General features: G+C 70.5%; 49 protein-coding genes, 1 tRNA gene and 1 pseudogene (1 of these 51 cut by a window edge). 23 read left to right on the forward strand and 28 right to left on the reverse strand.

The window, feature by feature from the left end; all coding sequences use genetic code 11:
• A partial coding sequence (gene fxsT, locus MXD59_RS14510) for an FxSxx-COOH system tetratricopeptide repeat protein (RefSeq protein WP_248825275.1) occupies positions 1-1,712 on the reverse strand: 1,712 nt, incomplete at its 3' end.
• 654 nt (positions 1,713-2,366) lie between these two features.
• Between fxsT and MXD59_RS14515 the strand changes: the two genes are divergently transcribed.
• From MXD59_RS14515 to MXD59_RS14525, 3 genes are all read left to right on the forward strand, one after another.
• Positions 2,367-4,934 carry a DEAD/DEAH box helicase family protein gene (locus MXD59_RS14515; RefSeq protein ID WP_248825276.1) on the forward strand — a complete coding sequence of 856 codons (2,568 nt, stop codon included), beginning with the start codon at positions 2,367-2,369 and terminating at the stop codon, positions 4,932-4,934.
• A gap of 647 nt (positions 4,935-5,581) precedes the next feature.
• On the forward strand, positions 5,582-7,468 hold the full coding sequence (locus tag MXD59_RS14520) for an ATP-dependent nuclease (protein WP_248825277.1): 1,887 nt from the start codon (positions 5,582-5,584) through the stop codon (positions 7,466-7,468).
• On the forward strand, positions 7,465-9,369 hold the full coding sequence (locus tag MXD59_RS14525; protein ID WP_248825278.1) for a UvrD-helicase domain-containing protein: 1,905 nt from the start codon (positions 7,465-7,467) through the stop codon (positions 9,367-9,369). The genes MXD59_RS14520 and MXD59_RS14525 overlap by 4 nt, the downstream gene beginning before the upstream one ends.
• A gap of 39 nt (positions 9,370-9,408) precedes the next feature.
• Here MXD59_RS14525 and MXD59_RS14530 read toward each other — a convergent pair whose 3' ends face one another.
• Entirely contained in the window at positions 9,409-11,073 is a 1,665-nt protein-coding gene (locus MXD59_RS14530) for an ISAzo13 family transposase (protein ID WP_372512080.1), read from the reverse strand.
• 299 nt (positions 11,074-11,372) lie between these two features.
• Between MXD59_RS14530 and MXD59_RS27355 the strand changes: the two are divergent.
• Positions 11,373-12,134: pseudogene (locus tag MXD59_RS27355) on the forward strand (ISAs1 family transposase); the annotation flags it as partial.
• 21 nt (positions 12,135-12,155) lie between these two features.
• Here MXD59_RS27355 and MXD59_RS14535 read toward each other — a convergent pair.
• Both MXD59_RS14535 and MXD59_RS14540 read right to left on the reverse strand, forming a co-directional pair.
• On the reverse strand, positions 12,156-12,872 hold the full coding sequence (locus MXD59_RS14535; RefSeq protein WP_248825279.1) for a pilin: 717 nt from the start codon (positions 12,870-12,872) through the stop codon (positions 12,156-12,158).
• Positions 12,869-13,615: a hypothetical protein gene (locus MXD59_RS14540; protein ID WP_248825280.1), complete on the reverse strand. Its 747-nt coding sequence runs from the start codon at positions 13,613-13,615 to the stop codon at positions 12,869-12,871. Before MXD59_RS14540 ends, MXD59_RS14535 begins: the two co-directional genes overlap by 4 nt.
• A 418-nt stretch (positions 13,616-14,033) precedes the next feature.
• On the opposite strand from MXD59_RS14540, the gene MXD59_RS14545 reads away from it, so the two are divergent.
• The 4 genes from MXD59_RS14545 to MXD59_RS14560 all read left to right on the forward strand — a co-directional run bounded on the left by MXD59_RS14545 (position 14,034) and on the right by MXD59_RS14560 (position 17,813).
• Positions 14,034-14,657, forward strand: a complete 624-nt coding sequence (locus MXD59_RS14545) for a hypothetical protein (protein ID WP_248812285.1) — start codon at positions 14,034-14,036, stop codon at positions 14,655-14,657.
• Entirely contained in the window at positions 14,654-15,550 is an 897-nt protein-coding gene (locus tag MXD59_RS14550) for a TRM11 family SAM-dependent methyltransferase (protein WP_248825281.1), read from the forward strand. The genes MXD59_RS14545 and MXD59_RS14550 overlap by 4 nt, the downstream gene beginning before the upstream one ends.
• 254 nt (positions 15,551-15,804) lie before the next feature.
• On the forward strand, positions 15,805-16,026 hold the full coding sequence (locus MXD59_RS14555) for a MerR family transcriptional regulator (RefSeq protein WP_248825282.1): 222 nt from the start codon (positions 15,805-15,807) through the stop codon (positions 16,024-16,026).
• A gap of 227 nt (positions 16,027-16,253) precedes the next feature.
• Complete coding sequence (locus tag MXD59_RS14560) at positions 16,254-17,813, forward strand: tyrosine-type recombinase/integrase (protein WP_248825283.1); 1,560 nt, start codon at positions 16,254-16,256, stop codon at positions 17,811-17,813.
• Between the two features lie 38 nt (positions 17,814-17,851).
• On the opposite strand, the gene MXD59_RS14565 is transcribed toward MXD59_RS14560, so the two are convergent.
• Positions 17,852-17,924, reverse strand: a tRNA-Lys gene (locus tag MXD59_RS14565).
• A gap of 263 nt (positions 17,925-18,187) precedes the next feature.
• Here MXD59_RS14565 and MXD59_RS14570 point away from each other — a divergent pair.
• Positions 18,188-19,111 carry a DUF4394 domain-containing protein gene (locus tag MXD59_RS14570; RefSeq protein WP_248825284.1) on the forward strand — a complete coding sequence of 308 codons (924 nt, stop codon included), beginning with the start codon at positions 18,188-18,190 and terminating at the stop codon, positions 19,109-19,111.
• 133 nt (positions 19,112-19,244) lie between these two features.
• On the opposite strand, the gene MXD59_RS14575 is transcribed toward MXD59_RS14570, so the two are convergent.
• Positions 19,245-21,986: a Tex family protein gene (locus MXD59_RS14575; protein WP_248825285.1), complete on the reverse strand. Its 2,742-nt coding sequence runs from the start codon at positions 21,984-21,986 to the stop codon at positions 19,245-19,247.
• Between the two features lie 399 nt (positions 21,987-22,385).
• Between MXD59_RS14575 and MXD59_RS14580 the strand changes: the two genes are divergently transcribed.
• Together MXD59_RS14580 and MXD59_RS26985 are read left to right on the forward strand one after the other, a co-directional pair.
• Positions 22,386-23,423 carry an anti-sigma factor RsbA family regulatory protein gene (locus tag MXD59_RS14580; protein ID WP_248825286.1) on the forward strand — a complete coding sequence of 346 codons (1,038 nt, stop codon included), beginning with the start codon at positions 22,386-22,388 and terminating at the stop codon, positions 23,421-23,423.
• Between the two features lie 13 nt (positions 23,424-23,436).
• Positions 23,437-24,228: a transglycosylase SLT domain-containing protein gene (locus MXD59_RS26985; RefSeq protein ID WP_248825287.1), complete on the forward strand. Its 792-nt coding sequence runs from the start codon at positions 23,437-23,439 to the stop codon at positions 24,226-24,228.
• A 67-nt stretch (positions 24,229-24,295) separates the two neighbouring features.
• Here MXD59_RS26985 and MXD59_RS14590 read toward each other — a convergent pair whose 3' ends face one another.
• The gene (locus MXD59_RS14590; RefSeq protein ID WP_248825288.1) at positions 24,296-24,748 is read right to left on the reverse strand and encodes an SRPBCC family protein; all 453 of its coding nucleotides are present in this window, start codon (positions 24,746-24,748) and stop codon (positions 24,296-24,298) included.
• 282 nt (positions 24,749-25,030) lie between these two features.
• Here MXD59_RS14590 and MXD59_RS14595 point away from each other — a divergent pair, with 282 nt between their 5' ends.
• The gene (locus tag MXD59_RS14595; RefSeq protein WP_248825289.1) at positions 25,031-26,275 is read left to right on the forward strand and encodes a DUF4407 domain-containing protein; all 1,245 of its coding nucleotides are present in this window, start codon (positions 25,031-25,033) and stop codon (positions 26,273-26,275) included.
• A gap of 83 nt (positions 26,276-26,358) precedes the next feature.
• Here MXD59_RS14595 and MXD59_RS14600 read toward each other — a convergent pair whose 3' ends face one another.
• The 5 genes from MXD59_RS14600 to MXD59_RS14620 all read right to left on the reverse strand — a co-directional run bounded on the left by MXD59_RS14600 (position 26,359) and on the right by MXD59_RS14620 (position 30,886).
• Entirely contained in the window at positions 26,359-26,943 is a 585-nt protein-coding gene (locus MXD59_RS14600) for a DUF3618 domain-containing protein (protein WP_248812295.1), read from the reverse strand.
• Positions 26,944-27,055: 112 nt separating this feature from the next.
• Positions 27,056-27,640 (reverse strand): phage holin family protein, encoded by a 585-nt coding sequence (locus tag MXD59_RS14605; RefSeq protein ID WP_248825290.1) that lies wholly within the window; start codon positions 27,638-27,640, stop codon positions 27,056-27,058.
• Between the two features lie 128 nt (positions 27,641-27,768).
• On the reverse strand, positions 27,769-28,959 hold the full coding sequence (locus tag MXD59_RS14610) for a YihY/virulence factor BrkB family protein (RefSeq protein ID WP_248825291.1): 1,191 nt from the start codon (positions 28,957-28,959) through the stop codon (positions 27,769-27,771).
• Between the two features lie 115 nt (positions 28,960-29,074).
• Entirely contained in the window at positions 29,075-29,959 is an 885-nt protein-coding gene (locus tag MXD59_RS14615) for an alpha/beta fold hydrolase (RefSeq protein ID WP_163549736.1), read from the reverse strand.
• Between the two features lie 285 nt (positions 29,960-30,244).
• The gene (locus MXD59_RS14620) at positions 30,245-30,886 is read right to left on the reverse strand and encodes an MSMEG_0572/Sll0783 family nitrogen starvation response protein (protein WP_248825292.1); all 642 of its coding nucleotides are present in this window, start codon (positions 30,884-30,886) and stop codon (positions 30,245-30,247) included.
• A gap of 303 nt (positions 30,887-31,189) precedes the next feature.
• Here MXD59_RS14620 and MXD59_RS14625 point away from each other — a divergent pair, with 303 nt between their 5' ends.
• The 5 genes from MXD59_RS14625 (at position 31,190) to MXD59_RS14645 (ending at position 37,533) form a co-directional block, all read left to right on the forward strand.
• Positions 31,190-32,065: a metallophosphoesterase gene (locus MXD59_RS14625; RefSeq protein WP_248825293.1), complete on the forward strand. Its 876-nt coding sequence runs from the start codon at positions 31,190-31,192 to the stop codon at positions 32,063-32,065.
• Between the two features lie 906 nt (positions 32,066-32,971).
• The gene (locus tag MXD59_RS14630) at positions 32,972-34,126 is read left to right on the forward strand and encodes a DegT/DnrJ/EryC1/StrS family aminotransferase (RefSeq protein ID WP_248812301.1); all 1,155 of its coding nucleotides are present in this window, start codon (positions 32,972-32,974) and stop codon (positions 34,124-34,126) included.
• A complete protein-coding gene (locus MXD59_RS14635) occupies positions 34,123-35,100 on the forward strand; it encodes an NAD-dependent epimerase/dehydratase family protein (protein ID WP_248825294.1) in 978 nt (325 codons plus the stop codon). Before MXD59_RS14630 ends, MXD59_RS14635 begins: the two co-directional genes overlap by 4 nt.
• A 33-nt stretch (positions 35,101-35,133) precedes the next feature.
• On the forward strand, positions 35,134-36,306 hold the full coding sequence (locus tag MXD59_RS14640; protein WP_248825295.1) for an MGDG synthase family glycosyltransferase: 1,173 nt from the start codon (positions 35,134-35,136) through the stop codon (positions 36,304-36,306).
• Positions 36,307-36,468: 162 nt separating this feature from the next.
• Positions 36,469-37,533 carry a DMT family transporter gene (locus MXD59_RS14645; RefSeq protein ID WP_248825296.1) on the forward strand — a complete coding sequence of 355 codons (1,065 nt, stop codon included), beginning with the start codon at positions 36,469-36,471 and terminating at the stop codon, positions 37,531-37,533.
• A gap of 276 nt (positions 37,534-37,809) precedes the next feature.
• Here MXD59_RS14645 and MXD59_RS14650 read toward each other — a convergent pair whose 3' ends face one another.
• Positions 37,810-38,556, reverse strand: a complete 747-nt coding sequence (locus MXD59_RS14650; protein WP_283096903.1) for an NUDIX hydrolase — start codon at positions 38,554-38,556, stop codon at positions 37,810-37,812.
• A 109-nt stretch (positions 38,557-38,665) separates the two neighbouring features.
• Between MXD59_RS14650 and MXD59_RS14655 the strand changes: the two genes are divergently transcribed.
• Both MXD59_RS14655 and MXD59_RS14660 read left to right on the forward strand, forming a co-directional pair.
• The gene (locus MXD59_RS14655; protein WP_248825297.1) at positions 38,666-39,709 is read left to right on the forward strand and encodes an SPFH domain-containing protein; all 1,044 of its coding nucleotides are present in this window, start codon (positions 38,666-38,668) and stop codon (positions 39,707-39,709) included.
• Positions 39,706-40,668, forward strand: coding sequence for an NAD(+)/NADH kinase (locus MXD59_RS14660; RefSeq protein WP_248825298.1), 963 nt, complete (start codon positions 39,706-39,708; stop codon positions 40,666-40,668). Before MXD59_RS14655 ends, MXD59_RS14660 begins: the two co-directional genes overlap by 4 nt.
• A 130-nt stretch (positions 40,669-40,798) precedes the next feature.
• Here MXD59_RS14660 and MXD59_RS14665 read toward each other — a convergent pair whose 3' ends face one another.
• The 3 genes from MXD59_RS14665 to MXD59_RS14675 form a co-directional block, all read right to left on the reverse strand.
• Complete coding sequence (locus tag MXD59_RS14665; protein WP_175084866.1) at positions 40,799-40,957, reverse strand: hypothetical protein; 159 nt, start codon at positions 40,955-40,957, stop codon at positions 40,799-40,801.
• Between the two features lie 906 nt (positions 40,958-41,863).
• Complete coding sequence (locus MXD59_RS14670; RefSeq protein ID WP_248825299.1) at positions 41,864-42,106, reverse strand: DUF397 domain-containing protein; 243 nt, start codon at positions 42,104-42,106, stop codon at positions 41,864-41,866.
• Positions 42,103-42,963 (reverse strand): helix-turn-helix domain-containing protein, encoded by an 861-nt coding sequence (locus MXD59_RS14675; protein WP_248825300.1) that lies wholly within the window; start codon positions 42,961-42,963, stop codon positions 42,103-42,105. Before MXD59_RS14675 ends, MXD59_RS14670 begins: the two co-directional genes overlap by 4 nt.
• Positions 42,964-43,869: 906 nt before the next feature.
• Between MXD59_RS14675 and MXD59_RS14685 the strand changes: the two genes are divergently transcribed.
• Complete coding sequence (locus MXD59_RS14685; RefSeq protein ID WP_248825301.1) at positions 43,870-44,706, forward strand: putative protein N(5)-glutamine methyltransferase; 837 nt, start codon at positions 43,870-43,872, stop codon at positions 44,704-44,706.
• Positions 44,707-44,834: 128 nt separating this feature from the next.
• Here MXD59_RS14685 and MXD59_RS14690 read toward each other — a convergent pair whose 3' ends face one another.
• From MXD59_RS14690 to MXD59_RS14705, 4 genes are all read right to left on the reverse strand, one after another.
• Positions 44,835-46,058, reverse strand: a complete 1,224-nt coding sequence (locus tag MXD59_RS14690; protein WP_248825302.1) for an FAD-dependent monooxygenase — start codon at positions 46,056-46,058, stop codon at positions 44,835-44,837.
• Positions 46,059-46,491: 433 nt separating this feature from the next.
• Positions 46,492-47,529 carry a prolyl aminopeptidase gene (gene pip / locus MXD59_RS14695; RefSeq protein WP_248825303.1) on the reverse strand — a complete coding sequence of 346 codons (1,038 nt, stop codon included), beginning with the start codon at positions 47,527-47,529 and terminating at the stop codon, positions 46,492-46,494.
• A gap of 39 nt (positions 47,530-47,568) precedes the next feature.
• Positions 47,569-48,375, reverse strand: coding sequence for an SDR family NAD(P)-dependent oxidoreductase (locus MXD59_RS14700; protein WP_248825304.1), 807 nt, complete (start codon positions 48,373-48,375; stop codon positions 47,569-47,571).
• A gap of 65 nt (positions 48,376-48,440) precedes the next feature.
• The gene (locus tag MXD59_RS14705) at positions 48,441-49,082 is read right to left on the reverse strand and encodes a TetR/AcrR family transcriptional regulator (protein WP_248825305.1); all 642 of its coding nucleotides are present in this window, start codon (positions 49,080-49,082) and stop codon (positions 48,441-48,443) included.
• A 233-nt stretch (positions 49,083-49,315) separates the two neighbouring features.
• Here MXD59_RS14705 and MXD59_RS14710 point away from each other — a divergent pair, with 233 nt between their 5' ends.
• Complete coding sequence (locus tag MXD59_RS14710) at positions 49,316-50,278, forward strand: NADP-dependent oxidoreductase (RefSeq protein WP_248825306.1); 963 nt, start codon at positions 49,316-49,318, stop codon at positions 50,276-50,278.
• A gap of 14 nt (positions 50,279-50,292) precedes the next feature.
• On the opposite strand, the gene MXD59_RS14715 is transcribed toward MXD59_RS14710, so the two are convergent.
• The 3 genes from MXD59_RS14715 to MXD59_RS14725 form a co-directional block, all read right to left on the reverse strand.
• The gene (locus MXD59_RS14715; protein ID WP_248825307.1) at positions 50,293-50,796 is read right to left on the reverse strand and encodes a nuclear transport factor 2 family protein; all 504 of its coding nucleotides are present in this window, start codon (positions 50,794-50,796) and stop codon (positions 50,293-50,295) included.
• Between the two features lie 125 nt (positions 50,797-50,921).
• A complete protein-coding gene (locus tag MXD59_RS14720; RefSeq protein ID WP_248812318.1) occupies positions 50,922-51,566 on the reverse strand; it encodes a dihydrofolate reductase family protein in 645 nt (214 codons plus the stop codon).
• Between the two features lie 179 nt (positions 51,567-51,745).
• Entirely contained in the window at positions 51,746-52,252 is a 507-nt protein-coding gene (locus MXD59_RS14725; protein ID WP_248825308.1) for a hypothetical protein, read from the reverse strand.
• A 246-nt stretch (positions 52,253-52,498) separates the two neighbouring features.
• Between MXD59_RS14725 and MXD59_RS14730 the strand changes: the two genes are divergently transcribed.
• Together MXD59_RS14730 and cynS are read left to right on the forward strand one after the other, a co-directional pair.
• A complete protein-coding gene (locus MXD59_RS14730) occupies positions 52,499-53,293 on the forward strand; it encodes a S1 family peptidase (RefSeq protein WP_248825309.1) in 795 nt (264 codons plus the stop codon).
• A gap of 142 nt (positions 53,294-53,435) precedes the next feature.
• Positions 53,436-53,879, forward strand: a complete 444-nt coding sequence (gene cynS, locus MXD59_RS14735; protein WP_248825310.1) for a cyanase — start codon at positions 53,436-53,438, stop codon at positions 53,877-53,879.
• A gap of 16 nt (positions 53,880-53,895) precedes the next feature.
• Here the strand turns inward: cynS and MXD59_RS14740 are convergent, their stop codons facing one another.
• From MXD59_RS14740 to MXD59_RS14760, 5 genes are all read right to left on the reverse strand, one after another.
• Positions 53,896-54,543, reverse strand: coding sequence for a response regulator (locus tag MXD59_RS14740; RefSeq protein ID WP_248812322.1), 648 nt, complete (start codon positions 54,541-54,543; stop codon positions 53,896-53,898).
• 9 nt (positions 54,544-54,552) lie between these two features.
• Positions 54,553-55,647: a sensor histidine kinase gene (locus MXD59_RS14745; protein WP_248825311.1), complete on the reverse strand. Its 1,095-nt coding sequence runs from the start codon at positions 55,645-55,647 to the stop codon at positions 54,553-54,555.
• Positions 55,644-57,017 carry a DUF418 domain-containing protein gene (locus MXD59_RS14750; RefSeq protein ID WP_248825312.1) on the reverse strand — a complete coding sequence of 458 codons (1,374 nt, stop codon included), beginning with the start codon at positions 57,015-57,017 and terminating at the stop codon, positions 55,644-55,646. Before MXD59_RS14750 ends, MXD59_RS14745 begins: the two co-directional genes overlap by 4 nt.
• Positions 57,018-57,089: 72 nt before the next feature.
• Entirely contained in the window at positions 57,090-57,470 is a 381-nt protein-coding gene (locus MXD59_RS14755) for a hypothetical protein (protein WP_248825313.1), read from the reverse strand.
• A 118-nt stretch (positions 57,471-57,588) separates the two neighbouring features.
• On the reverse strand, positions 57,589-57,671 hold the 3' portion of the coding sequence (locus tag MXD59_RS14760) for a MarR family winged helix-turn-helix transcriptional regulator (protein ID WP_248812326.1). 394 nt of this gene lie beyond the right edge of the window; the window shows 83 of its 477 coding nt (coding positions 395-477); its start codon lies beyond the right edge, outside the window — the gene reads right to left on this strand; the stop codon is at positions 57,589-57,591.

The raw sequence follows: 57,671 nt of genomic DNA on the forward strand, positions 1-57,671 counted from the left end.
CCCATCGACCGCAGTGTGGAGGCGAGGTTCCCGGCGGTGCGTAGCGTGTCGGGATGGTCCTCCCCGAGGATCTCCCTGCGGCGGGCCAGCACCCCCTCCACTAGGCCCCGGGCCGCCGGATAGTCACCCATCGACCACATTGCGCCGGCGAGGCTTTCGGCGGCAGTCAGCGTGTCGGGATGGTCCTCCCCGAGGCGGTGATGCCAGCGAGAGTGGATCTCCTGGGTGAGGGCGAGGCCGGTCGGATAATCGCCGGAGTCGTTCAAGTAGTTGATCAGCCGGATTACAGTCGCCCGGCAGTCTTCGCGGTCGCTGTCCATCATTTCGGACGCCACGATGTGGGGGCGGAGCGCCGCGTACCGCTGCCAGGATTCTGGCAGCTCGGATGTTTCCGGGGCCGCCGCAGCGAGCAGCCGGTGCACCGTGTCGCGGGCGGTGTCCCGGTCTGGTGGCGGTGTGTGGTCGCGCAAGATGGTCTGTACCAGGCGGTGCATCACTATGCCGTCGGCAGTGATCCGTACCAGGCCCAGCGATACCACCGAGGACACCAGCTGGCCCGTCCGCAGCGGATCGCCGGCTGCCGCGTCCAGCGGCGCGGGAAGCAGCTCCACGGACGGTGCGCTGATCAGGTCGGCGGGGATCGGCTCCGGGCCGCAGCATGCCCACAGCCACAGCAGCCACCGTGCCGCCGGGTCGTCGAGCCGGTCGACCGCGGCCGTCCAGGTCGCCGCGACCGGCACCGGATACGCCGCGGGTGTTCCCTGCGCGAGGATCTCCCGTGCCCGCTTGGCAACCAGCGTGCAGTAGTCCTGCGCGGTCATGGGCGTGGAGGCCAGCCATGTCCCGGCCTGTTCCACCGCCAGCGGGAGATCCCCCAGCAGGTCCGCGACACGGTCCGCTTCCGCGCCGGTCAGCCGCAGCGCGCGGCTCTGCAACAACCGCACCGCGTCGGCGCGGGAGAGCACATCCACCGCGACCGTCTGCGCCCGGCCCGCCCATCCCGGATCACGGGAGGTCACCAGCACATGCCCGTCCACCCCGGCCGCCGCGAGAAGCCCCTGCAGATCCGACGGCACGCCGGCGTTATCGACCAGCAGCAGCCAGCGCCGCACCACCCGACCCGCCGCCAGCACCGAAACCACCCGCTCCACCGACTCGGCCGCCGCGCCGGCCACCGCCACACCCAGCCGCCCCGCGAGATCCGCAAGGCCTGCCACCAGGTCAGCGGGCTGTTCGGCGTTGAGCCACCACACCAGGTCGTAGTCGCCACGAGACCGGTGGGCGTACTCCACCGCCAGCTGCGTCTTCCCGACCCCACCCAGACCCTGCAACGCCTGCGGCAACACCGACACCGCACCCGCCGCCAGACGGCCCTGCAGCCCCGCCAGTTCCTCCCCCCGGCCGACGAAGTTCGGGTTGCGCGGCCACGGCACCCGCCACACCGGCAGCACCACACCCGGCCCCGCGCCTGGACGGGCTGGCGCGGCGGCGGTGAACACCGGGTTGGCCGGGAACAACGCGCCCGCCGCCGCGAACAGCGCCGCCCGCCCGTCTGTCAGTGCCCCGGCCTTCAGCAAGTGCGACACTTCCGACCAGAACAGCCGTGCCGTCTCCCACGCCGGATGGTCCGCCCGGGACAGGCCCGCCGCTTCCAGAACGGTCCGCGCCGCGGCCGGACTCGCAAACACCTCGGCGAAGACACCGATCTCCACCGGCGACAAATCCTGGCCCACCCGGCACCCCCGACGCCCGAGCCACCCGAACCGGCCCAACTGCCACGCTCGTGAACATCCTCCCACCACCCGGCGTATCCGGATCATCGCCCGTCCGATCCAGGACAGGCGGACCGGACGCCCACACCCGCACGTCGATCACCGAGGTTCTCGACCGAGACACGCCGACCGTTCCCCGGTCTCGGAGATCCGCTGACCTGCCCCGCCCCGGGCACCGCACGCCCGTGGCACTGCGGGCCCTCGGCGAGAGCGGTTGCCAGCGGAACCGCATGATCAGAACCTTCCGCGGGGCGTCAACCTCGGCGTCCGCGCGTGTCCGGCCGTGAGAGCGGGCACCCAGGACGTCACCGTCTCAAACCCAGTGCAGACCGCTGGTTCCGCAGGAGTGGGTGACCGCATGCGGACCAGCTCACCGTCGCTGGTTCGAGTCCTCGCCCGGTCCGGGCTGCTGATTTCCCGTCGCGACGGGCGAGCGCTGGATGCACGAGAGGATCGGCTGGCAGGGCTTCTCGGCGGGCACGGGCGGCGTCCGTCCGCGTTCGCGTTGTTCAGGAAGGTGCATAGAACCCAGGTCGGTAGAGTCACCGCATAGTCTCGTAGAGTCCGCATTCGCGGTCGGGGTGGGGAAGGGTGATGCGGGTGGACGCGCCGGATTTCGCTCAGCGACTCGCTGCGTTTGGGTCCGCCAGGTTCACGGCTCTTAGGCCTGGTCAGCGGCAGGTTCTCGCCGCCTACGCCGAGCACCACCTGGACGCCTCGGATGTGGCTATCGAGATGCCCACCGGGGAAGGGAAGACCCTTCTCGCACTCCTGATCGCCGATCTTGCCCTTGAGCGTGGCTGGTCGGTGGCGTATCTGACCGGTACCCGCCAGCTGGCAGAACGGGTCGAGGAGGAAGCGGCAGCCCTGGGCCTGGACCTGGTGCGTTTCGCCGGGGGGCGCTACAACGCCGCGGACCTCGACGACTACCACCAGGCGCAGGCCGCGGCGGTGATGAACTACTGGGTCTACTTCAACGCCAAGCCCGTCCCGCAGCCAGCGGACCTTCTGCTGTTCGACGACGCCCATCTTGCCGAGCAGCCGCTGAGCGGTCTACGGACGGTGCGCATCCCGAACCGACCCGGCGCGGCGCGGAAGCTCTACCGCGCCATCTGCGAGCTGGTGCTCGCGCAGTCGGACGCCTACAGCGGCCTGCGGGGCATGCTTGACGGCATCGCCCGATTCGACGTCCCTCCCGAGCTGCTGTCCTTCACCGACTGGGCCGCAATTGTGCACCCGGTCCGCGACGCGGTCGAAAAGTCGCCGTTCGCCAGCGACGACGAGATCAAATATGTGTGGCCCGAGGTACGGGATCAGCTGGGACGGTGCGGCGTCCTGATCGGCCCGTCCGGTATCGAGATCCGCCCCTACCATCCGCCCACCACACTGAACGCCGGGTACCGCCATGCCAAGCAGCGGATCTATCTGTCCGCGACGCTCGGTTCGATGGACGATCTGCAGCGCCGTATCGGCAGCGGCCCGGTCACCCGGCTGACCACCGCCGACCCGCTGCCATCCGGAACGACCGGGGATCGCATGCTTCTCCTCAACCCCGGTGACGACCAGCCCCTGGAACCGGCTGTGCTCGGCTGGGCGCTGGACCAGGTCGATGCTGCGGGTGGGCGGGCGGCCTGGCTGTGTGCCAGTCACAGCGAGGCCGACCTTCTGCAGACCGCCCTCACCGACGAGGGACACACGGTATACCGGCTGCGACCCGGCGACGACGCGATGGTGGACAACTGGAGCCAGGCGCCCGCAGGGCACCTGGTCACCGCGGGCCGCTACGACGGGCTGGACCTCGCCGGCGATGTCTGCAGGCTCGTCATCATCACCTCCGTTCCGCAAGCCAGCAGCGAGTTCGAGCGGTTCGTTGTCGCCTACCTCAACGACGCCGGTTACATGCGCCACCGGGTCGGCCAGCGCATCACCCAGGCCCTCGGGCGCGCGAACCGCGACGCCACGGACCGGTCGCTCTACCTGGGGCTTGACCCCCGTTTCGCGCAGATACTCGCCGACCCGGCTATCCGCGAGTTCATCCCCACCGGCATCCATGCTGCTATCCGCGCCGCACTGATCACACATGGCGAGGGATGGGATGCCACCCTGCGCGCCTGTGACGCGTTCTGGACGCCCGGTACAAGCCCCTCCGCCGCAACGCCAGCGAACCGACGCAGACCGCGCCCCGGCCGCAGCACCAAAGGAATCAGCGACGACGCCAGCGCCGACCATGAGGTCACAGCCTCCACCGACCTCTGGCTCGGGGATCACACGGCGGCGGCCACGCATGCCCGGGCCGCCGCCGCTCACCTCACCGCCGCAGACGAAACCGAGCACGCCGCCTTCTGGCGATACATCGAGGCCCACGCCCACTACGACCGCGGACGCCCCAAGGACCTCGTCGCCGCCCGCGCCGCCCTGCGGGAGGCCACCGTCTCCGGACCGAGGACCATCTGGCTCCTGCGGCTGCATCGCACGATCGACGACCTTGACGGCATCCCACGGACCGCCGACGACACCGACCGATTCTTCCTCGTCTGGGACGAATGGCGCCGCGAAGCCGGCGGCCGGCTCGATCGCGTGCTTTCCCAGGGACGTGCCCACCTGGCAGGCACCCACGACCAGCAGTGCGAAGGACTGGTGACCCTCGCTCGACTCGCAGGTACAAGCGGCGAACGTGCCCCGAAGCAGGAGCAGAGCGCCACCGACTGCCGCTGGACCTGGTCAACCCCGACCCGTGCGGAACGGCGCGTCTGGGAAGTCAAAACCACACCTCACGGCGAGCCCAAACCCCTCAGCCGCGCGGACGTCAACCAGCTTCTCGGCCAGATCGAGGTCGACACCCGACGCGCGGGCCGTACACGCGTCTACGGCTGCCTACTCACCCCGGCAACTTCCACCCAGCCGGATGCCGCCGACGCCGCCCACGACAAAGCCGTACTGATCAACCATGGTGCCGCCGTCCGCCTCTACGACCTGCTCGCCCAACGACTACGCCACTACGACCAGCTGTGCGCAGACGACACCGCAGACGCTCGCGGCGACGCCCGAACCCGGCTGGAACAGCAGCTACCTGCAGACGGCTGGCTCGCTACCCTCCTGTCCCCCAGCAGAGGAAAGATGATTACCGCCCAAGACGTCGAGGAGACCTTCCCCCGCACCTGACCCGCGGACCAACTCCTCGGCCCACCAGGTCGACCGGTCTCCCGACAGTCCCGGTGAGGCGGCCGGCGGTCTTGAGAAGATCGACACGGGTGACCTTGCAATCGAGTGAGCGGGACACCCATCTTTGTCTTCCTGTTCGGCCATAGTCGTCGTGACCTGTGGTTTTTCGGATTTGAAGATCGCGAAATCCGGCCTGAAGATCAAATATGAGCCTGGCGTCAAGGGATCATTGTGCACGACCATGTCGATCAAGGCGCTACGGGGCCCCGGGTCGCAGGTCCGAGTCTCGCCCCCGCTACCACGGCGTAGGCCCGCCAGGGTGGGGGGTTACACGGAGTGGCGACGCGAAGTTGACGCCCGCCGCGGCCTGGGTGAGGTCCCCGGTGAAGAACCCCGGGTCCGCACGCGGCAACGGCGGCGCGCGTACCGCGGCCGGCAAGTTCGCCAGCGCCCGGGTTAGCGGTCCCCGCAGGAGCACGGCTGTTCGAGTCAACGAGATGCGCGGGCCACTTGTCCTTTCTGCAGGACCGCCGGCTCCGGGCGGCGAGACCAGGATGCATATGATTCCGGCAATATCGATATGGGCCAGGCAGCTCGGGACTCCTTCCGGGGAAGAGGGCGCCGCGGCTCCATCGACGGGGGAATCTGTGTACTTGGCACATCTTCGGGTCGAGAACTTCCGGATCTTCGGAGCCGCGGCCCAGAATGAAGGCGAGACAGATGCGTCGCTGGGTCTGTCGTTCACTGCCGGGACGAACGTGCTCGTCGGCGAGAACGACAGCGGGAAGACGGCGATCATCGACGCGATCCGGTTGTGCCTGCAGACTGCAGCGACGGACTACTACCGGGTCTCCCAGGACGACTTCCATCTCGGGGAAAACGGGCGGGCGGAGACCTTCACCATCGTGTGCGGGTTCACCGCCCTGTCGACCGAGGAACAGGCAGTCTTCCTGGAACTACTCACCCACGACCAGGACGGCGCAGCCTGGCTCTGCGTGACGTTCAAGGCCCAGCGAATGGACCCGGTCCGGAACCGGGTCTCGGTCACCACCCGGACCGGACCGGACGGCAACGGCCCCGCCCTGGATGGCGCCGCACGCGAACTCCTGCGCGCCACCTACCTGCGCCCCCTGCGCGACGCGGAGGCGGAACTGCGCTCGGGCCGCGGATCACGGCTGTCCCAGATCCTCGCCGGCTACCCGGCGATGAAGAACGAAGGCTTCGATGACTTCGACCCCACGAGCGATGACCCTCCGTCCACCCTGGTGGGGATCCTGCACCGCGCCGAGCACGACATCCGATGCAACGATGCCGTCTCCGAGGTGAGCCAGGACATCAACTCGGCGTACCTGCGGCGGTTCGCCATCGGCGATGACATCCTGCGCGCCAAGATCGGCGTCGCCACCGACGCGACGCTGGCCCGCGCGCTGGAACGGCTCGAACTGAATCTCTTCGCCGAGTCCAACGAGTGGACACGCCGCGGGCTCGGCTACAACAACGCCCTGTTCATGGCCGCAGAGCTTCTCCTGCTGGGCAAGAGCGAACTGGCCCCCCTCCTGCTGATCGAGGAGCCCGAGGCGCACCTCCACCCCCAGCTCCAGACCCGAATCATGACCTTGCTCTACGACAAGGCTCAGGCGTCGCAGGACGATGACAGGGCCCCGGTCCAGGTCATCCTCACGACCCACAGCCCCAACCTCGCCTCGTCGACGCCCGTCGAGCGCCTCACCATCGTCACCAAAGGCCGTCCCTTCCCACTGCGGCGCGGTATCACGCGCCTGACCGACGAGGACTATGCGTTTCTGACCCGGTTCCTGGACGTCACCAAGGCGAACATGTTCTTTGCCCGGGGCCTGGCGATAGTTGAGGGCGACGCCGAGGCAATCTTCCTACCCGCTCTCGCTGCCGCCCTGGGGACGCCCTTCAACAAGCACGGCGTCAGTGTGGTCAACGTCGGTCACGTCGGCCTGTTCCGATACAGCCGCGTCTTCCAGCGTTCCGGCGAGCAGATCCCTGTTCCCGTCGCCTGCATCCGCGACCGGGATCTTGTCCCCGGCGGCACCCCAGAGGAGATGCGGGGCAAGCTGAAGTGCTGGGAGGAGATGACGGAGCAGGAGATCGCCTCGCACGTCGCGGGCCTGACGCGCGATGACGGCGGGCCGGTGAAGACCTTCGTGTCGAACAGGTGGACGCTGGAGTACGATCTCGCCGTCGCCTCCTGGACCATGGCCAGGCTTATGCACCGCGCGGTCGGACTTGCATCCGCAGCGAAACAGTCCTGGCCAGACGCCGCCAAGATCGAGCAGGTCATCGCACGGGCCGACAGGGACGTCGCCGAGTGGGAAAGCCAGGAACTCGCTCTTGAACGGGCTGCCCTGACGATCTACAGGCCGCTCAGGCTCAACAACGCCAGCAAGTCGATCACCGCACAGTTTGCCGCGCAACTTCTCGACTCCACCCAGCTGTCGGAGGGCGACATCCCGCCCTATCTGGTCGATGCCTTCAAGTACCTGTGCGGCAGGGTGACCTCATGACCGGCACCTACCTGCCCGGTGCCTTCGCGACGCACAAAGCGGAGGCCATGGTCAAGCTCCTCGGACTTGACCCGCTCGACGACAAGCAGTGGGACTTCCTGCAGAGCGAGACCACACAGGACCTCCAGGCGGCTCCGGGATCGGGCAAGACCACCTTGATCGGACTCAAGCTCGCCCTCATGGCCGACGCATGGACCTCCATGACCTGCGGGGTTTGCGTGCTGTCGCACACCAACACGGCCAAGACCGAGATCACCGATCGGGTGGTCTCCTTCGCTGCGGGGCGCAGCCTGCTGCGCTACCCGCACTTCATCGGCACCATCCAGTCCTTCGTGCACACCTTCTTTGCGCTTCCGGCCGTGCGAGCCAAGGGCGTCGAGGTCCGGGCCGTCGACGACACGGCCTTCGGGACCGCAGCGATCCGGCTCCTGCGGCTCCCCGAGTACTCCATTCTGCGCAGCTCGCTGAAACACCAGCGCGACGGCAGCAGCATCGTCAGCGGGGCGACGTTTACCTACCGGGGCGGCGAACTCGCGGTCACTGGCGCGACCAAGGAACCCCCCTTCGGCCCCAAGACGGACAGTGCAAAGCAACTGTCCCACCTCAAGCGGACGCTGGCCGGGCAAGGCATCTTCCGCTACCAGGACATGTACGCCATCGCCCAGCAGTACCTCGTCGAACACCCAGACATCATCCCGGCCGTATCCGCGCGCTTCCCGTTCGTTCTCCTCGACGAGACGCAGGACACCAGCGTCACCCAGCACGAACTGCTGGACCTGGTCTTCGCCTCCTCACCCACAGTGGTCCAGCGGGTAGGCGACACCAACCAGGGCATCTACAGCGACACCGGCGCCGCGAGAGGGCCCGCCCCGACGTTTCCGCTGGCCGGCGCGGCAGAGCTGCCGGTCAGTCGCCGCTTCGGACCGCAGATCGCGGCACTGGCCAGCCATCTGACGGTTCGGCGCCCCCAGCAGATTCACGGAGCCGGTCCCGACGGCCAAGTCGCGATCCTGCTTTTCGACGAGGACACAGTGGCTAATGTCGTGCCGACCTTCGAACGCATGGCTGCCGCGATCGTCCCCGAGGACGTCCTTCTCAGGCGTCCACCGCAAGTGCTGGGCGCGCGGCAGCGCCCGGGATCCTCCCCGCACAATCCGCAGTCGATCTCCTGCTACGTGCCCGGCTATACCCCGCCCGGCCGTCCAACGGCCCACGACACCCTGATCGACGCGGCCCGTGCGGCGGGGACCAAATGGAGGTCCGACACGGACAACCACGAGGGGGCCAATGAGCTGTGGAACGCCGTACGCGCATCCTTCACACCTCTGACCGGCGAAAGGCTGCCGTCGCTGGGCCGCCTGGACAGGTCCGCGGAGACCCCCGGCGGTAGAATACGAATCCTGCTGCGCGAACTCCTCGCCCATACAGCCCCGTTCGAGAAGGCGAACTGGAGCCTGCTCACCGAGCAACTGACCGTCCAGATGAAACTGCTCGCTGACCGACGGCTGAGGGTCATTGGCCTGGACTTCACCCCGGCGACCGAGGCAATCATAGAAGCGGGAGGCGTCTCCAAGAGCTCCGTCGCGGCGCCAGCAGTGCGTGCCGTACCCGGGACCATTCAGAGCGCGAAGGGCGAGACCCACGCGGCGACGCTGATCTTGGATTGCTTGGAGAAGACCGGCAAGAAATTCGACGTGACCCAGGCACTCCGCGTGCTCGCCGAGCGGAGCGACCCCCAACAGGAACCCGAGAGCGTACAAGCCGCAGTGCAGCTCGTCTTCGTCGGAGCGACGCGCCCCACCCACCTGCTGGTATTCGCCGCTCACCGTAGCCGCAGCAAGCGGTACGCGGAGATGATGATCGACGCGGGCTGGTACGTCCGGGACCTCACCGAGCACTGACCCCTGCATCCGTCCCCAGGGAGCTGCCGGAAAATAACTTCAGGGTTTGATGTTGCTCTTGTCGATCAGATCGGTGAGGGCTCTCGCGGTCGATGCGGTGATCGGTGCGCGTGGAATGTGCCGGCCGAGGCCGTCGAGGACGGGGGTCATCTCGTGGATCGCGTCGCTGACGGCTCCGCGGGGTGAGCCCAGCAGCCGGGTGAGTACCTGGTGCTGGGTTTTCCACCGGTGGTGGATCACGGTGACCAGCAGCCGGTCGGACAGTGACAGCGGACCGCGGCGCAGGACGCGGTACCGGGCGTGCTTGTGATGCAGGCTGATCGGTGGGTGGTCGAGCACGTACCGCTCGACGTCGGCCAGCAAAGCGGTGAAGGCGGGGCGTTCCATGCCGGTGAGGGTGGGGTGGCGCAGCCAGTCGGGGGCGCGGTCGTCGGGTTGGGTGCGGTCGGTGTAACGAGGGCCGATGGCTGGCGCTGGTGGTTGTGGCCGCAGGGTGTAGTTCCAGGTGCCGTGCCAGTCGTGGGCGGTCAACGGTAGGGTCGCCATGACCTCGTCAGGCACGACGACACCGGTGGGATAGGCGCCGGGGTCGAACTCGGCGTGCACGGTCAGCCCAGTGCGGGTGGTGGTCGCCCCGATCGTGTTGACCACAACCTCATGGCTGGTCAGCGGCCGTCCGCGCCAGTTGATGCTGATCCGGGAAAACAGCCGGTGCTCGATGCTGTTCCATTTCGAGGTTCCCGGCGGGAAGTGGCACACGGTGATGTCCAGGCCGATCGTGTGGGCGAGGTCGGCCAGCCCGGTTTTCCAGGCCCGGACCCGGTAGCCGTTCGCGCCACCGGCATCGGCGGTGATCAGTAGCCGGGTCGCGGTCGGGTAGCGGTGGCGGCCTTCCCCGTCCCACCAGCGGCGCAGGGTCGCGACCGCGAACGCGGCGGTGTCGCCGTCGCAGCCGACCGCCACCCAGCCGGTGTCGGCCGCCAGATCGTAGACCCCGTAGGGCACCGCTTTGGGTGCGTCCTTGGCGGGAAAGTCATGGGTTCGCACCGGCACCGGCTGCCCGGTGCGGTGCCATTCCCGGCCGGCGACCGCGTAGTCCCCGAGGACCTCTTTCTTCTTGGTGTCCACACTGAGGACCGGCTGCCCGGCCGCGGTGAACTCCTTGACCCGTTCGTTGATATAGCGGAACTGGCTGTCCCGGTCGGGATGGCGGGAGCCCTCGGTCGTCCGCGATGTGCCCTGCAGGCTGAACCCCTCGGCCTTGAGCAGGACCGCGACCGTGTCCGCGCTCACCGGGTGTCCCTGCCGGGTCAGCTCGGCCGCCAGCGCGCGGGTCGATTTCACCGTCCACCGCAGCGGCGACTCCGGGTCCCCGCACTCGTCGGGCTCGACCAGCGCCAGCAACGCGCCCACCAGACGCGGGTCCTTCTCCCGCGCTTGGCGGCGCCCGCCACCGACACGCCGGACCCGCCCGGACGGCGGTTGGCCACTATCCAACTCCGCGACCCCACGCGAGACGGTGTCCTGCGAGACTCCCGCGGCCCGTGCCACCAGACGGATCCCGCCATGTCCCAACGCCCTGGCGTCCGCTCCCAGTACCAGCCGCCGCCGACGCTCGTCCAGATGCGGCAGCAACACCGCGAACTTCTCCGCCAGGACCGCCTCGGTCCCTTCCACTCCCGGAACCCTACCCCCACAGAGCATGGTCAAAAACCAGAGTTATTTTCCGGCAGCTCCCAGGGCTCCGGCAAGTTTGCGTTGGGTCCTGTGATGGCTGTGTTGCGTGGTGTGCCGGTGTTTGCGGGTGGTGGGGATGGTCTGGTGGGGTTTGCGGCTGGTGGGGGGTGGCGGGGGTGGGGCACGTCGGGGCCACGTGTCGCTGATGGAAAAGCAGGCACGCCACGTGTAGATCACGCAGATGTCGAAGTCTTCGTGGTCTGGGGTGTGGTGTGCCTGCAGGGGTATTGTCGCGTGCCGCGGCTGCTGTGGTGGCAGCGGGTGGTGTGTCGCGGCCGGGAATCTGGCAGCGGTTGGAGTCGGTTCCTGATCCGCGGTCGCCGCGGGGCCGGTCGTATCCGCTTGCTCCGTTGTTGGCGGTGTGGCTGTGCGGGTTGACCGCGGCCGGACATGACTCTGCGCGGGCGGTCGGGCAGTGGGCCAAGCGGGCCGGTGCGGTGGAGCTGGGCCGGTTGCGGTTGCCGTTCGATCCGTTCACCGGCCGGTATCGGGTTCCCGACGAATCGACGCTGCGTCGGGTGATGACCGCGACCGGCCGGCGGGCGCTGGCTACCGCGTTGCTCGACGGGGACCTGACGGTGGACGGCGGGCAGGCGGCACCGGATGGCCCGGTCATGGTGACGGGCGGTGAGGGTCGGGCGTTCGCGGTGGACGGGAAGACCAGCCGGGGTGCGCGGCGGCCCGACGGCAGCCAGGTCCATCTGCTGTCCGCGGTGACCCACGGCGACGGGTTGACCGTCAGTCAGGTCGAGGTCGATCGGAAGAGCAGCGAGACCAGGGTGTTCCGGACGTTGCTGCGGGGGCTGGACCTGGCCGGTGCCACCGTGACCTTCGATGCGTTGCTGACGGTGCGGGCGAACCTGGACTGGCTGGTCACGGTCAAAGGGGCGCGTTACGTGGCGGTGGTGAAACGCAACCAGCCGATTCTGTACCGCCAGCTCGCCGGGCTGCCCTGGGCTGAGATCCCCACCATGTTCACCGAACGTGACCATGGTCATGGTCGGGAGGAGACCCGTACTGTCACCGGGTCCCCGGCGCTCGCGCCCGCATCAGCCGCCGACCACGGATTGCAACGCGGCCAGCAGGACCGGTGCCAGGATCGCCAGGCCATAGCCGATGCCGGCAGCTTTGAACGACCCTTTCGCCCGTTCGACTTCCGCCGGATCACCGTTGGCGCCCATGTACCGCAGCCCGCCCATGGACGCGAACAGGGTCGCGGCCCCGGCCAACAACCCCATCAGCCAGTTCCGCATATTGGTGATCACCTGTTTGAGGTCGGTCACCGCCGGCACCGGCGCCGGTGGGGGTGCCGCCGGGGCCGCGTGCGCCACACCGGCGGCGAGCAGTACCGCCCCGGCTACCGCGAGCACCGTGACCACAGCCAGGGCCAGGCGCAGCCCCCGGGGCGCCGGCCCGCCGCGCTGGTCGAGCCGGCCATCGCCGCGGTCCTCACCGGTGAGGGTGACGGCCACGAGAGCGAGGGCGCCGCCGGCCGCGAGCTGCACCAGCCCCGCCGTCCCCCACACCCGCACCGGCACGACGTGGATCACGCCGAGACGGCGGCCCCACGCCGACAGGCCGACCAGCCCACCGACCACCACCGCGGCCAGCAGCAACCCGCCGGCCCCGTGCAGCAGACGTCGCAGCCACCCCGGTGCGGCGTCGTAGCGGTCCCGAACCGCCCCGGCGACCCGCGTCGCGCCCCGGCGGAGCGGCTCGAGGCCGCGGGTGACGGCCAGCATCAGCGGGGAGACCGGGCGGGTCATCGGCCCGGTCCCGGCCGGCGCGGACCCAGCTCGTCGGCGAGGACCGCGTGCAGCAGCTGGTCGTGGGCGACCGCCAGGCGCAGCGCCCACTCCTCGCCCGGCGTCACCGTCGCCGCGGACAGCACCGCCGGGGTCACACCCCGGCGGGCGGACAGCATCAGCCGTGCCTGCGGCTCGCTGAGAACCCCGATGCCGACCGCCCGGGTGAGCAGCCGGCGCAGCCCCGCGCTCCACGGCGGGGTCGGCCAGGCGGCTGCCACCGGCACACAGGTCCCTACCGGCAGGCGGGGGAACTGCGTGTACGCGAAGGCCACGCCCGCGCGGTAGGCACCCCACACCAGCCGGTGCTCCACCCCGACACCCGAGCCGCTGGCCCGCAACGCCTCCAGGAACCCGGTGAGCACCTCACTGTCGAGATCCGCCCGCAGGTCGGGGTGGCCGTCTGCCAGCGCGGCGGAGATGTGGCGCAGCATCGGCAGCGCCATCCCGACCGCGGCGACCAGCCAGCCGTCCTCGCCCTGGCGCCGCGCGAGCGTCCGCCACACCGCCGCCCGCGCCCGCACCGAGAGCCCGCTGGCACCGAGCAGCCCCTGCAACTCGACGATTCCCACCGGCCGTTGCGGCAGCTCCTCATGGACCTCCCGGCCCTCGAGCACACACAGGCCGCGTGCGGCTACTTCCGTGAAAGCGGCGCCGGCGAGATCCAACGCCGTCGACTCTCCGCGTGCCGGATATCCGTTCACTGGTCTCCCTCGCTATACGTCCACGAACGTGCGAGACCAGAAAGTCACAAGCGGTTGGCGAAACCACTGACAGCATTGACGAAAGCCCTGACAGCGGCCGTCGCCCTACCCGCGAAAGAAACCATCCAGGACTGGTGAAAAGGCGTGCGGGCCAGCGCTTTTCCCACCCGACCGCCCGAGAACGGTCCGCGAAGAGCCGGGTGTTCTTCCTCGCCGGCACCGTCGGTATGTCAGGCGATCCGCCGGTGAACTGTCAGGCGTGGCATGCATCCCGCCGCATGCGAAGAAATCAGGGTGTCAGCGCATCCGCCAGGACTGTCAGGGAAATCATCAAAAACTCGGTGTTCCCTCGGAACTGCCTCTCACCGGAGCACCGGTCTGAGGATGATTCCGCTGCTTTCCCGAAGGAGACATGGCTGTGCCGTCGACACCGGACACCACCGGCCCCGACCGCGAACCGGTCCCGCTCACCGTGTGGACCACCCACCACAGCAACCCCGCACCCTTTCCTGGCGACGTTCTCCGGCGTCTCCTCGACACCTTCAGCCGGCCCGGCGAGCTGGTCGCCACCACCAGCCGGATTCCCACCGGTATCGCCGAGGAGTGCATCACCGCCGGCCGCCGCCACCGCACCCTCACCGACCCGGCCCACACCCCCGCAGCCGCATTGAACCCTTCTCAGCCGGGGGCGGTACTCATCTTCGATCTCCACCATGGCGGCAGCAGAATCAACAGCGCCGCCATCTATACCCATCTCGCCGGATTCCTGCGCCCCGGCGGGATTCTCCTCACCGCCCTGCCCCCTGTTTCCCCCGAGGGCTGCGATCCACTCGCCGACACGGTCGCCGCCGCCCACAGCAGCGGACTCGACTACCTCCAGCACCTGATTGTCGTGCGTCTTCCCCTGCCCGACGGGCTGCTCACACCCCCCACCGACTGGGATCCGGCCGACGACCCGACCGTGCCGCAGCCGATTCCGCCCCTGCGCATCCACAGCGACATCGCCGTGCTCCTGCGCCCGCAGTCCCGGAGCAGCCGTTGACCCCCCCCGCCCGGCCCGCACCGTCCTACAGCCTTCTTCCCGCCGGCCAGCAGCACCCCCGCCTCCAACGCGCCGGCCGGTACACCCCCGCCTCGATGCAACACCCCGCCCGGATGCTGCCCGCTCTCGCCCGCCAGCTCATCACCACCTACAGCCAGCCCGGCGACCTGATTCTCGACCCGATGTGCGGCATCGGCACCAGCCTCGTCGAAGCCACGCATCTCGGCCGGGGAAGCCTCGGCGTCGACCTCGAAGCACGCTGGGTTTCGCTGGCCCGCGCCAATTTGCGTCTCGCTCGTGGCCAGGGCGCACCGCGCACCGGGCAGGTGTTCCGTGGGGACGCCCGCCGGCTCGGCGCGGTCATTCCCGACCGGTATCACGGGCGGATTTCCCTGCTGCTCACCTCGCCGCCCTACGGGCAGGCCACCCACGGCATCATCACCGCCGCCCCCGGGCGCGGCGTCCATAAAACCGATTACCGCTACTCCGCCAGCCCCGAAAACCTGGCGAACACCGATCTTGAGGGCCTCCTCGACGGCATGTCCGCACTGTTCACTGCTGCCCACACCCTGCTGCGCCCTGGTGGGTTGCTCGCCCTGGCGGTACGTCCCTACCGGCACGCCGGGGTCCTGGTGGACCTTCCCGGCGCCCTCGTCGACCTCGCGGCGGACACCGGCCTGCACCTACACGCCCGCGCCGCCGCCCTGCTCGCCGCCCTGCGCCCCGACGGCGCGCTCACCCCCCGGGCGACGTTCTTCGCCCTGCACAACATCCGCACCGCCCGCGCCGCCGGCCACCCCCTCCATCTCATCGCCCACGAGGACATCCTCCTGCTGCGCACCCCACAGCACCCCCCTGACAGGGCCTCTGACCTGCCACAACATCCCAGCTGACAGCGGCGACCCGCGGGCCGGTCAGGACTGACAGTTCGATGGCGAAACGCCTGACAGTCCCATGGTGAAAGCCCTGACACCCCTGCCGTCGGGCCGGAGCCCGGTCCGACGGCAGGGGCCTCCCACACGGGCCGGCGCCCTCTGGCAGCCCACTCGCTCGCCTGCGAGCCGCAGGCGTCACGGGAGCCGCCCTGGCCCCGCCCGTGCGGTGTGCCTTCTCCTCCCACCTCCTTCCCTCCTGTGCGAGGTCTCTGTTGAAGAAGTGGACCGAGGCGGACATCCTCCGCCTGCCTGCCGTCATCGACATCGTCACCGCCGGAGAAATCCTCGGGATCGGCCGGACCCAAAGCTATCGCCTCGCGAAGACCGGTGACTTTCCCGTGAACACCCTCCGGGTCGGCAATCGCTATAAGGTTCCCACTGCTCTTATCCGTCGGCATCTACACCTCGACGAGATTTCCATCGAAGGCGCTTGACGCACAATTCACGCGGAGCGTGAATTGTTATGGGTATTCGTGGCGCTCGATAATAACTTTTCAAGCCACCGGTAAATGCCGCGTTCTTCTGTCTGATCTCGCGAGATTCCGCTCGAGGGGCAGTGGGGGAGAACGGTCAATCCTCGGCCGGTGCTTGGAATATCTGGCTACGAGCCTTTTCTGGTGGTGCGAGAAACGACCCACCGTCGAAAGAAGGGCTTCCTGGCGTGCAGATCCAAACGGCAAAGCGGTGTGGCTGCCGCGGCCCGGACGGCAAACAGCTCGGTAAACGTTGCCCCAAGCTAAAAGGAAGAAATCACGGTAAGTGGTCGTATCGGATTAAAGTTCCCACAGACTTGCGTGCACTAGTCGGGCAGCAGGAAATTCGAGAGTCCGGATATGACAGCGAAGAAGAAGCGAGGGAGGATGCAGAGAAGGGTGTCGTCAGAATCCGAGCCGGCAGGAAAAATGTTGGTCAGCTGACGGTCGGAGAATACCTGGACACCTGGCTTGCGGGAAAAAGACGGCTGCGCCCGACAACCCGCAACGGCTACGAGTCCAACATCCGCCTTTACCTACGCCCCATGCTCGGGAACCTTCCCCTCAAGGGCCTCGAAAAAAGCCAAATCGACACCATGATCAACCGCCTTGAGGCTGAAGGATCCGCCCTGGTCACCGCAGGCAAAGGCTCGACCCGGAAACCCCGACCACTTGCTCCGAAAACGATCCATGAGATCTTCGCGACGCTGCGGGTCGCGCTCAACGATGCCGTTACCCAGCGGAAGATCGACTGGAATCCGGCCCTCGGCGTGGAACTACCCGAACAGGACGCCGTGGAAGTGGAACCATGGGAAGCCGAGGAAGTCGGCCGCTTCTTGGACGAGGCATCTGGGGACCGGCTCTCCGCCATGTACGAGCTGATCGCCCTACATGGCCTGCGCCGCGGCGAGGCCTGCGGAGCGACCCGACAAGGCCTTGACGGGCAACGGTCCGTGCTGACCATCACCCAACAGATCACCGAATCGCACGGCCAGATGGGTGTGTGGTCACCCAAAACGAAATCCGGCCGTCGCAAGATCGACCTCGACCCGATGACCCTGGATTCGCTTCTGGCACATGTACTCGAGCAGGACGCCGAGAAGGAAGCGGTCGGACCGGCCTGGGACAACGGCACCCTGCCGAACCAGCGCGGCGAACCCGTCCACCTCACCGGGTTGATCTTCACCCAGCTTGACGGCAGGCATCTGTCCCCGGCCTACGTCTCGGCGCACATGCAGGTCATCGCCAAACGCGTAGGGCTGTGCAGCCACCTCGTCCGGCCCGCCTCCCGCGGAACAACAGCCCTCACGGTCGGCAAGCGATACCGCGCACCGGAAGGAACCTGGACGCTCTACCGTGACCGCGAGCCGATCGGCGCGGTGACCGTGATCGGCTGCACCCGGCGCCGCGGTGCCGGTGCGGTCCTGCACCTCGCCGAGCCATTGCCGTTCGACCTCGAGTCTGGTGACGAACTCGGCGAGAACCTACTGTCCCGGCAGCGGCTGCACGGCCTGCGGCACAGCAACGCGAGCATCCAGCTCGCCGAGGGCATCGACATCACCCTCGTCTCCAAGCGCCTGGGCCACTCCTCGCCCGCGATCACCGGCCGGCTGTACGCGCACCTGCTGCGGCCGACCGGTCAGGCGGCAGCGGAGAAGATCGTGAACGCGGTACCGCGGCGCACGATGCGACACCCGTGGGGCCACATGGGGGCCACAACGATCAACAGCCCCGAACCGGGTAGGTAGCACATGCCAACCGTGCAGGTCATGGGCCTGTACAGCGGTGGGCCGTCAGGGACTCGAACCCTGAACCCGCCGGTTAAAAGCCGGCTGCTCTGCCAGTTGAGCTAACGGCCCCGCACGGCGATGGTACCTGGGGGAAATGGTCTTGGACGGCGGCCCGGACCGCGAGGCCGCCAGGTCGCTCGCACCGTACCGGCCGTGATGCGCGGGTGCGGCCGGTGGCGGCGTGCGCATCCGGGTATGGCGGCAGACTCGCTGTCACTGTGCGTAGTTGTATCCGGGTGGCTCGGCGGATCTACTTCGGCCAGGTGGCGGTCATGTGGGGTGACGTGGATCGCGGCGCCGCTGGTCAGACGTTCCCCTGGAAGGAGACATACGTGCGTAGAAGGTTTTCCGCGGTGAGTTCGGCCGCCGTGACGGCGGCGCTGGCGGCCGGGCTGGTCGCCGCGGTACCCGGGCTCGCGGGGGCGGCGAGCGCGGCCCCGCTGTTCGGCGACGGGGCTACGCCGGTGATCCAACCGGCTCTGTTCGACGACTACAAGGCCTACGGTCTGACGACGACGGGCCGGCTGGTGCGTTTCGACGTGGACTCGCCGGCGAGCCTCACCCCGATCGGCCGGATCACCGGGCTCGTCGGCGGTGACACGCACCTGGTCGGGATCGACTTCCGGGTGCAGAACAACCGGCTGTATGGCGTCGGTGACCTCGGTGGAATCTATGTGATCAACACGGCGAACGCGGTCGCCACGCTCGTCTCGCACCTGACGATCCCGCTGGTCGGTACCGCCTTCGGGGTCGACTTCAACCCGGCGGCGAACCGGCTGCGGGTGATCAGCAACGCGGGTGAGAACCTGCGGCACAACCTTGACGACCCGACGGGCACCCCGCCGCCCGGCACCACCGTGGCCGACACGCCGCTGACCTACCCGCCGCTGCTGGGTACCGCGACCGGCCTGACCGGTGCGGCCTACACGAACAACGACCTTGACCCCGCCACCGGCACGACCCTGTTCGACATCAACACCAACCTCGCGCAGGTGGCCGTCCAGTCGCCGGCGAACGCCGGGACGCTGGTCAACACCGGCACGCTGTCCGTACCCGTCGGAGCGCTGGCCGGCTACGACATCTTCACCGAGCGGTCGCGCGGTCGGGCGGTGGCCAACACCGGCTTCGCCGCGCTGCTCGTCGGCTCGAGGTTCCGGCTCTACGAGGTCAACCCGTTGACCGCGCGGACCACGTTGCGCGGCTTCTTCCCGGCGAACTACCCGGTCTTCGACGTCGCGCTGCCGATCAACCAGTAACGATCAACCAGCAACGCGGACGGCCCCGGCGGGCAGCCGCCGGCGGCTGTCAGGGGATGGCGCGTGGACGGCCGGGCCAGCCAGTGAGGCCAGCCCGGCCGGTCCGCGCCATCGCCTGGCCGCGAGTGTCTACCTAGCCGCGGCGGCGACCGCTGCTGGCACCTGAACCGCGACCGGAGCCGGCGTCATGGCCGTCGAGGGTCACCTGGTCACCGGTGACCAGTCCGGCCCGGCGCAGCGCGTCGGCGATCGCCCCGTCGGGCGCACCCCGGCGGCCCCCACCAGAGCCGCCGCGGTTGCCACCGCCACCGCCACCGCCGCCACCGCCACCGCGGTAACCACCCGCGCCGCCGGAACCGCCGGAACCGCCGGAACCGCCGGAACCGGTCCGACTGCCACCACGGCCGCCGTCCTGCCCGCCGGGACCACGGCCGCGACCACCGGGACCGCCACTCTGGCCAGCGCGACGATCACCGCCGCCACCGGCCCCACGGCCGGCGCCACCGGAGCCGGAGCCACCAGAGCCACCAGCGTCACTGGAGCCGGAACCTGCCCCGGTGCCACGCCGTCCGCCCTCGCCGCCATCCCGGGCGGCACCGTCGCGTACGGCGGCCTCACGGCCGGCACCGCGACGGCCGCCACCGCCGCCGCCTGAGGTGGCGGCACCGGGCTCGTCGTCCAGACGCAGGGTCAGCGAGATGCGCTTGCGGGGAATGTCGACGTCCAGGACCTTCACCGTGACGATGTCGCCGGACTTGACGACCTCCCGCGGATCGCTGACGAAGTTCTTCGACATGGCCGAGACGTGTACCAGGCCGTCCTGGTGGACGCCGATGTCCACGAACGCGCCGAACGCGGCCACGTTCGTCACCGAGCCCTCGAGGGTCATGCCGGGGGTGAGGTCGGCCAGGGTCTCGACACCTTCGGAGAACGCTGCCGTGCGGAAGGCGGGCCGCGGGTCGCGACCGGGCTTGTCCAGCTCGGCGAGGATGTCGGTGACGGTGGGCAGACCGACGGTGTCATCGACGAAGTCGGACGGCTTCAGCGACCGCAGCACCTTGCCGTTGCCGATGAGCGAGGTGAGCTCCTGGCCGGTGGTGGCGAGGATGCGCCGGACCACCGGGTAGGACTCGGGGTGCACGCTGGAGCCGTCCAGCGGGTCGTCGCCGCCGAGGACGCGCAGGAAGCCGGCGCACTGCTCGAACGCCTTCGGTCCCAGCCGGGGTACCGCCCGCAGTGCCTCCCGGCTCCGGAACGGGCCGTTCTCGTCGCGGTGGCGCACCAGGTTCTCGGCGAGCCCCGCGCCGATCCCCGAGACGCGGGTGAGCAGCGGCGCGGAGGCGGTGTTGACGTCCACGCCGACGGCGTTCACACAGTCCTCGACCACCGCGTCCAGGGACGTCGCCAGGCGCGTCTCGGACAGGTCGTGCTGGTACTGGCCGACACCGATCGACCGTGGTTCGATCTTGACGAGTTCGGCGAGCGGGTCCTGCAGCCGGCGCGCGATCGACACCGCGCCGCGCAGCGTCACGTCCAGCTCGGGCAGTTCGCCGGCGGCGTAGGCCGACGCCGAGTACACCGACGCCCCGGCCTCCGACACGGTCACCCGGGTCAGGGACAGCTCCGGGTGCTTGCGGATCAGGTCCTCGGCGAGCTTGTCGGTCTCCCGGGACGCCGTCCCGTTGCCGATCGAGACGAGATCGACGGAGTGCGCGGCGGCGAGCCGGGCCAGGGTGGCGATCGACTCGTCCCACCGGCGGGCCGGCACATGCGGGTAGATGGTGTCGGTGGCGACGACCTTGCCGGTCGTGTCGACGACGGCGACCTTCACCCCGGTGCGGTAGCCCGGGTCCAGGCCCATCGTCGACCGACTGCCGGCGGGGGCGGCGAGCAGCAGGTCACGCAGGTTCGCGGCGAACACCTTCACCGCGGTCTCCTCGGCCGCCGTCCACAGTCGCATCCGCAGGTCCACCCCGAGGTGGACGAGGACGCGGGTGCGCCACGCCCAGCGGACGGTGTCGGCGAGCCAGCGGTCGGCGGGGCGGCCGGCGTCGCTGATGTCGAACGCCTCGGCGATGCGCCGCTCGTAGTCGCTCGGCCCGGGCACCGGCGGGGTGTCCGGCGCGGGCGGCTCGGCGGGTTCGAGGGTGAGGTCGAGAACCTCCTCCTTCTCACCACGGAACACCGCGAGGATGCGGTGTGAGGGCAGCGAGGTGAACGGCTCGGCGAAGTCGAAGTAGTCGGCGAACTTCGCGCCGGCCTCCTGCCTGCCCTCGCGCACCTTCGACACCAACGTGCCGCGCGACCACATCTGCTCGCGCAGCGCGCCGATCAGGTCGGCGTTCTCGGCGAAGCGCTCCACCAGGATCGCCCGGGCGCCCTCCAGCGCCGCGCCGGCGTCGGCCACACCCCGGTCGGCGTCGACGTAGCCGCTGGCGGTGCCGTGCGGGTCCAGCGACGGGTCGCCGAGCAGCGCGTCGGCGAGCGGCTCGAGGCCGGCCTCGCGGGCGATCTGCGCCTTCGTCCGCCGCTTGGGCTTGTAGGGCAGGTAGATGTCCTCGAGCCGGGCCTTCGAGTCGGCGGCGAGGATCTGCGCCTCGAGGGCGTCATCCAGTTTGCCCTGGGACCGGATGGACTCGAGTACCGCCGAGCGCCGCTCCTCCAGCTCCCGCAGGTAGCGCAGCCGCTCCTCCAGGGTGCGCAGCTGGGTGTCATCGAGGGTGCCCGTCACCTCCTTGCGGTAGCGGGCGATGAAGGGCACGGTGGCGCCCCCATCGAGCAGGTCGACCGCCGCCGCCACCTGCCCCTGGCGCACGCCGAGTTCCTCGGCGATCCGTTGATGGATGGACTGCTGGGGGACAGCTGTCGTCGTCACAAGCTCTGATCCGCCTTCTCGTCGGAGTCGATGTCGGTGTCGCGATCGGACCGCGCCGTCTGCGAGACTACGGGTGATCACCGACAGTGGGCCGGCCGGGCGGCCCCGCGTGGCGGTGAGACCCCCGACGTGTTACGTGGCAGTCCGCCGTGCCACGCACCGTGCCAGCGGGTGTGGGCCCGGATCCATCGGTGTGATCCGGTGTGATCCGTACCGTTCGATTGCGTTACTGGGCATATCTCATTGGTGCGACATGACCTATGATGTGCCCGTGCGCATGAGGTGCCAGGCCACGGGGGCGGTGCGGCCTTGTTCCCGTTATTGTGCCGAGGGTGCGGCCGGGCACGGTCGGTTCGCGTCGGCCCGCCGCTGTCCCTGTTTGCGCTCCCGGGTGGCCGGGTGAAGCCGGTGGGTGCGTTCGGCCCCGCCATCGCCGCCCGGGGAGTCGAATCCGGCGTCGGCGCCACCGGTATTCGACACGAGGCTTTTCTCTATCTCGGGGACATCGGTTTCCTCAGCGCCACCAGGGATTTCATCCTGGCCGGTCTTGCCGCCGACGAGGATGTGCTGGTCATTCTGGGCGAGCCGCGCCTGACACTGTTGCGCGGCGCTCTCGGTCGTGCCGGGAAACGCGTCGATCTCGTCGATCTGGCCGACCTGGGCCGCAATCCCGCCCGTCTCATCCCGGCCTGGCAGGAGCATCTCGAGCAGGGCGACGAACGCGACCGGACGGTCCGCGGCATCGTCGAGCCGGTGCGGTCCGACTGTTCAGGGCCGGAACTAGCCGAGTGCATGCTGCACGAGGAACTGACCAACGAGGCCTTCCCCGGGCCGCGGAGCTGGCGGCTGCGTTGCCTCTACGAGGCGGCCGCGCTCGACCCGGCGACCACCGACCTGGTGTGGCAGACCCACCCGATGGTGGTCAAGGGTGGCCTCGCCCGCCCCAGCACCCGGTTCCGCCCCACCGGCGTCCAGCCCGCTCGTGGGGCCGCCGGTGGTGCGGTGGCCGCCGGTGCGGTCGGGTCCGGGGGTGATCTGTTCGCCGAGCGGCTGCCGGATCTCGGGCCGCCCTGGTCCGAGATCTCCTTCGGCCCGACGAACCTCGGGCTCGTCCGGGCCGCGTCGGCCGCGGCCGCCCGGGCGGTGCGCCTCGGCAGCGAGCGGGTGGATGATCTGGAACTCGCCGTCCACGAGGTGGCCACCAACAGTGTGCGCCACGGTGGCGGGCGCGGCACGGTGCGGTTCTGGCCCGATCAGGGCGGTCTGGTCTGCGAGGTGACCGACGCGGGGCTGGTCGCCGACCGGCTCGTCGGGCGGCGCCGGCCCGCGCTCGACCTCGGCGGTGGGCGCGGCCTGTGGCTGGTCAACCAGCTGTGCGACCTCGTCCAGCTTCGTTCCGGTCCCACCGGCACCACCGTCCGCATGTACGTGCACTGAGACGGGGGATGTGGTGACCTCGACCGAGCGTGTTCGGGTCGGACGCGGATCGTGGCCGGCGGACGGCCGCGGCGGCACGGTGACACCGACCGCGGCGGGGACGGACCCCGCCGGGCCGGGCCGGTGCTACGGCATCGGCGCCGGGCTGACCCCGCCGGAGGGCAGCAGCGACGGGGACGTCCTCGCCGTGCGCTCGGCGATCGTCGCGATCAGCCGTGCGCTCAACTGGCATGCCGGCCCCGGCACCCCCGTCCCGACCGATGGTCGTTTCACCGCCGCCACCGCGGCCGCTGTCACCGCATTCCAGGAAGAACTTCAGCCAACCATCAACCGGGACATGTATCTGCCGGCCATCGAACACAGCCCGCCCGGATATGTCAGCAAGGAGACGTCCTACGCGCTGTTCATGCCGATCGCGGACAGATATGCGCTGAAGTACACGGTGCCCCGCGGCCTGCTGCGCGGAATCACCACGATCGAAAGCAACTGGGACCCGGGCGCCGTCGGATACTGGACGAACTCCGACTTCGGGCTCTGCCAGTGGAACACCACACTTCCCGACGTGACGACCGCCCGCGCCCTCGACCCGTTCTGGGCCCTTGACTCGACCGCCCGGATGATGCGGGAGCGTTACGACTCGGACCGGTGGGGACACAACTGGCTCTACGTCATTGCCGCGCACAACGTCCCGACCTGGGCCGCGCAGTGGGCACAGGGCCAACTGTCGGCGGCCAGGCCCGAGGACGTCCCCAAGCTGGACCGGATGAACGGTTACGTCAGCAACGTGCTGGCCCGCGTCTGGTAGCTGGCCGGCACGTCGCCGGTGGCCGCCCTGGTCCGGGAAACCGCCCTGGTCCGGGAAGGCGGCCTGGTCAGGAGGCTGGCGCGGCGATCCGTTCGAGCACGGCGGTGTGCAGCCGGCGGATACCGATCGGCGCGAAGGTGCGTTCGAAGAAGCCGCCGATACCCCCGGCGCCGTCCCAGGTGGTGATTGCCGTCACGGTGCTCGCCCCGGCGCCCGGGCCGCCCGGCGCGGGTGCGACCTGGTAGGTCGTGCGCAGCGACGAGTTCTGGTCGGCCTCCAGCAGGGTGTCCGGCTGCGGGGCGGAGACGATCGCGTCCACGTCCCGCGAACGCTTGCGGGTCGCCTGTAGCCGGTAGGCGATCCGGCTGCCCGCCCCCGCGCCGCCCGCGAGCACCCGGTAGTCGTGGATGTTGTCCGGCCAGGACCGGGCCCGCACTCCCTGGTAGTCACCGAGCGCCGCGAGAACCCGCTCCGGCGCGCCCGCCACCGTCTGGCGTACCTCGACCCGGATCTGTGCCACGTCCACACCCTTTCGCCTGCGCCTGGCCGAGCCCCGGACGGCGTCCGGTCATCTGTGACCGGCTGCCGGCCGCGTCCCCGCCACTGTGCGCCGGCTCACGGCCACCGCCGGCCGGTGGTGGGGTCAGGCTCGCACGTCGACGTCCGGGCGCGCGCCGGACCCGGTGCGGATGCGCATCGTGATTACTCTGAGTTACCTTTCTGGGGCGCTCGAGGGGCGTACCGCGGCCCGTCGCGGGCCACCGTCCGGACCGGGGGTAGGCCGATTTCTCGCGCTCGACCTGTGTCGTCACGATCCGCGGGCGACCTGCTGATGGTCTGTGCCGGCGCCCGGCCGGAGACGGCTGGTCCGTCGGACCGGCAACGTTTCGTCACAGCCGGTGCGCTCATGCTGCTGACGGCCGGGCTCGCCACCTACGCGGGCGCGACCGTCGCCGCGATGGGTCTGCACCGCTCGGCGTGGCGCACGCTGCCCTTCGGACTGTTCTACGCGGCCGTGATCTTCTTCCTCGATCGATCGGTGCTGCTGTCCCCCCGCCCCTACCGGCTGGGACGCGACGCCACCGTGCGGCTCGGCCGGGCCGGCGCCGCCACCGCCATCCGGGTGTTCGTGGCGATCTGCGCGGCCCTGCTGGTCGGTGAGGCGCTGCTGCTGACCGTGTTCGCGTCCTCGATCGCGCCACGGGTCACCGAGATCCACCAGGAGGAGATCGGTCGCGCCCTGCGCGCCTTCGACGTCAACCAGCAGGGTGAGCAGCGGGCGCTCGCCGCCGGCCTGGCCGCCCGACAACAGGACCTCACCGCCGCCCAGGGACGCGTCACCGGCGCCACCGCGGCGGCGAACTGCCAGCTCACCGGCGGTGGCGCCTGCCTGGCCGGAGCCGGACCGATCTACCGGATCACCCTGGCCGACCTCGCCGCCGCGGTCCTGGCCACCCAACGGGCCACCCAGGCGCGGGACGCGGCCGAGGCCCGACTGACGGCCTTCGACCAGGACCGGGACACCCGTCGGACCGGCTTCCTGGCCGCCCAGACGGCCACCGCGAACGCCGCCGACGACCTGTTGACCAGGGAGAAGGCTTTCTGGCGGCTGACGACCTCCGACCCGTCGGTGTTGCTGTGGCGGATCGTGCTCACACTGCTGCTGCTCGGCGTCGATCTCGGCCCACTCATCTTCGCCCGCACCCTCGAACAGACCGAGCCGCGCCGACGCGAACGCCTCGAACGGTGGCGCACCTGCAACGCCCAGGAGCTCGAAGCCCAGCAGGTCGGCTCCACCACCCGGCACCGGGCCCGGCTCGCCCGGGAACTCGCCGACGCCGGCACCGACCGGTACGGCCAGCATGTTCGCCGCCGGGACGAGATCGAGACCTCGGTGCGCCTGGCCGGCGACCTCGCCGCCGCCGAGGTCGCCCGCGCGGAGATCCGGGCCGACCGGGACAGCCGCATCCGCGAACTGCGCGCCCGTCACCGCGTGCCCGACCCGACCCCCTCCGTCGACCAGACCCTCTCCGTCGACCGGACATGACGTCGCCCGGACGCGCGGGGTCAGTCCCACGTGCGTCCGGGCGTTGTGATGTCAACCGACTCCGGCGTCAGCACATGCCGGGGTCAGCTGGCGTTCGCGGTGGACGACGCCGCCCCGCGTCCACGCCGCCGACGACGCACCACGGCGACCACGACGGCGAACGCCGCCGTCCCGGCCGCGGCGAGTCCGGTGGCCTTCGGGTTCTCGCTGGCCTTGCGTCGGCCGGTGTTGACCGCCTCACCGGCGCTGCCGCGAGCCTGGGTGACCTTCGCGGCGACCTGCGGGTGGGCGTCGAGCTGACGCTGAACGCTGTGGGTCGCGGTGCCCGCGGCGCTGCCAGCGGTGCTCACCGCACGCTGGGCGGACGCGGCGACCTGCGGGTGGGCGTCGAGCTGCCGGCGCACGGTGGCCTTGGCCTGGTCGGCGGTGTGCCGGGCCTTCTCGGCCGCGGTCCCGGTGGTCGCGGCCACCTTCGGGCGCACCGCGTTCGTCGCCGCGCCGACCCGCTCGCGCAGGTCGTGGGCGGTCCGACCGGCCACCTGTCCGGGGCTGACCCGGGCGGACAGTTCGTCGAGGTCGCTGCCGAGCCGGGCTCGGGTCGCCTCGATGTCCGAGCGGATCTCATCCGGGCTGGTGCTGGTCGTGCTGGTCTCGTCAATGCTGGTCACTGCCTACCTGACCTTTCCTGGCGGTGAGCGGGGGACTGGGTGGACACGGACGTGGGGATCGGCGAAGCCGCGTGCGCGAGCGTGGGTGGCGCCGAGGGCGGTGCCGGGCGGCTCAGTGGCGACGGCTCTGCGCCCACTGGACGTCCTCACGCAGCGTCTCCACGGTCTGCGTCGGCGCCGGGTGGACGGTGCGCACGGTGGAACGCCCCTTCAGCGCCAGGACGGCGGTCACGGCGCCGAGGACGGCGGCGACGATGAGCGCCGCCCAACCGAGCGCCATCACCTCACCCAGCCCGAACATGACCGCGAGCAGCGCGAACAGCAGGGCGTACAGGCCGGCTCCGCCGGCGCCCGCGAACATGCCGGCGCCCTTGCCGGCCTTCTTCGCCTCTTCGCGGACCTCCGCCTTCGCCAGGGCCACCTCCTGGCGGAACAGCGTCGAGATGTCGGTGACGACGTCCGAGACCAGATGGCCGGTCGAGGTCCGCTGCCCGTCAGGTGCCCCACCGCCGGTGAGCGGCGCCGCGCCGGGACGCTGGGCGGCCGACCCGCGGGTGTCGCCCGGATACGGCGTGGCGGGCGAGCCGGGGGTGGCGGGCCCGGCCGGGGCGACGGGTGTGACGGAGGCCGGGCCGGCGGTGGTCGCCGGAGTCGGGAGGCCGGTCGAATCGGTGCTCTGCCGGGTCGTGGTCGTCATGGGGTCTCCTCGCGGCTTGTCCGATGGGACGGCTGTGGTCGGGGAGCGAACCGTCCCGCCTGGGTGGGCTCCGCGTGGTGGCACCAGCGGAACAACATGTGATCTGCGGATTCCCGGCATCCAGCCGATTAATCGCGTCCGTCGGGTCGCCGATGAGGTGATGTTGTGGGGGTGGACGACGCGGGCGCCCCGCGCTCGGCCGGGGTGATGTGCGCACTGCCCGCCTGCCGCGGGTGGTCGTGGGGCTGCGGGGCCGTCGGCGTCCCGGTGTCGCGCTCACGTCCGATCTCGGCGTTGACCAGCGCACCGACCAGGACGACCGTCACCGCGTAGTACAGCCAGAGCATCAGGATGACCACGCCGCCGAGCGCACCGTAGGTCTTGTTGTACTGGCCGAAGGCGCGGACGTAGAACGAGAACGCCACCGAGGCCACGATGAGGGCGACGGTCGCACCGACCGCGCCGATCGACGCCCAGCGCCAGCCCTTCGGCGGCTGGGCGGGGCCGAGCCGGTAGAGCGCGGCGACCGCCCCGAGCAGCACGAACCCCATGATGATCCACTGCGCGATGGTCAGTACCAGCCGCAGCGCGCCGTTGGACACGTGGTGCGACAGCAGCGAACCGCCGGCGGTGATCCCACCGATGACCAGCACGGCCACGACCACGGCGCCAAGGCTCATCCCCACCGCGAGCAGCCGCAGCCGGACGGGGCCGCGGGTCTCCTCCTGCTCGAACGCGACCGAGACCGCCTTGATCAGGTTCTGGGTCCCGGATGACACCGCCCACATCAGGCCCACGAGGCTCAGCAGCAGGCCGACGCCGAGACCGGAATGATCCGTGGTCGTGATGCCGGTCAGCCAGTCCTGCAGGACGGTGCTGGTCGACGGCGAGAGGGTGCCGGACAGGTGGGCGACCTCGTCCCGCACCGTCTGCGGGCTCGCCACCAGGCCGTACACGGTGATCACGGCGATCACCGCCGGGAAGATCGACAGGATCGCCCAGAACGCCACCCCACTGGCGAGCAGCGGCACCGACAGCACGGCGAGCTGCGACTTCACTCGCTTACCCACGGCCAGCCAGGTCCGTTCACCCGCCGGCGCCGACGCCGGCGCCGACCGCGCCGCCCGCTCCTCGAGCGAGGGCCGGCCCGTGCTCTTACCCGGGCCCGCGGCGGCGGACGCCCGGACCACGGTCACGCCGCCCTGCCCACCGGTGGCGACAGCCCTGTCGGCCGTGTCGTTCGTGCCGTTCTGGTCGACGGGCGGGTTGTCGCGTGGGCGGGTGCCGCGGCGGTGTCCGAGGATGGCGGACGTGTTCATGGCGAGCTCCCCTGCCGTTGGCGCATGGCGGCAGGTGTACCCGTCCGGACCTGGACAACCCCTCGTTTCGGGGGCGCTGATCCGGCGCGGGTCCGCGGCGGGCGGCCCCGCGGACTCAGTCGCTGCGCTCCTGCGGGGACGAGTGCTCCCAGTCAGCCAGGATGGTGCGGATACCGGTGACGAGCAACAGCGGACGGTCGAGCATCACGTGATGGCCGGCCAGCGGAATCTCGATCACCGGCGCGACCCGGCCGAGCAGGTTGTACATCTGGACGCCGATGTCCGGCGTGAGCAGACCGTGTTCCGCGCGGAACAGCGCCACCCGGCAGTGCACCTTGCGCAGCATCTCCGGGGACGGGGTGCGGTTGTTGAAAACGCTCGGGTCGAACTTCCAGGTCCAGCCGCCCTGCACCGATCCGATCGAGGACCGGGCGATGTGGTCGATGATGTACGGCAGGGAAGTCGGCTGGTCCGGCACCGTGCGGAAACGGGCCAGCGCGTCGGTCGCCGTCGGATAGACCCGCAGCGGGCCGAAGGCGGTGCGCTCCCGGGCCGCACGCTCCTCGGGAGTGAACTCCCCGACGGGGGAGTCCACCACCACGATGCCGGCGACCCGGTCGGGGTACTCGGCCGCCGTCATGATCGTGACCCAGCCCCCCATGCTGTGCCCGATGATGATCGGCGGTGTGGTGATGCCGGCGTGGTCGATCACCCCGATGATCTCCGCGGCCCAGGTGCCCAGGGTGTACTCGTCGCGGCGGGCGCTGTCGCCATGTCCGGACAGATCAAGGGCGACGACCCGGTACTCGCTGGGAATCAGCGGCGCGATGTGATCCCACCAGCCGGCATGCGCCGCACCCCCGTGAACCAGGACGATCGCGGCCGCTCCCCGCGGCCCCCAGCAGCGGTAGCTGATGGTGGCGCCGTCGACCTCGGCCTCGTGGCGCTCCGGACGGGTGTCAATGGCGGCCTCGAACCAGGCCGGTGCTTCGTCTTCCATCCCAGGTCTCTGCCGTTCGCGTCGTTGTCGTGGGGCGGGCCGTTGTGGTCGCGGGCCGGATGGGCCGTGGCGTCCTTCCCGATACAACACCGGCGGACCGGGTTTCCGGGCGGTCCGCAGCGAGTTGTCGGACTGGTGATGGTGCCGCCGGGCCAACCGGTGCCCCTGGTGACCGGATCGTCACCTCAGGTCGGTGCGACGGCTCCGTCCACCCGCGGTGTCGTCGTTGCGTGATCCCGGGCGCGCCGGTCGGCGGGCCGGGTCGGACGCCGTCGGATCGTGGCGTCAGATCATGAAGGTGGAGTTGATGACGGCGCCCCGGCGGCTGTAGTGGATGACGCAGTCCTGCAGATCGGACGGATGTGCGGGAATCGCCCCGGCGATGATGTCCGCCTCGCGCAGCCCGTGCAAAGAAAGACCGTGGCGGCAGACGTACACCGTACCTCCTTCGCGGATGATGGTCTCGATCTGGTTATTGATGTTGAGCTGGCCGGGAAAAGCCGAATCTCCGGTATGCGGAAATCCTCGGGTGGCCATCGTGTTCATCGCCCCTGGCCCATGGAAATAGACCACAGTCTCGAATCCCTTGCGCAGGGCCCGGGTCGCCTGCAGGAGCGCGACGAAACTCACCGACGACTCGTGCGCGATGCCGTGGATGAGGGTCAGGTACACCTCGCCGTCCTCGGCCTGGAAATCCGGAAAGATCTTGGTTGAGCCATAGAGGTTGGTGCCCGGCGAGAGCGCCGGATGGGGGATCTCGGCGAGGCTGCGTCGCCCCTGCTCGACCAGCCGCCGAGCCGACCGCGCCGCCTCCTGCGCGGTCCCTTCCGGTGCCGTCGCCCGCGGCGCCCCCAGCTGCTGTGGCTGCTGTGGCGACGCTGGCTGCTGTGGCTGTGGCTGTGGCGGCGCCGGGCTGGCCTTGGTCACGCCGCGGCCGGCGGCACGGCACTGGGCTGGCGGGCGCGCGGGAACCGAGGCAAGGGCGACCTGGTCGGTCGACGGGATTTCCAGATTGGCACGACATCGGAGTCAAGCATCCCGCCGACAGTCGTGGGTGCCAAACGGGCCGTTCCGAGTGTGTCCGCCGACTCCTTTTGGCCATCCGGGCGTCCCATCGTGACCGGATCGGTCTGATCTGGATTGTTCGGTTATCGGCTCACATTTGCCATCTTCGAGCCCACGTGTGGCGGCCGACGGTCACCGGTGCCGGACGGCGGGGATGCTGGCCTTATGCGTTATGCGTTGTTCGCGGATCTGCACGGTCGACCGAAGGCGCTGGAGCGGATCATGGTCGCGGCCGAGCGGGCCGGCGCCGACGAGCTGGTCTGCCTGGGCGACTACCTCGAGGCACGCGTGCCTCGCCGGCTGCATGACCCCGGTCGGGACTGGTCGCTGCCGGCCGTGGTCGACCGGGACCCACCGCTGTGGCGACGGCTGGCCACGGTGCGCCGGATTCGCGGAAACCAGGAGGAGCGCATCCGTGAGCTGCTGCGTCCGGAGCGGACGCCGCCGGAGCTCGCGGCCCTGCTGGACGCGCCGGCCTGGGCGCGGCTGCACGGCCTGCTGGCGCTGCACGGGCATCAGATCCGCTGGGATCTGGTCACCGGGACCCCACCGGCGCGGCTGTCCGCCGAGCCGCGACCGCCCGCGGCTCCGAGCCTGACCCCGCGGGTCGATCCGACACCGGCGGTCGACCTCCTGGTGCCGAGGGCGGCCGACGTGCCGCGCTGGCCGGTGGTCGTCGTTGGGCACACCCACCAGAACGCGGTGTTCGAGATCGACTGGCCGACCGAGTCGGTGCGGCCCGCCGAGCCACCCGTGCGGATGATCTCCGTCGGGCCCGGCGAGGTGCTGCGGGTCCCACCCGCTCCGGTGTCCCCCGAATCGGTGTCATCCGTTGGCGGGTCCGCCGTGCTGGTGCCCCCCGCGACCGGCCTGCCGACCGGGGGGCTTTCGGGCGTTGGTGGCAGAACGCTGGTGGTGAACGTGGGTCCGGCGCGCGGGCGAATGCAGAACTGGCTGCTCTATGACACGGATCGTGGTGAGATTTGCTTTCACGCCATCACGAGACCGCGTAAGGAATCCGAGCGGGCACGTTCCGACTAGATGTGGCCAGGGTCCAAGGTCATGGACCTAGGTCCTGTCGCTCTGGACGGATGGGGGACGTAAGCTGACCACAGTCTCGATGGAGCCAGCGCCTGCGTTCCCCCCGTACGTCAGGCATCTCGGCTTCATCGGGACTTTTTCTTTGCCCGGGCTTCCCCGATCGGGAAAGCCCGCAGGGATCCGGGCGGGCGCGGGTACGACGGTTCCGGGAGCGGCCAGGTCGCTGTCCGCCGCCGCCGAGCGACGCGGCCCCGGGTCGACGGGCACCGCGGTCACTCCCGCGGGGTGAAACGCGTCCGCCGCGGGGGGCGCTCGAGCCCGCCAGTCGACCCCACCAGGCGTACGACCGGCCTGGTCGGCAGGTCACCCGTTGCCGTGGCACGGTGGCGCGATCACGCCTGTGGCGGCGGGGCGGGCGCCGGACCCGGCGGCCCGGGCCTCGGCGCTGCCAGGGGTATCCGCGCGGGCTGGCCCGAGGCTGTCGACGGGTCACCCCTGGATTCGTAGATCGACGGTGCGGGGGTGACCCTCTTACCAGGGCCCGGCAAAGACGCGACGATGCAGACCCCCGGCCCTGACCGTGACCGGGACGTCACCATCACTGTCCGTCCTGGTGCGGACGTCATCGGGGTGACGGAAGAATCGTTCCTCGGGTCGACGTCGCTTTCCCGACAAGGTCCGCTACTTTCGGATAGATGTGAGATGTTTCGTAGGTAACCGTAGTGGGCCCTGGTCGCACCTCCGATCGGGATCGCTAGCCTGTTTTGGGCATGTGCTGACAAAACCGGTCGTCACATCCGGAGGGGTTGCAGGGCTGGCACCTCGTGGCGTCGAGGGCGCCCGGGGCGTTGCCGGTCCAGAGCAGTGCCCACTCGTGCGGATGACTCGGAAGGCAGGGGTGAACAGGTGCATGTCCCCGCGGCACGGATCGTCTTCTCAGCCGACGATCGTGCGGAGATCGCGTCGGCCACGACTGAGATCCTTTCCACCGGCGCGCTGACACTGGGCGCACACACGAGGGATTTCGAGGCCGCATTCGCGGCGGCGCACGAAGCGCCGTTCGCCGTGGCGGTGAGCAGTGGTACCGCCGCACTGGAGATCATTCTTCGCAGTCTGGACGTTCGGGACACGGACGTCATCGTTCCGACCAACACATTCGCGGCGACCGCCTTTGCTGTTCTGCGGGCCGGCGCCAATCCGGTCTTCGCCGATGTGAGTCCCGACACCTTCGCGTTGTCGGCCGACACCGTCGCCGCGGCCCTTACCCCGAACACCCGCGCGGTCGTCCTCGTGCACATCGGTGGTCTGGTGTCGCCGGATGTGGAGGACCTCGCCCGCCTGTGCGCCGAGCGCGACATCCTCCTCGTCGAGGACGCGGCGCACGCCCATGGCTGCCAGCACAACGGCACCTTCGCCGGGTCGTTCGGCGTGGCCGGGTCGTTCTCGTTCTACCCCACCAAACTGATCACCAGCGGTGAGGGCGGCATGATCGTCACCGCCGACCCGGCGATCCACGAGGCGGCGCTGATCTACCGCGACCAGGGCAAGGCCGGTTTCCTCGGGAACACCCACATCCGCGAGGGCTACGCCTGGCGGCTCAGTGAGCTGCACGCGGTCACCGGCAAGGTGCACCTGCGCCACCTCGACGAGTTCCTCGCCACCCGCACCCGGATCGCCGCCCGCTACGACGCGGCGATCGACGGCCTGGCCCGACCGGGAGCCCCGGCGCCCGCCAGCCGGCTGCGGCTGCCCCCGGGCGACGTCAACAACTACTACAAGTACATCGTCATGCCCCGCCCCGGTGTCGACCGGGCCCGGTTGAAGAAGGAACTGAAGGAGCGGCACGGCGTCTCCCTGTCCGGTGAGGTCTACGAGGTGCCCCTGCACCAGCAGCCCGTCTTCACCGACTACGCCGGCGGCGCGCTGCCGGTCGCCGAGGACCTCTGCTCCCGGCACGTCTGCCTACCACTGCATTCCGACATGACCGACGCGGAGGCCGAGCACGTGCTGACCTCCTTCGCCGCCGCGCTGGCGAGCCTGGACCTGGACGGGGCAGCATGAGAATCGCGGTTACCGGAGGCTCCGGTTTCATCGGCAGTCACGTCGTCGACCGGCTGCTCGACGCCGGGCACGACGTCCTCTCCCTGGACGTCGACGCCCGCCCGAGCGACCCGCGGGCGACCAGCCTGCAGGTCGACGTCCTCAACCTGCCCGGGCTCACCGAGGCGCTCCGCGGCGCCGACGCGGTGTTCCACATCGCCGGCATGTCCAACGTCGACTTCGCCTACGCCGATCCCGCCCGCACCGTGCGCCTCAACGTCGAGGGCACCGGCAACGTCTGCGAGGCGGCCCGTCAGGCCAAGGTCGGCCGGGTGCTGTTCGCCAGCACCGTCTGGGTGTACGGCGCGGTCGGGGAGCGGGCCGACTCGTCCCCGCTGACCGAGGACGCCGAGATCACCCTCGGTCGCGCCGGGCATGTCTACACCTCGACGAAGCTCGCCGCCGAACTCCTGCTGCACAGCTACCAGCAGACCTACGGACTGCCGTTCACGATCCTGCGTTACGGCATCCCGTACGGCCCCGGCATGCGCGACGAGCTGGTGCTCGCCCGGTTCGTCCACAAGGCCCTCGGCGGCGAGTCACTCACCGTCGCCGGGGACGGCCAGCAGTTCCGCAACTACGTGTTCGTCCGCGACCTCGCCGACGCGCACGTGCTGGCGCTGCGGCCCGAGGCGGAGAACGCCACGCTCGCGCTCGAGGGCGACGAGTCGGTCAGCGTGCTCGAGATGGCGCAGGCCGTCTGCCGGCACTTCCCCGGCACGACCATCGAGCACGTCCCGGCCCGGCCCGGCGACTTCCGCGGCCGGGAGGTGTCCGCCCGCCGAGCCCTCGACCTGCTCGGCTGGCGGCCCACCACGCCCTTCTCCGACGGCGTCCGGCAGTACGTCGAGTGGTATCTGGCGAATCGGCGCCCACCGGTCCAGGCCGTCTCGCATGTCGACGACCTCGATGTGACCGCCGCCTCGTCGGAATGATCGGCACGATGACCAGCCCATGACGCAGACCGCATGACGCAGATCGGTGGTGTGACGGTGACCGGACCCTCACAGGACGGCGACCTGACGGCTCGGACGCCGACGCGGCGCGGGTCCGCGCTGCTGTTGTCCGGGTCGCTCGGGATGGGGCACGACGTGATGGCCGAGGCCTGCGGCGCCTCGCTGACCCGGCGCGGGTGGACCGCCCGCACCGGCGACAGCCTGCGCATGCTCGGCGGTCGCAACGGGGCCCGCGGAGAGAAGGTCTTCCGCGGGATGCTCGCCGTGCCCGGCCTGTACGACGCGGTGCACTTCTCGCAGATGCGCACCGGCGGAAAACTCGCCGGGCTCATCGAGCGGACGTCGAGCCGCTATGTCGTCCCCGCCCTGCGCGAGGAACTGAGCACCACACCCACCGATCTCGTCGTCTCCATCTTCGCCACCGGAGCCGCGGCGACCAGCCGGGTCAAGGCCGAGTTTCCCGGCCTGGTCACCGCGGTCTTCTCCACCGACTGCTGCGTGCACCGACTGTGGGTGCACGACAACACCGATCTCTACCTGGTGACCTCCCAGACCGCCGCCCGCTATGTGCGGCGGTTCGCGCCGAACGCGCTGGTCTCGGTCGTGCCGACCCCGGTGCGTACGCCCTTCTACGATCCGCCGTCCCAGGAGGAGGCCCGCGCGGAACTCGGCATTCCCGGGGACGCCCCGTGCGTGCTGCTCATGTCCGGCTCGTGGGGCCTTGGCCCGCTGGTGGAAAGCGCCGCGGCGCTCTCCGGCGCCGGGATCTACGTGCTGGCCGTCGCCGGGCGCAACGAGCAGCTCGCCGCGAAACTCACGGCGCTGGCCGAACGCCAGCACAAGGTCATCCCGTTCGGTTTCACCGACCGCATTCCCACGCTGATGGCCGCCAGCGACCTGGTCGTGACCTCCTCCGGTGACACCTGCAGCGAGGCCCGGGTGATCGGACGGGATCTGCTGCTGCTTGACGTCGTGCCCGGCCACGGCCGGGACAACCTGCAGAAGGAGCTCGAGCGCGGCCACGCCGAGGTCACCAACACCGACCCGGTCTCGCTGACCCGCTCGGCCCTGGCCTGCCTCGACCGGGTCAAGCCCCCCTCGCATCGGGTGGCCATCGGTCCGCAGGCCTGGGAGCAGGCCTTCGACGCCGCACTGGCCCAGATCGGTTTCGGCTCCCACTGGTGAGCCACACCCTTGTTCGGTGTTGCCCCGCCTGGCCCGGAATGCCGCGGCTCGCCGTCGGTGTTGACTGGGACGGGTGGTGGGTGTGAAGCAGACGGGGGTAGGCCGCGTACCGATGGTGTCTTCGAGCGGGCCGGTCCCGCGTACGGTCGCGGCGGCCGGCAGATGAGCACGGCGCTGCTGGTCGGGCTGCCGACGGCGGCCGTCTCGGCGGGCCTGTACGGTATCGCTCCGCTGGTGCAGGCGCGCGCGGCCCGCGAGGAGGAGGCCAGCTCCGGCGGGTTGGGCCTGGGCCTGCTCGCCCATCTGGTGCTGCGTCCGCTGTGGCTGCTGGGGCTCGCGGTCGAGGCCGGGTCGTTCCTGCTCGAGGTCGCCGCGCTGTCGGTCGCCCCGGTCGCGCTCGTCGCCCCGGTGATGGCCCTCGACATGATCGTGTTCACGCTGCTGGCGCAGCGGGTGCTCGGTGAGCGGATCAGCCGTAACGGCTGGCTCGGGGTCGCCTCGATGGTGGCCGGCATCGGCCTGCTCGCCTACGCGTTCGCCCGCCGGGCCGAGGTCGGCACCTCGGCCAGCACCGACGTTCTGCTCGCCTTTCTCGTGCTCGGCCTCATGTTCGCGCTGTTCTGCGCGTTCCTGGCCAACGTGGCCGCCCGCCGGGGCGGTATCGCCGCCACCGCACTCGGCTTCGGCGCCGCCGCCGGGGTCTGCTACGCGATCGCGACGCTGGCCACCCGCCAGATCGGGCTGGCGGTGCACGAGCGCCGTGAGGGGCAGTCCACCCTCGTCGACCTGCTCACCACCCCAACCCCGTACCTGCTGGTGTTGTTCTCCGTGCTGGCGCTTGGCCTGCAGCAGCGTGGCCTGCAGGGGCGCGCCGCGGTCATCGCCTTCCCGGTCACCAGCGGGGTGTCCGCGTTCCTGCCGGTCACCCTCGGCGTCACCCTCTTCGACGAGCCGGCGCCGGACGGCCCCCAGCGTGTCGCCTTTATCATCGCCCTGACCATGGTCGCCGCCGGCATCGTCGCCCTCGGCCGCGACCGGATGGCCGCCAACCGCTCCGTCGACGAGGCCGAGGACGTCACGACCGAGGGTGCCGTGTCCGAGGACGGCACCGCGGTGGACCCGGGCACCTCCGCGACCGCGGCCCTGCCTGCCTCGGCGGCTCCTCCGCGCGGCCCCGCGGCGCTCCCCAGATCCAACGATCTGCACGCGACCAACCGCGGAAAGTAGCGAAGGCTGCCCCCGAAGGGCGCGCCACTCTGGCGAAGTGCGATTACCTCGGACTTCTCGGGCCTTGCTGGCGCGGTCTTCGGGCGGGTGCAATTACGGCGGACGTGGCGAGGGTGGACAGCTGGTGACTCTCGCGCCACGCTAATCCACGAACAGTGAACCTGCGTGCGCTTTCGGTGAGAAGGTTGTCGTGGCCGGCCGCCCGGGTTCACCCCCCGATCGCCCGGGCGCCCGGCCGTCTCCGCCTCGAAGCCTCGCCACCGCGAGCCATCCGGGCTATCTGGAACCGTCCTGGCGCGCGGCGCCGTCGCCTGGTGGCCGTTCCCGGGCGGGCCGCAGCATCGCGGGGTGCAGCAGACCTGCCTCCCCACGGCGGTAGAGCTCCGCGGGGCGGCCACCGTCGCGGGTGGTGAGGCGTCCGGTCGGAACGAGGAATCCCGCGGTGCCGGTCACCTTGCGATGGAAGTTGCGGGGGTCCAGTCGGCATCCCCAGACCAGCTCGTAGATCCGCCGCAGGGCCGCGACCGTGAACTCCGGCTCGCAGAACGCCGTCGCGACGGCACTGTACTCGATCTTGGAGCGGGCCCGTTCCAGCCCGTCGGCCACGATCGTGGCGTGGTCGAAGGCGAGGTCGGCCGTCGAGGTGTCGCCGAGCGCGGCCCAGCGGCTGTCGGCGGCGTCCGTGCCGGCGACGGGAGCCCGTGACTGCGGGACCAGGGCCAGGAACGCGACGGTGACCACGTGGCCGCGCGGATCACGGCCGGGGGTGCCGTAGGTCGCGAGCTGCTCGAGATGCGCCGGCGGATGCCGCAGGCCGGTCTCCTCGGCGAGTTCGCGCACGGCGGCGTCGGCGAGGTCCTCCCCGGGGCGGACGAACCCGCCGGGCAGCGCCCACCTGCCGCGATACGGGTCGATCCCGCGGCGCACCAGCAGCACGGCCAACTGGTCGTCGCGGACGGTCAGCAGGACGAGATCGACGCTCAGGGGCACCGGGACGACGCCATCGGGAAGCGAGGGTGGCATGGACCGCACCATATATCGTCACCTTGACGAAAAAGGCCGTAGGCGGTTATCGTCACTTCGACGATAAAAGTGACGGTCGGTGCGGGACGCCGACCACCGGGAGGCAGTCATGGCGGACATCAGCCGCGTACCGTTCCTGTGCCACCTGCGGGGGCGTCCGACCTCGTACATCCGGCACCTGCGCGGCACCGAGGTCGCCCACGAGGGCGTCGGCCAGGTCTTCTGGTACCGCCCGCGGACGGCGGTGATCAGCGAGGTGCCGGTGGACGACCGGGAGCTCGCGGTGCTGTTCCACGCCCGCACCTCCGACTTCCAGGACGTCGCGGTGCAGGCCACCGTCACCTACCGGATCGCGGACCCGGCGCTGGCCGCCGCCCGGATCGACTTCGGTATCGACCCGGAGCTCGGCGGCTGGCGGGAGAAGCCGCTCGACCAGCTGGCCGGCATGATCACCGAGACGGCCCAGCAGTACGCCTCGGACCTGCTCGCCCGCGCACCGCTGACGGCCGCGCTCGCCGAGGGCGTCCCGGAGATCCGGGCCCGGGTGACCGACGGGCTGCGCACGGACACCCGGCTGGTCCAGACCGGTATCGCCGTCGCCGGGGTGCGGGTGGTCGCGGTGCGCCCGGCGCCGGAGGTGGAGAAGGCACTGACCACCCCGACCCGGGAGCAGATCCAGTCCGAGGCCGACCGGGCCACCTACGGGCGGCGGGCACTGGCCGTCGAGCAGGAACGGCGGATCGCCGAGAACGAGCTGCAGAGCAAGATCGAACTCGCGGTGCGGGCCGAGCGACTGGTCACCCAGGAAGGCGCCAACGAACAGCGCCGGATGACCGAACAGGCCGCCGCCGCGGGCATCGCCGCCGAGGCCGAGGCGCGGCGCGCCCGGACCGCCGCCAGCGCGCAGGCCGAACGGGTCCGCATCGAGGCCGCCGCCCGCGCCGAGGCGGTACGCCTGGTCGGGCAGGCCGAGGCGGACGCGGAGGCGGCCCGGGTCGCCTCCGTCACCGGACTCGACACCTCGGCGATGGTCGCCCTGGCCGTGCGCGACCTCGCCGACCACCTGCCCTCGATCGGCGCGCTCACGATCACCCCGGACATGCTCACCGAACTGCTCAGCCGCCTCGTCCACACCGGGCAGCAGCAGTCATGAGTCTCGCCCCGCGGGCGGTCCTGGTGCACCGGCGCACCGAGTACACCGAGCTGATCGCCCGGCACGGCACCCGTGGCCAGGCCGAGTTCTTCCTGCGGACCCGCGGTCGGGAGCTCGCGCCGGTGCAGGCCGCCGACGAGGCCACGCGGGCCGCCCGCCAGGCGGTGACCGCGGCGATCCCCGCGCACTGGCGGCGCGGCGAGGTGGAGCGGGCCGATCTGGACCGGTTCCTGTTCGCTCCCGACGACGTGGTGATCTGCGTCGGCCAGGACGGTCTGGTCGCGAACGTGGCGAAGTACCTCGACGGCCAGCCCGTCCTGGGCATCAACGCCGACGTCGGACGCAACCCCGGAGTGCTCGTCCGGCACCCGCCCGCCGCGGCGGGCGGCATGCTGCGGGCCCTGACGGGTGAGGACGGGGCCCGGCCCGGCGGGTCGGCCCGCGACCTCACGATGGTGGAGGCCCACTCCGATGACGGGCAGCGGATCCTCGCGCTCAACGAGGTCTACGTCGGCGACCCCGGACATCAGACCGCCCGGTACGTCCTGCGGGTCCCGGCAGCCGCGGTCACTGAAGCCGCGGTCACTGAAGCCGCGGTCACCGAAGCCGCTGCCGGGCTGGTGGCGGAGCGTCAGGCGTCGTCCGGTCTGCTGGTGGGCACCGGGACGGGAGCTACGGGCTGGTGTCGTTCGGTCTGGGCACAGCGTGGCGGCGAGATCGACCTGCCGGCGCCGACGGCGGGCGCGCTGGCCTGGTTCGTCCGCGAGGCGTGGCCCTCGCCCGAGACGGGCACTGCCCGCACACAGGGCGGGCTGACCGGGGCGGCCCGGCTGGAGGTCCTGGTCGAATCGGATCGGATGGTCGTGTTCGGCGACGGCATCGAATCGGACGCGATCGAGCTCTCCTGGGGGCAGCGGCTCACCGTCGGTGTGGCGCAGCGCCGCCTGCACCTGCTGTGACCAGGTCAGCCGCGGCGGCGTACCCGGCGGGTGGGACGGGTGCCGACCTGGCGACCGGGGCGTCGGATGGCGCCCGCCGCGGACGGGCCGGCGGGGGGCCGGCGCCGTCCGCGGGGCATCGAGTGACTGGTCACACGAGGAAGCGTTCGATGGCCTTGCGAACCCGCAGGTTCGCCTGTGCGAAACTGATCTTTCCGTCCACGTAGGCCGACAGCGCCGCGCGGCGGACCCGATCCACTCGTTGGTCTTCGTTCGGGGTGTTGAGCAGGTTGGTCGTGGCAGTGGCCACGGCGATCACCTCCCGGTGGCAGGGGAACTCCGACGGTGCTGTTCGTACGGGGTCGCCGGCCAGGACCCGCGTCCGCCGTGGGAGGGCGGAGCCCGGTCGTGGCCATGGGTGCCAAAGTGTGACAAAAGGACGCTGACGCTGGCGGCGGGATCCGTCGGGCCGGCAGCCACCGGGACCCAGGCCCTCCGTGTGGGACGGGGTGAGCTTTGGGCCGGTGGGCCGTGGGCGGTGCCGGCGAGGAAGGTCGACTCCGCCAGCACGGACCGTGGCGTGACGGCGGGGTCGGCGCCTGCGGCTAGGAGGGCGTCAGCAGGGCCGCGCCGGTTACCCGACCAGCCCGATGCTCGCCGGCCGGCACCCGGCGCCAGGCGGGTACGTCACGCTGGCCGGGGCAACAGGGCGAGTGTGGTGCGCGGGGACGACAGCGACCGCCGGACCGCGCCGACGCGGCCACCTGGGCCGGGGCAGCGGATATCGGCGTATGGGTAGCCGAACCGTCAACACTGGTCACGACGACTGCCCTCCTCCGCGTAGGAGCGGGCCACCGGGCCCGCATTGCCCGTCCAGAGGACGAGGGATGACAAAGGCACCGTGTCGTGCGCCCGCCCTGCCCGGACCGACTGTTGCGCCGCGCATCCCGCACGATGCGTGGCGTGAGCGTCGTACCCGGACCTGCCGCGACCACAACGACACGATCACGATAACAACGACACGATCACAACAACAAAGCTCTACTGAACATCTACAAGAGTGCGCGTCCGGGAGCCGTTGCGCAAGAGCCAACCGGCACGTAACGCGACCGAGGGTGTGAGGGCCGACGTCGGGACGTTCGTCCCGCCCGGTCCGGCCCCGCTGGGACAGGTGGCCGGACCGGATCGGACGGACGTCACCGCACCGGGGCGGGGGTCACCCCACGTGTACCCGCGCGCGATCGAACTCCCCGTCGCGGGCGCCGGCGAGGAAGGCGTCCCACTCGCCGGCGGTGAAGGCGAGGACCGGGCCGAGCGGGTCCTTCGAGTCGCGGACGGCGACCCCCTCGCCCAGCGGCGCGACCTCCACACACATTCCGCCCGCACCGTTGCTGTAGCTGCTCCGGCGCCAGGTCAGCTCGGTGTGGTCCTGCGGATCGGGCTTCGCAAACATGGTCATGTGAGTTCCTTTGCCGCCGAAAGTATCATCTGGACGGATTCCTCGGGCCGCAGTGCGGCGGCCAGGAGATGATCCATCTTCAATTTATATCGGCGGACTTCCGCAACGCGCTCGATATAGAGGCTACCGGCCGCCTCTTCTATATAGACTACTTCGTGGTCTTCTGAGTCCGGGAAGCCGAGTATCGAGAAGGCGCTGCCCAGACCGGCATGTGCGCCCACGTCGAAGGGAATCACCTGAATGGTCACGTTCGGGAGTTCGGACCTTTTGGCAATGAACTCGAGCTGTTCGCGCATAACCGCCCGACCGCCGATCTCGCGGCGCAGGACGGCCTCGTCAAGGATTACCCACAGTCGCGGTTGGTTCGGCGCGGTGAGACGGTGCTGCCGGTCCATCCGGAGTGCGATCTTGCGATCGATCTCCTCCGCGGCGACCTCCGGGTCGTCGGCGCGGAGGACCTGACGGGCGTAGTCACTGGTCTGCAACAGGCCGTGTACCAGCTGTGACTCGTAGACCTGGATGGACGTCGCGTCCCCCTCCAGACCGATGTAGATCTCGAACCATGTGGGGACGACGTCGTGGTACGAGTGCCACCAGCCGTGTCGGCGCGACTCCCGGGCCAGCGCCATCAGCGCGTCGTGCTGCTCGCCCTTGGCGACGCCATAGAGGTCGAGCAGGTCGGAGACGTCGCGGGTGCGCACCGGCACTCGGCCGTTCTCCATGCGGCTGACCTTGGAGATGGAGCAGCGCAGGAGCTGGCAGACCTCGTCCACGGAGACTCCGGCGCTCTCTCGCAGCCGCCGCAGTTCGGCTCCCAGCCGCCTGCGTCGCACGGTCGGACCGCCACTCGTGGCCATCGTTCGTCCTTCGGTCGGTTCGGAGTGATGGATGCATCCTGCCACCGGATCGCCACTCCTTATCCACAGTGTGCGCCTCTGAGTAGCGAAACTCTTACAGGAGCTGTTGCAGAAGCTGTGCACGGGGGTGTCGGGCGATGCGATGGGCTACCTTGAGTGGCGGGTTAATTTCTCTAAGTGAGATGGTGGAGGGGGCTCCTGATGTACAGGGAGTAACCGGCCGGCCCGTATCCAGGTCCAGGGGGGTGCCCAAGCGCCGGCTCCGGGCGGCTGGACGCCGAGCCCCGTCCGGAGCCGGCTGCCACGCACCGTCACACTCTCCGCCGCACCACCACGCGTCGCCGCACCTCGGTCTCCCGCCGACGCGCCTCGGTGCCGCTCGCCGTCACCGTTGCCCACGAACCAGCGCCGCCCGGCGATCCCGAATCGCCCGGACGATACTCGAAAGGCGCGAACGATGCAGACTCGCCGCTTTCAGGTGTACGACGGAGACGGTGAACTCGTCGCCACATTCCCGGAATGGGAAACGGCGCACACCTGGGCGCACCACCGGGCCGCGGAACCCACGGCCCGCCCACCCGTACAGATAGAGGACCGTGTGGACCGGCGTACCTGGACGGTCGATGGTGAGCGTTGTCGGTTGACCGTGTGGCGACGCGGGGTGGAATACGGCTACTGCGAAGGCGCGGAAACACCACGGTCGGCGCGTGCGTCATCGGCCGAGCCCGTGCGTACGTCATCGGCCGAGCCCGTGCGTGCGTCATCGGCCGAGCCCGTGTGCGCGCCGGCGTCCGTCCCGCGTCGACGCGGGTCGACGGCCGACCCGTTGACCGTCGAGGGGGTGGTGCTGGCCGGCGGCGGACCGCCACAGCCGCGGACCTGACCATCACTGGTAACGTCTGCGGCTTGGAACTGTCTCGACCCGCTGGTCCTGCGCACCCCGCTGACCCCCGGCTGCCCGCCGTCGTGCGTCAACTGCGCGCCGCGGGCTGCGTCTTCGCCGAGGACGAGGCGCTTCTGCTCGTCGATGCCGTCGAGGGTGGGACGGGTGGGGTCGAGCCCGCCTCTGGTGATCTTGATGCTCTGGTGGCGCGTCGGGTGGCCGGTGAGCCCCTGGAGTACATCCTCGGCTGGGTTGAGTTCCACGGTCGGCGGGTTCTGGTGGAGTCGGGTGTGTTCGTGCCGCGCCGGCGGACCGAACTGCTCGTCGATCTGGCGCTGCGGCACATCCGGGACCCGTCGCGGGTGATCGTCGTGGATCTGTGCTGCGGGTCTGGTGCGGTGGCCTCGGCGATCCTGGCGCGGCTGCCGACCGCGTGGGTGCACGCCGCCGATCTCCAACCCGAGGCGGTGCGGTGCGCGCGGCACAACCTGACCGGGCTGGGCGGCCGGGTGCACGCCGGAGACCTCTACACCGCGTTGCCCACGGACCTGCGCGGCCGGGTCGACGTCCTGATCGCGAACGCGCCGTACGTGCCAAGCGACGCCCTCGGCCTGATGCCGCCCGAGGCGCGGGAACACGAACCACGTCTCGCCCTCGACGGCGGGACGGACGGCCTCGACGTGCTGCGCCGGGTGATCGCCGACGCGCCGGACTGGCTCGCCCCCGAGGCCATTCTGATCATGGAGGCTGCTGACCGGCAGACGGGGGCGCTGCTCGAGGCGGCGGCCAGGGTCGGTCTGACCGCCCGGGTCGCGCGATCCGAACCGCTCGACGCCGTCGCGGTCGTCGCGAGTCGCTAGTACGAGGTCCACGAGGACGCGGGGACAGCGCCGTCGTCACGGGTCGCCGCTGGCGGCCCGGCGGGACGGATCGATCCTGCTACCGGGGCCAGATGGGCGGGACCAGAGGGGGATGTGAGGGTGGCGGCTCAGGTGGGGGTGGTGGCGCCGGCCGAACGGGTGGCGCGGGGCGGCATCGGCAGGGCGGGCGCGAGCGGGCTGGAGGTGAGCCGGCTGCCAACCCAGCCGGCGGCAGCCGCGGCCGGCCACAGTCGGCTGGCCGCGTTGCGCGCCCGGATGCCCGCCCAGGTCGCCGGCACCAGCAGATGGGAGGCCTGTTCCACGCCACGTTGGCGCGGATCGGCGAGCCGGCGGTGGCGCGCCTCGTAGCGGCGCAGCGCGGCCCGGTGGTCGTTGGGGGTGGCGGCGAGTTCCTCGGCGAGCGCGAACGCACCTGCCATGGCCAGCGAGGGCGCATCGCCGAACAGGGACACGCAGGAGGCGGCGTCGCCGACGAGCGTGATCCGTCCGGTGGACCAGGTCGGCATGTGCACCCGGCTGACCGCGTCGAAGTAGAGGTCCTCGGTGGCCTGGGCCCGGGCGAGCAGTTCGGGGGTGCGCCAGGTGCCGCGGCCGAACGCGGCGGCGAGCAGAAGGCGATGCTGCTCGATGTCGCGGTGGTTGAAATCCGGGATCTTCGCGTGTCGGAACGCGAAGAAGGCGATCGGCCCGTCGGCCGAGGGCTGCAACGCGACCACCCGACCGGGCGTGTTGTGCATCACGACCTCGCGGCCGTAGTCGGCTGGCCCGTCAAAAGGCACGGTCGCGCTGTACAGCCCGAGATGGCGGACGTAAGCGGACTCCGGACCGAACGCCAGACGGCGTACCGTCGAGTGCAGCCCGTCGGCCCCGACGACGAGGTCGAACCGGCGGGTCCTCCCATGGTCGAAGGTGACGTCCACCCCGTGCTCGTCCTGCGCCAGGGCGGCGATGGAGTCACCGAAGACGAACTCGGCGTGCGGGGCGCTGGCCTGCTCCAGGATCGCGGCGAGAGTGCCGCGCGGAACCTCGATGTCATGCCCGCCGGTCGAGCGTGCGAGGGCGCGCAGGTTGACCCGCCCGGTGCCCCGCCCGTAGCCATCGACGAACCGCATGCCCGCGACACCCGTGGCGGCCGCCCGCAGCAGCCCGAGCGTGCCCATCCGCCGGGCCACCTGGAGGGCCTGACCGCGGACGTCCACCGGGCTGCCGCTGGTGCGCTGCCACAGCCCGCGCTCGACCACCGTGGGGCGGAACCCATGCCACGCCAACCAGTACGCGAGCGTCGTCCCGGCGATGCCGGCGCCGGAGACGAGCACCGTCCGGTTGCCCATGGATCCTCCGTGGGTAGGTGGGGCGAGCGCACAGCGGGTGGGGGCGGCGATCGGTGGTGGGCACGGTTCGGTGGCGGTGGTCGGGGCGGGAAAGTCAGCGTACGACCCGCTTGGGAAATCGATCTAGGTTCGAATGCGCGGTGTGACGAACATCGGCCAACCCCGCGTTCGGGCGTGGCGCGTTGTACTGCTTTGCGGCTCTTCGGCGTATCGCTGCTACGCCGCTCCAGGAGGTTCAACGCGGACGGACGCGGCAAAGTGCCCGTCGATGCGACCCCTGTTCGTCCGCCGGCATCGCGGGGACCGCAAGGTGACTGGGTGATTTAACATGGTTTGTGCACCAAGCGGTCCGCACGGCTTGTTGATGGGACGCGGTGCCGCGCCGCCCCTCGATCATGGTCACGTTCTGTGACGTTTTCACGGGCGGTGCTGGTTATGAGGAGCGGGTGGGGGTGGCGGCGAGGCGGTCGAGGGCCGTGCGCAGATGGTGGCCCAGGGCGGCGCTGCCGGTGTGGCCGGAGTCGGTCACGCCGATGAGTTCGGCGTCGGGCCAGGCGCGGGCGAGGTCCCAGGCCACCTGGTAGGGGCCGCCCAGGTCGTGCCGTCCATGGATCAGCACCCCGGGGATACCGGCGAGGCGGCCGGCGTCGCGCAGCAGGATGCCTTCGTCCAGCCAGGCGCCGTGGCTGAAGTAGTGGGAGCAGATCCGGGCGAGGGCCAGCCGGGCGCGCGGGGGACGGCTGCCGTAGGCGCCGGGTCGACCGTTCGATTCCAGCGAGATGACCGCGTCCTCCCAGGCGCACCAGGCATCGGCGGCCGCCGCGCGCACGGCGGGGTCGGGATCGTCCAACCGGCGTGCGTAACGGGCGACGAGACCACCGGCGGGCTCCCAGGTACCGAGCCCGGTGTCGAGGGCGGCGTCGGGGGCGCTCGTGCGGGACGTGTCGGGGATGGGCGCGGGTGGCGCGCGGCGGAAGGTCTCCCATTCGGCGGGGAAGAAACGGGCGACGCCGCGGTAGAGCCAGTCGATGTCGGCGCGACGGGTGAGCGTCACGCTGACCAGGACGATGGCCGTGACCATGGCTGGATGGCGCTGCGCGTGGGCGAGCGCCAGGGTCGATCCCCAGGACGAGCCGTGGAGCAGCCACGATTCGACGCCGAGGTGCTGGCGCAGCCGCTCGATGTCGGCGAGCAGATGCTCGGTGGTGTTGTGCGTGAGGTCGGTGTCGTGGTCGCCGGCGTGGGGGGTGCTGCGGCCACAGCCGCGCTGGTCGAACAGGATGATCCGGTACCGGTCGGGGTCGAACCAGCGGCGGGCACCGACGCTCGCACCGGAACCCGGCCCGCCATGGACGACCAGGGCCGGGCGGCCGGCGGGATTCCCGCAGGTCTCCCAGTAGACGTGCTGGCCGTCGCCGACGTCGAGCAGGCCGTGGTCGTACGGTTCGATCGGCGGATACTGCGCGGTCACTCCCGCATCCTGGCGCGGCGCGCGCGGATGCGGGCGGTCTTACAGGTTCTGGCCGCCGGACAGTTCGATGCGGGTGCCGTTCGCCCAGCTGAAGCCGTCGGCGAGGATCAGGGGGACGGCGGCGCCGATGTCGTCGGCCTCGCCGGCGCGGCCCAGCGCGATGGCGGCGGCGACGGCTCGGTTGGTCTGTTCGTTGTCCCGCACGACTCCGCCGCCGAAGTCGGTGGCGATGGCGCCGGGGACCAGCACGTTCACCCGGATGCCTCGTTCGCCCAGCTCCTTGGCCTGATAGCGGGTGAGCACCTCGATGGCACCCTTCGCCGAGGCGTAGGCGGCGAAACCGGGACCGGTGAAGCGGGCCAGACCGGAGGAGACGTTGAGGATGCGTCCGCCGTCGGCGAGCAGGGGCAACAGCAACTGGGTGAGGAAGAACGGGGCCTTGACGTGGACGTGGAACAGTTCGTCGAACTGCTCCGCGGTGGTCTCCGTGTACGGCGCGTGCACACCGATGCCCGCGTTGTTGACCAGGTAGGCCAGCCGCTCGACGCCGAACCCGTCGAGGGTGGCCCGGATCTGGGTGGTGAAGTCCTCGAAGCTCTCGCTGTCGGCGACATCGAGACGCAGCGCCGCCGCCGGGACGTCGAGCGCGGTCAGCTCGGCGACCAGTTTGCCCGCTTCCTCGGAGTTGCTGTGATAGGTGCCGATCACGCCGATGCCCGCCTGGGCGAGGTGTGTGGCCATGCTCCGACCAAGCCCGCGGCTCGCACCTGTGACCAGCGCGATCCGTGCCCCGTCGACTGCGGGTGTGGTGGGCGGGAGCAGGTCGGACGGATACGGGTCGGACATGAGTCCTCCGAACGGGTGCGCCTGCCTCCTGGACACCTCCATTCTTCCCACCGAAGCCCGAGGGGTCACGAACACGGCCCGAACAATTCTCGGGGAGCGGGGCGCAGGCCGTCGAGCATGACGCCGAGCAGATGGTCGCGCCGCTGCGCGAGTGGGCCTCGTTCGGTCAGAGCGGCCACGGCGGTGGTGAGCACGAACACGTCGGTTCCGGTGACGTCGGGGCGGATCTCGCCGTCGGCCTGGGCTCGCTCCAGCAGCCGTGTCCCGGCCGACCGCAGGGCCGCGCAGGAGACCGCCAGCGCCGAGTCGGGATCGTCCATGATCGCGACCAGGGACGCCGGCAGCCCCTGGTAGGTGCCCGCGCCGGCGGCGAGCTCCCGTAGCCACTCGGTGAGCGCCGCGGCCGGTGGACGGGTGGCCGCGAGGGTGTCGGAGAGCTCGACGAGCCGGTCGAACCCCTGCCGCAGGAGCGCCTCGAGCAGGGCCTCGCGGGTCGGGAAGTGCCGATAGAGGGTGCCAAGTCCGACCTCGGCCCGACGGGCGACGTCGCGCAGGGACGCCTGCACGCCCTGCTCGGCGAGCACGACCTGGGCGGTGGCCAGGATGTGCTCGTAGTTGCGGCGGGCGTCAGCGCGGCGGTCCCGAGGCGCGGACGCGGGCCCGGGGACTGGCCGCGGCTCGGGCGGCTCGGGCGGCTCGGCGATCATGATGTGGGTATTTGGCGCATCGGCACCACACTGTATCGGCGCTGCCCCGGCCCGCGCCCGTCCGGCGGGTCCCTGCCGGCGTCGGCGGTGCGACCCTCATCCGGATCACTGCTCCGTCTATCATATGGAGCGATGCTCCACTTGCCGGTCGGCGGTGAGCTGGCGCGTCGCACCCCGGCTGCTCCGCTCGATGGCGGAGACCGCCGTAGACGACCAGAAAGGACATCCGACCTATGCAGTCGATCCGCGTCCATCGCACCGGGCCACCGAGCGAACTACGGCTGGAGGAGGTGGAGAGTCCGACGCCGGCCGCGGGCGAGGTGCTCGTCCAGGTGCACGCGGCCGGGATCAACCCGCCCGATCTGTATGCGCGCTCGGGCTTCCCGACCATTCCCGAACAGGTGCGCCCGTCTGTTCCACTGCCCTTGACTCCGGGCACGGATGTGTCCGGGGTCGTGGTGGGGGTCGGTCCCGGCGTCACCGCCTGGGCGGAGGGCGATGAGGTCCTCGGCCTGCTCCGTTTCCCGTCCGGGGGCGTCGACGGTGGGCGGGGCTACGCGCAGTACGCGACGGCCCCGGTCGGCGACCTGGCCCGTAAACCGCCGGAACTCAGCCATGTGGACGCGGCTGCGATCCCGATGGCCGGTCTCACCGCCTGGCAGTACACCACCGAGTACGCTCCCGTCACGTCCGGGCACACTGTGCTGGTCAACGGGGCGGCTGGCGGCGTCGGGCACTTTCTGGTGCAGCTTGCCCGTCGGGCCGGGGCGCGCGTCGTCGCCGTCGCGTCCACCCGGCACGCGGAGTTTCTGCGTGGTCTCGCGGTCGACGAGTACATCGACTACACGACAACCCGGGTCGCGCGGGCCGCGAAGGACATCGACCACCTGTTTGACACCGTCGGAGGTCCGCGGGGTCATCTGCTCACCCCGGCGATCCGGGACGGGGGTGTGCTCAGCCCGGTCTTCTTCGGTGACTATCACGAGGACGAGCTCGCGCGGCGGGGCATCGTCGTGCGCGGCGGGCAGGTGCGCTCCGACGGTTCCCAGCTCGCCGAACTGGTCGGGCTGGTCGCCGTGGGCGTCCTACGGGTCGCTGTCGACGAGGTCTATCCGCTCGCTGAGGCGGCCCGGGCGCACGAGCGGGCCGAACAGGGCCATATCCAGGGAAAACTGGTGCTTCGGGTGGACCACTGAGTTCTTCCCAGTGGTCAGCTGGTGGGCCGGCCCGTGTGCGCCATCGCGGTGAATCCGGAGCCGGCCCGCCAGATCGTGTCATTGACCAGCTCGGTGATTTTCCAGCCCTGCGGGGTGAGTTGCAGCCGCACGGTGATCACGCTGCCGGCCACGAAGTAGTCCTCGGCCGATCCGGCGCTTTTTCGGGCGCCGTCCCACAGGTGCATGGCGACCAGGTTCGCCCGGACGGTGGCGTTGTCACCGGCCACGATCACGTCGTGCCCGGTCAGCAGATGCTGGGTGCTCTCGAAGCGTGCGAGGCTTTCCCGATGGCCGTCGCCGATCGCCGCCGGGCCAGTGAGCTGCGTGCCGTTGGGCCGGATAACGCCCGCTCCGGCGGTGAATATCCGCCCAAGATGGGAAGCGTCGAAAACGCGCTCGTCCAGAGCCCGGAAATAGCGGTTGACCACCTGCGTGATCTCGGCTGTGTCGATCCAGTGGTTCAGACTCGCGGTGCGATCACTGATCCTCTCCGACATATCCGTGATGCTAACGGCGGTGGGGGAACTCCGCGCGCCACCGGGAGATCGGGATCAGTCCCCGCAGGGTACCGGAGGTCCTGCCGCCCACGGTGGTCACCGGGTGCCAGATGCGCCGGAGCGGGTCAGTCGCGGGTGAAGGTGACGTGGGTGACGCCATGCGGGCTGGTCACCGATTCGACGGCGAAACGCTTCTCGAGGCCTTCCAGGTCGTCCCACAGCCGCACCCCGCGGCCGAGGACGATCGGGGTGAGGACGACGTGCAGGTGGTCGATCAGGTCAGCGGCGAGGAACGCGCGCACCGTGGTCGGGCCGCCGCCGATCCGGACGTCCCGGCCGCCGGCTGCCGCGCGGGCCTGGCGCAGGGCCTGCGCGGGGTCGGCGTCGAGGAAGTGGAACGTGGTGCCGCCCTCGAGCTCCAGGGCCGGCCGCACATGATGCGTCAGCACGAACACCGGGGTGTGGAAGGGCGGATTGTCGCCCCACCAGCCCTTCCAGTCGTGGTCGGCCCAGGGGCCGGTCTGCGGGCCGAACTTGCCGCGTCCCATGATCTCGGCGCCGATCTCCGGCTCCCAGGCGCGGGCCACCGCATCGTCGACCCCGGTCTCACCGCCGGGCTCGCCGTGCATCGACCGGAAGGCGCGGGTCCGGAAGAACCACTGGTGCAGCCGGTCCTCGGCATGGCCGAAGGGCTGCTCGAAACTCTGGCCGTCGCCGGTGGCGAAGCCGTCGAGGGACAGGGAGAAGTTGTGCACCCGCACGCGCGACATACGACTCGGCCTTCCGCTTGGCACCGGACGTCCCGGCGGCCGGCCACGGACCGCCGCACCGACCAGCATCGGTGGTGGCGCCGACCCTACGCCGGCATCCGTGCCGGTTGAGGGCCCTGGCCCTGGCACCGGGGCCAGGACCAGGCAACCGACAGTGTGGTGCGGTCGGGCGGTGTGGTTCAGTTCGCCGGCAGGTCGACCGAGCCGTCGATGACCTCGCCGGTGGCGCGGTCGACCGCGTGCACGCTCATGGTCTGGTCGATGCCCTGGTCGGGTGCCTTGCCCAGCGTGCGCAGCCCGGTGGCGGTCGCCGTGACGTCCACATGGTCGAGGAACACGATGTCGTTGTCGGCGAACGTCACCGTCCAGACGTGTCCGGCCGGCGTGGCGATCTCGAACTCCTCGCCCGCGACCAGCCCGGGGCCGTCGTCGTCGTGCTGTGACTTCAGCGTCCAGGTGCTGCCGAGCGAGCCGACGCCGTCCGTGCTCACCGCCGGCCCGAGGCGACGGCCGCCGCCCCCGCCGCCGTCTCCACCGCCGTGACCGCTGCCGGGGCCGGGGCCGCCCGAGGCGAGCGCCGCCGGCGCCGACAACAGGCTCACACCCATCGCCACGGATGCGGCGAGCACGGTGATCGAGGCCCTCTTCGACCGCAGTGCCCTGGTTCGCCTGACTGTGTCACGCATGGTCCAGCTCCGTTCTGCTCCGAGCCCGGGACCGCCATGACGACCATGACGGCCAACGGGCTTTCGACAGCAGATAGCGGTGCCGGTTACGGACATCCGGGCGGAAATCCTTTTCTGTCATTTTCCGGACAGAATCAGGGTCGAATGTCGTCCCGTCGTAATCCCTGGGGTGCGGGCCGGCGTGGCGCGGGCGATGCTCTGACCTCCTGCGATTGTCTGACCTGTGTGACGGAAAAATCGGAAGTGGTGACCTGTGTGTTGGCACGGCGTCGGACCATGCGCGGTGCGGGGCTGGCCGCGGCCGCGGCACTGCTCGTCGCGGGTACGGCGACGAGCGCGTACGCGGTGGCGGACGGCATCACGGCGCAACCCGGTCAGTACGGCTACGCAGCCCGGCTGACCATGACGGACATCCCGAACCCGGACGGCAGCCACCACGACAGTGCCTGCAGTGCGGCGCTGATCGCCCCGAGCTGGCTCATCACCGCCGGCCACTGCTTCCACGACGTCGACCACCAGCCGGTGAGCGGGCCGGTGCCCTATCCGACGGCGGCGACGATCGGACGGGTCGACGCCGACGGCCCCGGCCCGGGTGGCCACGATGTCGCCGTGGTGGCGGCGGTGCAGTCACCGGGCCACGACATCGCGCTGGCATACCTGGCCGAACCGGTCGACGACATCACACCGCTTGCGCTCGACCCGGCCGCGCCGCACCTCGGTGACGTGCTGCGGATCGTGGGGTGGGGGGCGCTGCGCGGTGACCATCCGGTTGCGCTGACCCGGTTGCAGAGCGGCCAGGTGCAGATCAGCGGCCTCGCCGACAGCACCGTCGCCGTCCGGGGTCGGGCGCCACGGTGGACCACCGGCGCCTGCCCGTTCGACTCCGGCGCGCCCTATGTGCGTGAGTCCGACACCGGTGGACCTGTTCTGGTCGCGGTGGAAAGCGGCGGTCCGAGCTGCCCGCATCCCTTCGACGAGACGGCCTCCCGGATCGACGTCGTCCACTCCTGGATCCAGTCGACCATCGCGGCACCGGAGTAGAGGGCCGCCCCGGCCGCCTCGGTCGCGCTCGGTCAGCCCGAGGAGTCCGGCCAGCCGGTGCGGCCCTGACGAAACCCGGCCATGACCTCGGTCTTTGCGTACTGTGGGTGGTATTCCACCGATCCTGGCCAGGAGGCAGTGCGTGAACCGCGCGGAACTGACCGAGCTGATCGTCGCGAACCGACGGCGCAGGAAACTGACCTGGGCCGAGATCGCCACGGCGGTCGGGCGCAGCAAGGAGTCGGTCACCGCGGGGTGTCTCGGCCAGATGTCGTTCGACGAGGCCGAGGCCGCCGTCCTGGTGGGGCTGCTCGATCTGCCGGCGGACGCGGCCGGCCTGCTCACCGACCCGCCCTACCGTGGTTCGCTGCCCACAGACGTCCCCAGCGACCCGCTGATCTACCGGTTCTACGAGCTGATCTCCGTGTACGGAACGACGTTCAAGGAGCTCATCCAGGAGGAGTTCGGCGACGGCATCATGAGCGCCATCGACTTCTCGATGAACCTCGAACGCGAACCCCATCCGGCCGGTGACCGGGTGCACATCACGATGAGCGGCAAGTTCCTGCCCTACCGCCGTTACTGACACGTCCTCGTCCGGCTCAGCCCTCGAGGTAGGTCAGGACGGCGCGGACCCGGCGGTTGTCGTCCTCGGACGGGGCCAGGTCGAGCTTCGTGAAGATGCTGTTGGTGTGTTTTCCGATCGCCTTCTCGGTCACGACCATGGCGGTCGCGATCGCCGCGTTCGACCGGCCCTGGGCCATGTGCGCCAGGACCTCGCGTTCGCGTGGGGTGAGCCGGTCGAGCGGCCGGCGGCGGCTGTCGAGAAGTCTCGCGACGACGGTCGGGTCGAGTGCGGTCCCGCCGGCGGCGACCCGGCGAACCGCCTCGATGAACTGCCGGACGTCCGACACCCGGTCCTTGAGCAGGTATCCGATCGCGCCGTGACCGTCGGCGAGCAGCTCCCGGGCGTAGAGCTGCTCGACGTACTGCGACAGCACCAGCACCGGCAACCCGGGTATCCGCTCGCGGGCGGTGAGCGCCGCCCGCAGCCCCTCGTCGGTGTGGGTCGGTGGCAGGCGGACGTCCACGACGGCGATGTCCGGACGCCGGGCCAGCAGCTCCCGCACCAGCATCGGGCCGTTGTCGACCGCGGCGACGACCTCGAAGTCGTAGGCCTCGAACAGCCGGATCAGGCCGTCCCGCAGCAGGGTCAGATCCTCGGCGAGCACCACGGTCGGCCGGCTCACGGTGGCTTGTCATCCCCTCTGCGGGTCGGTGGGCAGCGTGATCGTCATGAGGGTGGGACCTCCTGGCGGGCTTGAGATGTCCAGGCGGGCATCCACCGTCGCCAGGCGTCCGATGATGCCCGGCAGGCCCGATCCGCGGGTGGGATCGGCGCCGCCCGTCCCGTCGTCAGCTACGACGATGCGCGGGTCAGGCTGGAAGGTGACCTCGATGGCGCTGGCCCCGGCGTGTCGGACGGCGTTGGTCAGGCACTCGGCGACCGCGAAGTACAGCGCGGACTCCACCGGTGCCGCCAGATCCGGCGGGAACTCACCGGTCACGGTCACCGGTAGCGCCAGGTCCAGGGCGAGGGCCCGCACCGCGCCGACCAGCCCACGGTCGCTGAGCACCGCCGGATGGATGCTGTGCATCACCGAACGCAGGTCGTCGAGCGCGCCGACCGCCGTGGTACGGGCCTCACCGAGCAGCCGCGCGGCCGCCCGCGGATCGTGGGCGAGGAGATCCTCGGCCAGGCCCAGGGTGAGGGCGAGGGAGACCATCCGGGCCTGCGCCCCGTCGTGCAGGTCGCGTTCCACCCGTTTGAGCTCGGCGGCCTGGCCGTCCAGTGCCACCTGCCGGGTGTGGGCGAGGGTCGCGACCCGTTCGGTGAGCTGCTTCTCCCGTCCGGACGCCCGCCGCCGCAGGACCACAGTGAGCACGCCGAGCACGATCAGCCAACCGGTGAGGCTGTACGCGGGCCAGAAGATCCCGCCGCCGGACAGCAGCCAGGCGGCCACCTCGATCGCCGCGACCAGGACGACCGTCGCGCGGGTCAGCGCCAGCCACCGTCGCGGCCCGCCCGGCACGGCGAGCACCCGTAGCCCCAGGTACTCGGCGCTCAGCACGGCCGCGAGACCGAACCACACCCAGCGCGGCCAGAACGCGCCGCCGCCGCCGAGCGCCCAGGCCACCGTGGTGATCACGCCGATCAGCACCGCGAGGGCGGCCTGGCCGGCGACCACGTCCCGATTCCAGCGGTGACCCCACCGGCCGGTCCGACCGGGCACTGGCGCCTGAACCCACCGGCCCAGCCGGGCCAGCCGGTTCGTCCAGTCGGACGGACTCATCGGGCCACGCTCGGGACCGCCGGTGCGTCGAGGGTGGCCGGCGGACGGTGGTAGGCGCGCCGCAGCAGCGTCTCGGCCGGGCCCCGCCTGCCGCGGGCGTCCATCCGGCGGGCGGCCAGGACGGACACCGTCCAGGTGACGAACGCGCACGACAACGCGACGTAGGTGGAACCGCCCAGGTCAAGCGCCCAGCGGGAGAACAGCATGAGCCAGACGCAGGACTGGAACAGATAACCCGACAGCGATCGACGCCCCAGCGCCGCCACCGCACCGATCACGCTGTCACCGACGCCGCTGGTGCTGGTGCTGGTGCTGGTGCCGCGGATGGTGCCGGCGGCCGCGGCGGCGTTTCCGGGCTGGGATGGGCGGTGGTTCGGGGTCGCGGTGAGACGGGCGACGAGCAGGCCGAACAGGGCGGCGTAGGCCACGCCCCCGTATTCGCCGGTGATCGCGTGCACCCACGACATGGCGTCCACGGTAGCGGTGTTGACGTGCAGGGCGCCGGCGGAGACCAGTGCGTAGGGCAGCCCGCCGAGCAGCGAGATGGCCAGCCCGCTGAAGGCGACCCGACGTAGCAGGGTGCGGTGCGCGGCCGGCTCCTCGAGCAGCCGGCGCCGGGCCGCCCAGATTCCCAGCCAGACGATGATGATGAACGGCAGGACCGTGGCGGTGTGCACGGGCCATTCCTGGAGCCGGTCGAGCAGGGACCGACCATAGGAGTGCGCGGCCAGCGACGGGTCGGTTCTGTTCGTGATGGTGCTGACGGTGGTGGAGTCGTCGCCCGCCCACAGCCAGAGCATGCGGAGCGAGAAGATCAGTGCGTCAACGGTCTGCAGCAGCCAGAGCCACAGCACGATCCGGTGGAACCGGTCGCCGCGGGGCAGGATCACCAGGGTCGCGAGGATCCCGACAATGCCGTACGCGCCGAGGAAGTCGCCGAAGTAGAGCAGCGTTCCGTGGGCGAATCCAAACACCACCAGCGCCGTGTTGCGTTGCAGCAGTATGCGTCGGCGCGCCGATGCGAGCCCCCCACCTGCCACCGCCGTGAATCCACCGGCGCTGGTGGTCGGATACCCGGTGGACGCCGACCGGCTACGGGCCAGCTGCACCAGCCCGTAGCCGAACATCAGCCCGAACACCGGGTAGGCCCGGTTGTTCACCAGCATTGTCAGCAGGAAGTTCAGGACGCGCCCCGGTCCATGTGGCCGCGGGTCGAGGCCGGGCTCACCGGCGAAGGCGCAGTTCCCGGCATTCGCCAGAGCGATGAACAGCAGCATCGCGCCACGGGTCAGATCAGGAGCCAGCGCCCGTTCGGCGCGCGCCACCCTGGGCGCGGTCGGCGACGGGTCGGGGGTACGTGTCTGTGGCATGTACCCCACGGTCGCCGTCTCCGGGTGCCGCCACGAGGGGCCTGGACCGCGTCTTACCCGGTAGGCCTGGCCCTACCCCCGGCTGGCCGGGGTGAACCAGGTGGTGCAGGTAGCGCGCTGGGAACCGCTGCTCACCGTGATCGTGATCAGGACCCGGTATCCCGGTGTGGCGTGGCTGATGCGCCAACGAAGGACCGCGCGGCCGAGGGTGTCGGCCGTTCCGGATTTCCGGGTGGTGGTCGTCCGGTAGTGCGCGAGACCGGTCACCCGGGCCGACGACGCGGTTTCGATGAGAACGGGCTCGGTCTGGTTCATGGTCGGATGCGGGACCAGGGCGAGGGCCCGACAGGAAAGTGTCGTGGCGGCGTTCGCGGTGCCCGCGGGCACCAGCAAGGTCCCGGCCAGGACGGCAAAAGCAACAAAAAAGCTGCTGAAAAGAGCTTTGATTCTCATCTGCATCCCCCGAGCTGGTTCATCTCCGCTGCGCGCCGGAGCGCTGTTCGTTGCCCTGCTGATTTATCACGGTGCACGGCCGGCACGGGGGATTCGCCGCGAACAGTTTTGTCGCACGTCAGCGGGTCGTGTGGTGATTGTCCAGGCGTTGCAGGAGGCGGACGAGATCGAGGCGTTCCGCCGGGCTGAGCGGGGCGAGTA

It is taken from the genome of Frankia umida, from assembly GCF_023242945.1.
Classification (GTDB): Bacteria; Actinomycetota; Actinomycetes; order Frankiales; family Frankiaceae; genus Frankia; species Frankia umida.

Excerpts from the sequence above, each read along its gene's own strand:
- MXD59_RS14515 (WP_248825276.1), top strand. The coding sequence starts at position 2,367 with ATGCGGGTGGACGCGCCGGATTTCGCTCAGCGACTCGCTGCGTTTGGG.
- MXD59_RS14525 (WP_248825278.1), top strand. The coding sequence starts at position 7,465 with ATGACCGGCACCTACCTGCCCGGTGCCTTCGCGACGCACAAAGCGGAG.
- MXD59_RS14530 (WP_372512080.1), bottom strand. The coding sequence starts at position 11,073 with ATGCTCTGTGGGGGTAGGGTTCCGGGAGTGGAAGGGACCGAGGCGGTC.
- MXD59_RS14535 (WP_248825279.1), bottom strand. The coding sequence starts at position 12,872 with ATGACCCGCCCGGTCTCCCCGCTGATGCTGGCCGTCACCCGCGGCCTC.
- MXD59_RS14605 (WP_248825290.1), bottom strand. The coding sequence starts at position 27,640 with ATGACGACCACGACCCGGCAGAGCACCGATTCGACCGGCCTCCCGACT.
- MXD59_RS14610 (WP_248825291.1), bottom strand. The coding sequence starts at position 28,959 with ATGAACACGTCCGCCATCCTCGGACACCGCCGCGGCACCCGCCCACGC.
- MXD59_RS14615 (WP_163549736.1), bottom strand. The coding sequence starts at position 29,959 with ATGGAAGACGAAGCACCGGCCTGGTTCGAGGCCGCCATTGACACCCGT.
- MXD59_RS14625 (WP_248825293.1), top strand. The coding sequence starts at position 31,190 with ATGCGTTATGCGTTGTTCGCGGATCTGCACGGTCGACCGAAGGCGCTG.
- MXD59_RS14635 (WP_248825294.1), top strand. The coding sequence starts at position 34,123 with ATGAGAATCGCGGTTACCGGAGGCTCCGGTTTCATCGGCAGTCACGTC.
- MXD59_RS14640 (WP_248825295.1), top strand. The coding sequence starts at position 35,134 with ATGACGCAGATCGGTGGTGTGACGGTGACCGGACCCTCACAGGACGGC.
- MXD59_RS14645 (WP_248825296.1), top strand. The coding sequence starts at position 36,469 with ATGAGCACGGCGCTGCTGGTCGGGCTGCCGACGGCGGCCGTCTCGGCG.
- MXD59_RS14650 (WP_283096903.1), bottom strand. The coding sequence starts at position 38,556 with ATGCCACCCTCGCTTCCCGATGGCGTCGTCCCGGTGCCCCTGAGCGTC.
- MXD59_RS14655 (WP_248825297.1), top strand. The coding sequence starts at position 38,666 with ATGGCGGACATCAGCCGCGTACCGTTCCTGTGCCACCTGCGGGGGCGT.
- MXD59_RS14660 (WP_248825298.1), top strand. The coding sequence starts at position 39,706 with ATGAGTCTCGCCCCGCGGGCGGTCCTGGTGCACCGGCGCACCGAGTAC.
- MXD59_RS14670 (WP_248825299.1), bottom strand. The coding sequence starts at position 42,106 with ATGACCATGTTTGCGAAGCCCGATCCGCAGGACCACACCGAGCTGACC.
- MXD59_RS14675 (WP_248825300.1), bottom strand. The coding sequence starts at position 42,963 with ATGGCCACGAGTGGCGGTCCGACCGTGCGACGCAGGCGGCTGGGAGCC.
- MXD59_RS14690 (WP_248825302.1), bottom strand. The coding sequence starts at position 46,058 with ATGGGCAACCGGACGGTGCTCGTCTCCGGCGCCGGCATCGCCGGGACG.
- MXD59_RS14700 (WP_248825304.1), bottom strand. The coding sequence starts at position 48,375 with ATGTCCGACCCGTATCCGTCCGACCTGCTCCCGCCCACCACACCCGCA.
- MXD59_RS14705 (WP_248825305.1), bottom strand. The coding sequence starts at position 49,082 with ATGATCGCCGAGCCGCCCGAGCCGCCCGAGCCGCGGCCAGTCCCCGGG.
- MXD59_RS14710 (WP_248825306.1), top strand. The coding sequence starts at position 49,316 with ATGCAGTCGATCCGCGTCCATCGCACCGGGCCACCGAGCGAACTACGG.
- MXD59_RS14715 (WP_248825307.1), bottom strand. The coding sequence starts at position 50,796 with ATGTCGGAGAGGATCAGTGATCGCACCGCGAGTCTGAACCACTGGATC.
- MXD59_RS14720 (WP_248812318.1), bottom strand. The coding sequence starts at position 51,566 with ATGTCGCGCGTGCGGGTGCACAACTTCTCCCTGTCCCTCGACGGCTTC.
- MXD59_RS14725 (WP_248825308.1), bottom strand. The coding sequence starts at position 52,252 with ATGCGTGACACAGTCAGGCGAACCAGGGCACTGCGGTCGAAGAGGGCC.
- MXD59_RS14745 (WP_248825311.1), bottom strand. The coding sequence starts at position 55,647 with ATGAGTCCGTCCGACTGGACGAACCGGCTGGCCCGGCTGGGCCGGTGG.
- MXD59_RS14750 (WP_248825312.1), bottom strand. The coding sequence starts at position 57,017 with ATGCCACAGACACGTACCCCCGACCCGTCGCCGACCGCGCCCAGGGTG.
- MXD59_RS14755 (WP_248825313.1), bottom strand. The coding sequence starts at position 57,470 with ATGAGAATCAAAGCTCTTTTCAGCAGCTTTTTTGTTGCTTTTGCCGTC.